The sequence below is a fragment of the Pontibacter akesuensis genome, from assembly GCF_001611675.1.
GTDB classification, from domain to species: Bacteria; Bacteroidota; Bacteroidia; order Cytophagales; family Hymenobacteraceae; genus Pontibacter; species Pontibacter akesuensis.
The window spans coordinates 1,211,100-1,268,770 of record NZ_CP014766.1; the positions used below are offsets into that span (position 1 = coordinate 1,211,100).

Annotated in this window: 44 protein-coding genes and 1 other RNA gene (2 of these 45 cut by a window edge); 25 read left to right on the plus strand and 20 right to left on the minus strand. The window is 51.9% G+C overall.

What is annotated here, in order from left to right:
- Together A0W33_RS05010 and A0W33_RS05015 are read right to left on the minus strand one after the other, a co-directional pair.
- A protein-coding gene (locus A0W33_RS05010) for a RagB/SusD family nutrient uptake outer membrane protein (RefSeq protein WP_068839941.1) crosses the window boundary here: on the minus strand, positions 1 to 1,297 show its 5' portion. It extends 512 nt beyond the left edge of the window; only the first 1,297 of its 1,809 coding nucleotides appear in the window; its start codon is at positions 1,295 to 1,297; its stop codon lies off the left edge, out of view.
- 18 nt (positions 1,298 to 1,315) lie between these two features.
- A complete protein-coding gene (locus A0W33_RS05015) occupies positions 1,316 to 4,573 on the minus strand; it encodes a SusC/RagA family TonB-linked outer membrane protein (RefSeq protein WP_229802226.1) in 3,258 nt (1,085 codons plus the stop codon).
- A 479-nt stretch (positions 4,574 to 5,052) separates the two neighbouring features.
- On the opposite strand from A0W33_RS05015, the gene kduI reads away from it, so the two are divergent.
- From kduI to A0W33_RS05065, 10 genes are all read left to right on the plus strand, one after another.
- Entirely contained in the window at positions 5,053 to 5,895 is an 843-nt protein-coding gene (gene kduI, locus A0W33_RS05020) for a 5-dehydro-4-deoxy-D-glucuronate isomerase (protein ID WP_068837148.1), read from the plus strand.
- A 6-nt stretch (positions 5,896 to 5,901) separates the two neighbouring features.
- Positions 5,902 to 6,687: a gluconate 5-dehydrogenase gene (locus tag A0W33_RS05025; protein WP_068837149.1), complete on the plus strand. Its 786-nt coding sequence runs from the start codon at positions 5,902 to 5,904 to the stop codon at positions 6,685 to 6,687.
- Positions 6,688 to 6,748: 61 nt separating this feature from the next.
- Positions 6,749 to 7,780, plus strand: coding sequence for a LacI family DNA-binding transcriptional regulator (locus A0W33_RS05030; protein ID WP_068837150.1), 1,032 nt, complete (start codon positions 6,749 to 6,751; stop codon positions 7,778 to 7,780).
- 111 nt (positions 7,781 to 7,891) lie between these two features.
- Positions 7,892 to 9,322, plus strand: a complete 1,431-nt coding sequence (locus A0W33_RS05035) for a tagaturonate reductase (RefSeq protein ID WP_068839942.1) — start codon at positions 7,892 to 7,894, stop codon at positions 9,320 to 9,322.
- Positions 9,323 to 9,489: 167 nt separating this feature from the next.
- The gene (gene uxaC / locus A0W33_RS05040; RefSeq protein WP_216637181.1) at positions 9,490 to 10,890 is read left to right on the plus strand and encodes a glucuronate isomerase; all 1,401 of its coding nucleotides are present in this window, start codon (positions 9,490 to 9,492) and stop codon (positions 10,888 to 10,890) included.
- A gap of 5 nt (positions 10,891 to 10,895) precedes the next feature.
- Positions 10,896 to 11,915, plus strand: coding sequence for a sugar kinase (locus tag A0W33_RS05045; protein WP_068837152.1), 1,020 nt, complete (start codon positions 10,896 to 10,898; stop codon positions 11,913 to 11,915).
- Entirely contained in the window at positions 11,905 to 12,564 is a 660-nt protein-coding gene (locus A0W33_RS05050; protein ID WP_068837153.1) for a bifunctional 4-hydroxy-2-oxoglutarate aldolase/2-dehydro-3-deoxy-phosphogluconate aldolase, read from the plus strand. The genes A0W33_RS05045 and A0W33_RS05050 overlap by 11 nt, the downstream gene beginning before the upstream one ends.
- 202 nt (positions 12,565 to 12,766) lie before the next feature.
- On the plus strand, positions 12,767 to 13,750 hold the full coding sequence (locus A0W33_RS05055) for a TRAP transporter substrate-binding protein (RefSeq protein WP_068839943.1): 984 nt from the start codon (positions 12,767 to 12,769) through the stop codon (positions 13,748 to 13,750).
- Positions 13,751 to 13,771: 21 nt separating this feature from the next.
- Entirely contained in the window at positions 13,772 to 14,266 is a 495-nt protein-coding gene (locus A0W33_RS05060) for a TRAP transporter small permease (protein ID WP_068837154.1), read from the plus strand.
- Between the two features lie 61 nt (positions 14,267 to 14,327).
- Positions 14,328 to 15,626 (plus strand): TRAP transporter large permease, encoded by a 1,299-nt coding sequence (locus tag A0W33_RS05065; protein ID WP_068837155.1) that lies wholly within the window; start codon positions 14,328 to 14,330, stop codon positions 15,624 to 15,626.
- Between the two features lie 213 nt (positions 15,627 to 15,839).
- On the opposite strand, the gene A0W33_RS05070 is transcribed toward A0W33_RS05065, so the two are convergent.
- Positions 15,840 to 16,301, minus strand: coding sequence for a response regulator (locus tag A0W33_RS05070; protein WP_068837156.1), 462 nt, complete (start codon positions 16,299 to 16,301; stop codon positions 15,840 to 15,842).
- 368 nt (positions 16,302 to 16,669) lie between these two features.
- Here A0W33_RS05070 and A0W33_RS05075 point away from each other — a divergent pair, with 368 nt between their 5' ends.
- Positions 16,670 to 16,969 carry a hypothetical protein gene (locus tag A0W33_RS05075; protein ID WP_139237208.1) on the plus strand — a complete coding sequence of 100 codons (300 nt, stop codon included), beginning with the start codon at positions 16,670 to 16,672 and terminating at the stop codon, positions 16,967 to 16,969.
- 290 nt (positions 16,970 to 17,259) lie between these two features.
- Here the strand turns inward: A0W33_RS05075 and A0W33_RS05080 are convergent, their stop codons facing one another.
- The 7 genes from A0W33_RS05080 to A0W33_RS05110 form a co-directional block, all read right to left on the minus strand.
- Positions 17,260 to 22,212 carry a DNA repair ATPase gene (locus A0W33_RS05080; RefSeq protein ID WP_068837158.1) on the minus strand — a complete coding sequence of 1,651 codons (4,953 nt, stop codon included), beginning with the start codon at positions 22,210 to 22,212 and terminating at the stop codon, positions 17,260 to 17,262.
- Positions 22,213 to 22,312: 100 nt separating this feature from the next.
- The gene (locus A0W33_RS05085) at positions 22,313 to 22,696 is read right to left on the minus strand and encodes an endonuclease domain-containing protein (protein WP_068837159.1); all 384 of its coding nucleotides are present in this window, start codon (positions 22,694 to 22,696) and stop codon (positions 22,313 to 22,315) included.
- 127 nt (positions 22,697 to 22,823) lie between these two features.
- Positions 22,824 to 24,962, minus strand: coding sequence for a flotillin family protein (locus A0W33_RS05090; RefSeq protein WP_068837160.1), 2,139 nt, complete (start codon positions 24,960 to 24,962; stop codon positions 22,824 to 22,826).
- A gap of 1 nt (position 24,963) precedes the next feature.
- Positions 24,964 to 25,608 carry an OB-fold-containig protein gene (locus A0W33_RS05095; RefSeq protein ID WP_068837161.1) on the minus strand — a complete coding sequence of 215 codons (645 nt, stop codon included), beginning with the start codon at positions 25,606 to 25,608 and terminating at the stop codon, positions 24,964 to 24,966.
- Positions 25,609 to 25,643: 35 nt separating this feature from the next.
- Complete coding sequence (locus tag A0W33_RS05100) at positions 25,644 to 25,862, minus strand: PLDc N-terminal domain-containing protein (protein WP_068837162.1); 219 nt, start codon at positions 25,860 to 25,862, stop codon at positions 25,644 to 25,646.
- Between the two features lie 41 nt (positions 25,863 to 25,903).
- Entirely contained in the window at positions 25,904 to 26,632 is a 729-nt protein-coding gene (locus A0W33_RS05105; RefSeq protein WP_068837163.1) for a PspA/IM30 family protein, read from the minus strand.
- Positions 26,619 to 27,047 (minus strand): YbjN domain-containing protein, encoded by a 429-nt coding sequence (locus A0W33_RS05110; RefSeq protein WP_068837164.1) that lies wholly within the window; start codon positions 27,045 to 27,047, stop codon positions 26,619 to 26,621. Before A0W33_RS05110 ends, A0W33_RS05105 begins: the two co-directional genes overlap by 14 nt.
- A 392-nt stretch (positions 27,048 to 27,439) precedes the next feature.
- Here A0W33_RS05110 and A0W33_RS05115 point away from each other — a divergent pair, with 392 nt between their 5' ends.
- Positions 27,440 to 28,231, plus strand: a complete 792-nt coding sequence (locus A0W33_RS05115; protein ID WP_068837165.1) for a helix-turn-helix domain-containing protein — start codon at positions 27,440 to 27,442, stop codon at positions 28,229 to 28,231.
- Between the two features lie 25 nt (positions 28,232 to 28,256).
- The gene (locus A0W33_RS05120; RefSeq protein ID WP_068837166.1) at positions 28,257 to 28,712 is read left to right on the plus strand and encodes a phospholipase D-like domain-containing protein; all 456 of its coding nucleotides are present in this window, start codon (positions 28,257 to 28,259) and stop codon (positions 28,710 to 28,712) included.
- Positions 28,713 to 28,754: 42 nt separating this feature from the next.
- Here A0W33_RS05120 and mug read toward each other — a convergent pair whose 3' ends face one another.
- Positions 28,755 to 29,300 carry a G/U mismatch-specific DNA glycosylase gene (gene mug, locus A0W33_RS05125; RefSeq protein ID WP_068837167.1) on the minus strand — a complete coding sequence of 182 codons (546 nt, stop codon included), beginning with the start codon at positions 29,298 to 29,300 and terminating at the stop codon, positions 28,755 to 28,757.
- Between the two features lie 341 nt (positions 29,301 to 29,641).
- Here mug and A0W33_RS05130 point away from each other — a divergent pair, with 341 nt between their 5' ends.
- The 3 genes from A0W33_RS05130 to A0W33_RS05140 all read left to right on the plus strand — a co-directional run bounded on the left by A0W33_RS05130 (position 29,642) and on the right by A0W33_RS05140 (position 33,299).
- Positions 29,642 to 30,802, plus strand: a complete 1,161-nt coding sequence (locus A0W33_RS05130) for a hypothetical protein (protein WP_139237209.1) — start codon at positions 29,642 to 29,644, stop codon at positions 30,800 to 30,802.
- Between the two features lie 279 nt (positions 30,803 to 31,081).
- Positions 31,082 to 32,140: an AI-2E family transporter gene (locus tag A0W33_RS05135; RefSeq protein ID WP_068837169.1), complete on the plus strand. Its 1,059-nt coding sequence runs from the start codon at positions 31,082 to 31,084 to the stop codon at positions 32,138 to 32,140.
- A 169-nt stretch (positions 32,141 to 32,309) separates the two neighbouring features.
- A complete protein-coding gene (locus tag A0W33_RS05140) occupies positions 32,310 to 33,299 on the plus strand; it encodes a glutaminase (protein WP_308428486.1) in 990 nt (329 codons plus the stop codon).
- A gap of 112 nt (positions 33,300 to 33,411) precedes the next feature.
- Here the strand turns inward: A0W33_RS05140 and A0W33_RS05145 are convergent, their stop codons facing one another.
- The 3 genes from A0W33_RS05145 to A0W33_RS05155 all read right to left on the minus strand — a co-directional run bounded on the left by A0W33_RS05145 (position 33,412) and on the right by A0W33_RS05155 (position 38,282).
- A complete protein-coding gene (locus A0W33_RS05145; protein ID WP_068837170.1) occupies positions 33,412 to 35,160 on the minus strand; it encodes an ABC transporter ATP-binding protein in 1,749 nt (582 codons plus the stop codon).
- Positions 35,161 to 35,405: 245 nt separating this feature from the next.
- Entirely contained in the window at positions 35,406 to 36,809 is a 1,404-nt protein-coding gene (locus tag A0W33_RS05150; protein WP_068837171.1) for a M16 family metallopeptidase, read from the minus strand.
- Positions 36,810 to 36,821: 12 nt separating this feature from the next.
- Positions 36,822 to 38,282 carry a M16 family metallopeptidase gene (locus tag A0W33_RS05155; protein WP_229802224.1) on the minus strand — a complete coding sequence of 487 codons (1,461 nt, stop codon included), beginning with the start codon at positions 38,280 to 38,282 and terminating at the stop codon, positions 36,822 to 36,824.
- Between the two features lie 319 nt (positions 38,283 to 38,601).
- On the opposite strand from A0W33_RS05155, the gene A0W33_RS05160 reads away from it, so the two are divergent.
- Positions 38,602 to 38,973: a spore germination protein GerW family protein gene (locus A0W33_RS05160; RefSeq protein ID WP_068837173.1), complete on the plus strand. Its 372-nt coding sequence runs from the start codon at positions 38,602 to 38,604 to the stop codon at positions 38,971 to 38,973.
- Between the two features lie 188 nt (positions 38,974 to 39,161).
- On the plus strand, positions 39,162 to 40,271 hold the full coding sequence (locus A0W33_RS05165; RefSeq protein WP_172798092.1) for an SGNH/GDSL hydrolase family protein: 1,110 nt from the start codon (positions 39,162 to 39,164) through the stop codon (positions 40,269 to 40,271).
- A 3-nt stretch (positions 40,272 to 40,274) separates the two neighbouring features.
- Here A0W33_RS05165 and A0W33_RS05170 read toward each other — a convergent pair whose 3' ends face one another.
- Positions 40,275 to 41,738, minus strand: a complete 1,464-nt coding sequence (locus tag A0W33_RS05170) for a glycosyl hydrolase family 8 (protein WP_068837175.1) — start codon at positions 41,736 to 41,738, stop codon at positions 40,275 to 40,277.
- A gap of 245 nt (positions 41,739 to 41,983) precedes the next feature.
- Here A0W33_RS05170 and uvrA point away from each other — a divergent pair, with 245 nt between their 5' ends.
- Together uvrA and A0W33_RS05180 are read left to right on the plus strand one after the other, a co-directional pair.
- Positions 41,984 to 44,533, plus strand: coding sequence for an excinuclease ABC subunit UvrA (gene uvrA, locus A0W33_RS05175; protein WP_068837176.1), 2,550 nt, complete (start codon positions 41,984 to 41,986; stop codon positions 44,531 to 44,533).
- 112 nt (positions 44,534 to 44,645) lie between these two features.
- On the plus strand, positions 44,646 to 45,056 hold the full coding sequence (locus A0W33_RS05180) for a hypothetical protein (RefSeq protein WP_068837177.1): 411 nt from the start codon (positions 44,646 to 44,648) through the stop codon (positions 45,054 to 45,056).
- Positions 45,057 to 45,215: 159 nt separating this feature from the next.
- Here A0W33_RS05180 and A0W33_RS05185 read toward each other — a convergent pair whose 3' ends face one another.
- From A0W33_RS05185 to A0W33_RS05195, 3 genes are all read right to left on the minus strand, one after another.
- Complete coding sequence (locus A0W33_RS05185; RefSeq protein WP_068837178.1) at positions 45,216 to 46,052, minus strand: hypothetical protein; 837 nt, start codon at positions 46,050 to 46,052, stop codon at positions 45,216 to 45,218.
- A gap of 262 nt (positions 46,053 to 46,314) precedes the next feature.
- On the minus strand, positions 46,315 to 46,860 hold the full coding sequence (locus tag A0W33_RS05190) for a hypothetical protein (RefSeq protein ID WP_139237210.1): 546 nt from the start codon (positions 46,858 to 46,860) through the stop codon (positions 46,315 to 46,317).
- 272 nt (positions 46,861 to 47,132) lie between these two features.
- On the minus strand, positions 47,133 to 49,331 hold the full coding sequence (locus A0W33_RS05195; RefSeq protein WP_068837180.1) for an acylase: 2,199 nt from the start codon (positions 49,329 to 49,331) through the stop codon (positions 47,133 to 47,135).
- A 242-nt stretch (positions 49,332 to 49,573) separates the two neighbouring features.
- On the opposite strand from A0W33_RS05195, the gene A0W33_RS05200 reads away from it, so the two are divergent.
- Together A0W33_RS05200 and A0W33_RS21130 are read left to right on the plus strand one after the other, a co-directional pair.
- Positions 49,574 to 49,804: a hypothetical protein gene (locus tag A0W33_RS05200; protein ID WP_068837181.1), complete on the plus strand. Its 231-nt coding sequence runs from the start codon at positions 49,574 to 49,576 to the stop codon at positions 49,802 to 49,804.
- Positions 49,805 to 49,956: 152 nt separating this feature from the next.
- On the plus strand, positions 49,957 to 50,763 hold the full coding sequence (locus tag A0W33_RS21130; protein ID WP_074937258.1) for a hypothetical protein: 807 nt from the start codon (positions 49,957 to 49,959) through the stop codon (positions 50,761 to 50,763).
- A gap of 99 nt (positions 50,764 to 50,862) precedes the next feature.
- Here A0W33_RS21130 and ssrA read toward each other — a convergent pair.
- Together ssrA and A0W33_RS05215 are read right to left on the minus strand one after the other, a co-directional pair.
- Positions 50,863 to 51,232, minus strand: a transfer-messenger RNA (tmRNA) gene (gene ssrA / locus A0W33_RS05210).
- A gap of 191 nt (positions 51,233 to 51,423) precedes the next feature.
- Entirely contained in the window at positions 51,424 to 53,781 is a 2,358-nt protein-coding gene (locus A0W33_RS05215) for an ABC transporter permease (protein WP_068837182.1), read from the minus strand.
- A 306-nt stretch (positions 53,782 to 54,087) separates the two neighbouring features.
- Between A0W33_RS05215 and A0W33_RS05220 the strand changes: the two genes are divergently transcribed.
- The 3 genes from A0W33_RS05220 to cfa form a co-directional block, all read left to right on the plus strand.
- A complete protein-coding gene (locus tag A0W33_RS05220) occupies positions 54,088 to 55,467 on the plus strand; it encodes a sigma-54-dependent transcriptional regulator (protein ID WP_068837183.1) in 1,380 nt (459 codons plus the stop codon).
- Positions 55,457 to 56,815, plus strand: a complete 1,359-nt coding sequence (locus tag A0W33_RS05225) for a sensor histidine kinase (RefSeq protein ID WP_068837184.1) — start codon at positions 55,457 to 55,459, stop codon at positions 56,813 to 56,815. The genes A0W33_RS05220 and A0W33_RS05225 overlap by 11 nt, the downstream gene beginning before the upstream one ends.
- Before the next feature lie 200 nt (positions 56,816 to 57,015).
- A protein-coding gene (gene cfa, locus A0W33_RS05230; RefSeq protein WP_068837185.1) for a cyclopropane fatty acyl phospholipid synthase crosses the window boundary here: on the plus strand, positions 57,016 to 57,671 show its 5' portion. It continues 466 nt past the right edge of the window; the window shows 656 of its 1,122 coding nt (coding positions 1-656); its start codon is at positions 57,016 to 57,018; its stop codon lies off the right edge, out of view.

The window sequence follows — 57,671 nt, forward strand, 5'->3', positions numbered from 1 at the left end:
TCTCGAAAGCCTCAATGGCCTGTGGCGTTGGTCCGTTCAGCTCATTCTCAGCCTCAGCGAACATCAGCAGCACGTCGGCATAACGCAGCACCGGCCAATTGATGCCCACGTTCTGTGCTGTTCCGGCGATGCTTGTCCAGTACTTGCGAAACTTGCCATCGCGCATGAGTGTGAGGCGTGTCAGTTCCTTTTCATCGTTCTTGTCTATCTGGAAGTAAGCAATGGTAACATCTCTCCTTACATCACCGATTGAGTCAAACTCATAGAAGTATGTTGGGATGGCCTCGAGCTGCCCGTTAGCCGCGCCATACTTGGAGCTGCGGTCAATGCGGATGCCATTGCTGTAGCCCAGCTTGCTGTCTGTCCTGGAGTTGCCTCCAAAGGCACCCACCTCAAAGATCATCTCGTTGCCGCTTCCGCCACTAACACCTGTGTGCAGGTTTCTGAAAACCTGCTCAAAGCTTGGGTTCAGGCTATACTTGCCGCTCTGCATGATGTCCAGTGTTTCCTGCCGTGCTATCTGGTAGTAGGTCTGGTAATCTGAGCGGCGCTCTACCTGGCGGGAGTCTCTTCTGAGGGCATAACCGCCACGGGCTAGCGCGAGTCTTGCCCGCAGGCCCTTCACAGCTGCTTTCGTGATGCGCGTGTTAGGGTCTCCCGATTCATCCTGCCACGGCACCAACTCGGCAGCCTGTGCCAGATCCTCCAGCAGACGGTCGTAAATCTGGTCCTGGTCTGTTTTTGGCAAGTATAAATCAGTCTGGTCTGCGGATGGCTCGAAAGGAGCCGGTACATCGCCCCAGTTGCGAATCAACTCATGGTAGAAGATGGCACGAAGCGTCAGGGCCTCGCCATGCAGTTTCCGCAGCGCCGCCTGCTCGGCCGGGGTGCCGCTGGTATACAGGGCGGAGGCCGGAATATACTTGATGGCAATGTTGGCGCGCTCTATGCCTTCGTACAACTGCAGAAAGGGATTGTTGAGCTCCGAGTTGTCCGGACTAACGCCGAAGCCGCTGATACCTCTGCGGTCAAGCGGGTTGTACGTGCCACCGATCCTGAAATCGTCGGCCGCGTTCGGGTAGAGCGTTGAAATACGGCTGCCGTACCCATTGTCGCCCATCAGGCTGTTGTAAATACCAGTTACGGCGGAGTTGGCATAGCCTACACTTGTAAAAACGGTTGCCTGCGATACGGTGGACGGGTTCTCCACGTCCAGGTAGTTCTCGCAGGAGGAGAATGTCAGGATGCCCCCCAGTGCCAGTGGTAAAAGCAGCGACTTTATATAGTTCTTATTCATCTTCATCACCTTAAAAAATTAGAAAGTAACATTCACACCACCCAGTATAAAGCGGCTGCGCGGATAGGCAGCGTAGTCAACCCCTGGCGTCAGCGGGTTGCCGCGGCGGGTGTTTGCTTCCGGATCGTAACCTGAGTAACCTGTTAAGGTCAGCAGGTTGTTTACGGTGGCGTATACTCTGAACTTGGAGAAAACCCTTGTTCTGTCAACAATGCTTTGCGGCAAAGTATAACCGAGTGTCACGTTGCTGATGCGCAGGTAAGAACCATCTTCGATGGCGAAAGAGTGCAGGAAGTACTGGCCCAGCGGCGGTGTCCAGAACTGAGCGTTCTGGTTCAGGGCAGCCAGTTGCTCAGGGTCCGTTACCAGTTGCCCGTTGTCGTCGAAGCGTCTCCAGCGGTCGTTCACCATCGTCAGCATGTTGTTATCACGGTACAGGTACTGTGTAGTGAACTCAATCTTGTTGGCGTTGTACACTTTGTTGCCATAGGAGAAGTTCATGAACACGCTCAGGTCAAAGCCTTTGTAGGTGAACTGCTGACCAAAGCCACCGATGAATTTCGGCTGTGAAGAACCTAATACTTTTCTATCATCCGGAGTAATCATGGAGTTGCCATCGTCTGTCAGGTCAGCTAACCTAAGGTCGCCTGGCTGCGGGTCTCTGTTACCAAGAGCAATGTCTTTGCTGTTCGGAATGCCCTCTTTCAGCGTATACGTCCAGGTACCGGAGGCTTCGTTGAAGGCGGCGTTGAAATCATCCACTGTGTAGAAGCCGTCTGTAACGTAGCCATAGTACTGGCCGATTGGCTGACCCACCTGTACCCAGAAATCCTGCAGGTTATTCACCCAACCTGACATCTCGGCATAAGACTGCAGCTGGTTGCCCTCAGAGTCAATTCCCAGGCTCACGATCTTGTTGCGGTTGAAAGCCATGTTAAAGTTGGTGTTCCAGGTGAAGGCGCTGTTGTCCACCACCACGCCGCTTAACTGCAGTTCCAGTCCTTTGTTCTCTGTTTCACCGATGTTCTGCAACTGGGTGGAGTAACCGCTGGTTTGTGGGATCCGGGCCATCAAAAGAAGATCTCTGGTGCTGTTCTGGTACACATCCACCGAGCCGCTTAGCCTGTTGTTAAACAGGGAGAAGTCGAGGCCAAGGTTCCTGGAGATGGTTGTTTCCCACTTCAGGTTTGCGTTAGCCAGGTCGGGCGCCACAAAACCAGGAGTCACCGCCTCAGAGAAGGCATAGCCATAGTTGCCTGAGTTGGTGAACTGCGTTTTCCAAAGGTCCTGCCCGATACGGTTGTTACCTACTTCGCCGTAGCTGATGCGCAGCTTCAGGTCAGACAACCAATTGTCGGTACCAGCCATAAAGTCTTCATCAGCAATATGCCAGGCCAGGGATGCAGAAGGGAAATAGCCTACGCGGTTCTCAGGAGAGAAAAGCGAAGAGGCATCACGGCGCAGGTTTACTGTGGCCAGGTACTTGCCCTTGTAGTTGTAGGTGGCACGCCCGAAGAAAGACAGGAGTCTGTTTTCCTGCTCAAACGTAGCCGGCGCATCCTGTATCAAGCCCGATGGCGGTGTTGCCTTGTCGATACCGGCCCAGGCCTGCTCTGCGGTGATATCCACTGGCAGGTACTTGGTGATTATGGTAGAGCCGTTCGACTGGCGCTGCCAGATCTCATGTCCGAGCAGGGCCGTAAACTCGTGATCTGACCCCAGATCGAATCTATAGTTCAGCGTGTTGGAGTTTGTCAGCGAGAGCGCCTCTCCCTTACGAATCTCAGATACCGGCATGTCTGCGTTCTGTCTGGCAAGGCTGGTGTAGCGGCCGTCGAAATCGTAGCGGTCGGTGTTGGTGTTGGTGATACCGACAACCGTTTTAAAAGTCAGGTTCTTGATGATGTCGTAGCTGAACCAGCCATTCACCAGGATGTCGTTTCGGTTGTTTTCGCGCAGCTCCTGGTTGGCCAGCAGCAGCGGGCTGATCAGGTTCGTCTGGTTGGCGAACTCAGGATCAAACTCATCTACTGTGCTTTCCATGCCTGGCGCCACAAATGGTCTGAAGCGCACGGCGTTTCTCAGCCTGTTGTTGCTCTGCGAGCCGGTAGCGGAAGTGCCTACGCCTTCTATCGACTGGCGGCTGTAGCGGGTGCTAAGACCCAAACGCAGCTTGTCAGTAGCGCGGTGGTCGAACTTAAAAGAGGCGAGCGTTCTGACAAAGCCAGAGTTCAGCATAATGCCTTGCTCATCGGAGTGGTTCAGCGTAAAATTAAAAGAGGTTTTCTCGCTACCGCCCCTCACGCCAAGTATGTGTGTCTGGCTTGATGCGTCGCGTCCGAAAACCTCCTCCTGCCAATCGGCAAACGGCATGTTCTGATAGATATCGATATCCTCGTACAGGCCATAGCGCTGTGTAAAGGTGTTTTTCGTTTCCTGGTCGGTGTTGTAGTTGTAGATTTCGTACTGATACTTCACGTAGTCGTACGGCTTCATCACGTCCAGCTTGTTTACGATGCTTCTTACACCGGCAAATCCGTTGTAAGTCACTTCGGTTGGCATGGCCACACCGCCTTTTGTCGTGATCACCACCACGCCGTTGGCACCGCGGGCACCGTAAATAGCGGTAGAGGCCGCATCTTTCAGCACGTCAATCGACTCAATCTCCTGTGGCGAAAGTATAGACAAGGCATCCTCCATCTGGATACCGTCCACAATATATAAAGGAGAGTTATCCTGAGTGATTGAGCCTCCGCCGCGTACCCGAATCTGAATTTCGGCGCCTGGCTGGCCCTCCGAGGTAGTTACCTGCACACCTGCCAGCCTGCCGGCAAGCGCTTCCGCAGCCGTGCTTACAGGTATATCGGCCAATTGCTTCGAATTTACCGACGACACAGAACTCGTTAGGTCCCTTCTGTTCACGGTACCGTAACCCACCACCACTACTTCTTCCAGCGCCTGCTGGTCAGGTTGAATAGAAGTGTTTATTGTTTGCCTGCCCTCTACAGGCACTTCCTTTGTCTTATAACCGATAAAGGAGAAGATCAGGGTAGCATCGCTATCAACAGCAGGGAGCGTGAAAGTTCCATCCACCCCGGTTGCCGTTCCCTTAGAGGTTCCTTTCTGCAGCACCGTTACCCCAGGCAGGCCGTCGCCGTTTTCGTCTGTAACGGTTCCGGTTACGGTAAGGCCCTGAGCAAGCGCACCTGACATGGCGATAAAGAAAAGGGGCAGGAAGAACAAACACCTCATCTTCTCTAGTAAAGCGTTTCGCATAGGTTGTTTATTAAGTGTAAGTGTATAGGTTAGATTCATTTTCATTCTCAAATCGCACGGCGACCAGGTTAATCGGTCCTTTTACCCTGTGCCGCCTTTTGCGCAACTGGTGAGTGCATCCTTACTTTACCTGCGGCTGCACCTGCCTCTCCTCGCGGTATCAGAAGCAAAACAAGTTGTATTCTGCCCTGAATCTGTGCTTTGATGATTAATCACTTACCGGTAGTGATTTAGATTTGTTGCGCAAACGATTGCATTTTAAAAATTTTTCTCTTCATTTACAAAATAAACAGCGGCATTTTTACCTTAATTTGATCAAAACAGCCATTGTAACAAGTATAGCCCTATAATTTTTAGCGTAAGTACTTACTCACCCGATGTGGGTTTCCTCAACGCAAATCGAATTAAAACCGTACTTGGCTTATAATTATTGAAAATTAATTGTATTTTGCGCAAACGTTTACACAACTTATAGAACTATGAGCACATCCTATTCTATCAGACACGCCATTCACCCGAACGATAGCAAGACCTATGACACAGCAAAGCTTCGCGAGGCATTCCTTATAGAAGACCTATTTCAAAAAGACGCTGTTCAGGGTGTTTATACTATGTATGACCGCCTGATAGTAGGTGGCGCGCAACCCGCTAATAAGCCCCTGCCCCTGGAGTCGTTCCCGACACTGCGCTCGGAAAACTTCCTGGACAGACGCGAACTCGGCATCATTAACATCGGGGCAGAAAGTACGGTAACCGTAGATGGCGAAGTGATTACACTGGCTAACAAGGAGGCGCTTTATGTAGGCATGGGAACCAAAGAAGTAATCTTCCACCCTGCCGCCAACGGTGCCGATACCTTCTTCTATTTTAACTCGGCCCCGGCACACCGCAATTACCCTACAAAGAAGGTAGCGCTTGACCAGGCTGAGACAGTGGAAATGGGTTCGCTGGAGAACTCGAACCACCGCATTATCCGCAAACTGCTCATCAACTCGGTGGTGGAAACATGCCAGCTGCAGATGGGCCTGACCGAGCTGCAGCAGGGAAGCGTCTGGAACACCATGCCCGCCCACACCCACGACAGAAGAATGGAGGCCTATTTATACTTCAACCTGCCGGAAGACCAGGTGGTGAGCCACTTTATGGGCGAGCCCCAGGAAACGCGCCACCTCTTCGTAAAAAACCGACAGGCCGTTATCTCCCCGCCATGGTCTATCCACAGCGGCGCGGGCACTTACAACTATGCCTTTATCTGGGGTATGGCCGGCGAGAACCTGGACTACAACGACATGGACAAAGTACAACCGACGGACCTGAAATAAGCGGATATGAATCTATTTGACTTACAAGGGCAGGTTGCCCTGATTACGGGTGCCACGCACGGCCTGGGCATGGCGATGGCCAAAGCGCTTGGCAAGGCCGGTGCCACGCTGGTAATAAACGGCAACACCCCCGCCAAGATGGAGGCTGCCTTGGCCAACTACAGCGCGGAAGGTTACAGTGTGCACGGCTACCTTTTTGATGTGACGGATGAGGCCCAGGTGCAGGAGAACGTGGCCCGGATTGAGCAGGAAGTTGGCCCGATAGGAATTCTGGTAAACAATGCCGGCATGATTAAGCGGGTGCCGGCACTTGAAATGGATGTGGCGGAGTTCCGCAAAGTAGTGGATGTGGACCTGACCGCTCCCTTCATCATGTCGAAGTATGTGGCCAAAAACATGGTAGCGCGGCGCAGCGGCAAGATCATTAACATCTGCTCAATGATGAGCGAGTTGGGCCGGGACACTGTTTCGGCTTACGCCGCCGCCAAAGGAGGCCTGAAGATGCTGACCCGTAACCTTGCCACCGAATGGGCCAAGTATAACATACAGGTGAACGGCATCGGACCGGGCTATTTCGCCACCGACCAGACGGCTCCCATCCGTGTGGACGGTCACCCCTTCAATGACTTTATCATCAACAGAACACCCGCAGGAAGATGGGGCGACCCAGCGGATTTGGAAGGCACTACTATATTCCTGGCCAGCAAGGCCAGTAATTTCATAAACGGCCAGATTATATATGTGGATGGTGGTATATTAGCCACTATTGGCAAACCTAGCAACGAGAACTAGGTTAGCTTATGGATGCCGCCGAGCAGAACAGGCACAAAGCACTTACACACAACACACTGGAATGGAAACGAAAGCGAAAGTAACGATACACGATATAGCCGAGAAACTGAATGTGACGGCTTCTACCGTATCACGCGCTCTCAACAACAGCCCGAGAATCAGCGAAGTAACCAAAAAGGCGGTACTGAAGGCGGCGAAGCAAATGAATTACCAGCCCAACAACATTGCCGCCGCCCTTCGGAACGGCAAAAGCAATATTATTGGCATTATCGTACCCACGGCCGACAGAGCCTTCTTCGCCTCCGTTATCCGGGGAATTGAGGAGGTGGCGAACACCTTCAACTACAAAGTGATCATTAGCCAATCGTACGACAACTACGAGAAGGAAGTACAGACGATCGATGCACTTTTCAGTGCCCGCGTAGACGGCATTATCGCCTCCATCGGAAAGAACACCGAAGACTTTGCCCATTACAAAAACGCGCTGGAAAAAGGTTTTCCGCTGGTGTTGTTTGACCGCACCACCGATGCCCTGGATGTAAGCCAGGTCATGATAAACGACTACCTGGGCGCCTACAAGGTCGTGGAGCACCTTATTGAGCAGGGTTGCAAGCGCATTGCGCATTTCACAAGTCCAAAAAAAGTAAGCGTGTTTAAGGAGCGCCTCCGCGGGTACGTGGATGCGCTGAAAGACAACGGACTGCCTTACGACGAGGAGCTGGTGGTGCTAAGCAACCTGCAACTGGAGGATGGCCGGGCAAGTATGGAACAGCTTCTGCAACTGAAAGAGATGCCGGACGCCGTTTTCTCGGCAAGTGATTTCGGGGCCATGGGCGCCATGCAGGTGCTAAAAGAGCGTGGCATCAAAATTCCGGAGCAGGTAGCACTGGCTGGGTTCAGTAATGACCCCTTCACCTCCTTCACCGATCCGCCGCTGACCACCGTGGACCAGCTAAGCCTGACGATGGGCCGCAGAACGGCAGAACTGTTCTTTCAGCAGCTCAAGGCAGGCGATAAAAGGGCCGTACCTCAGAAAACGGTGCTGAAGCCCGAACTGATTATCCGAAAATCCTCCCTTAAAAAGGGGATATAACAAGTATAGCACAGGCCCCGCAGCTCACGCCGAAAGCCTGACTTTAGAAGGAACATAAAACGGAACAAGGCATGCAGCCAGGTACAGCTCCGTAAGCCAAACGAAATGATTATGAAGCAATTAAACAGACAGACAGCTAACATCACGCGCAACTACCCGGTTAAGGTGCTGCAGTTTGGAGAGGGCAATTTTCTCCGCGGATTTGTAGACTGGATCATCGATATCCTGAACGAAAAAACGGACTTTAACGGAAGCGTTAAGATTATACAGCCGATCGAACGGGGCATCGTGCACCTGCTGAACCAGCAGGATGGCCTGTACCATGTGCTGCTCAACGGCATACAGGGCGGCAAGGAAACACAGGAAACACGCCTGATTACCAGCGTTTCCGGCGCACTGAACCCTTACGACAATTATAGTGCATACCTGCAACTGGCCGAGAACCCGGACCTGGAGTTTATCATCTCCAACACAACGGAAGCGGGTATTTGCTTTGAAGAAGCTGACACAAGTATGGATACGATTCCATCCAGCTTCCCGGGCAAGCTGACTGCCTTGCTTTACCACCGCTTCAGTCACTTCAGCGGCGCACCAGACAAAGGACTGAACATCATCCCTTGTGAGCTAATCGAGAAGAACGGGGCAAAACTGAAGGAAACCATACTTCAGTTTGCCGCGCACTGGAACCTGCCGCAAGAATTTACGAACTGGATCAACGAGAGCAACATCTTCTGCAACACGCTGGTAGACCGCATTGTACCAGGCTTCCCGAAAGACGACATCAAGCAAATCCAGCAGGAGCTTGGCTTTGAGGACAACCTGGTGGTAAAGGCAGAGCCGTTCCACCTGTGGGTAATCGAGGCGCCGGAGTCTGTAAAGGCAGCCTTCCCAACCGAAAAAGCAGGCTTGCAGGTAAAGTTCGCAACAGACCTCACCCCTTACCGATCCCGCAAAGTACGCATCCTGAACGGAGCGCATACGGCGCTGGTACCGGTAGCATACCTGCACGGCTTGCGCACGGTACGCGAGGCGGTGGAAGATGCATATACGGGCCCTTTCATCAGAGAAGCCATTTTTGAGGAAATCATTCCTACGCTTGATCTTTCGAAAGAAGAGCTGGAGCAGTTTGCAAACGATGTGATCGAGCGCTTCCAGAACCCGTTCATCCACCACGAACTGATCTCAATTGCGCTTAACTCTGTCTCGAAGTATAAAGTGCGCGTGCTACCGTCAGTGCTAGAGTATCAGCATCGAAAAGGCCAGTTGCCAGAGCGCCTGCTCACCTCGCTGGCTGCCCTTATTTTGTTTTACAGAGGCGAATGGCAGGGCGAGAAAATCCCATTGAATGACACAGCGGAAGTGCTGGCATTCTTCGAGCAAGCCTGGAAAGGCAATGACGCCGCAGCTGCTGTGGATGCTACGCTCGCCAACACCGATTTCTGGGACAGAGACCTGACGCAGGTGGAAGGCCTGGCAAGTATGGTGAAGGAAAAAATAGGACAACTGCAGCGTACAGAGCAGGAAAAAGAAAAAATAGCTTAGCAGGAGCTATTATAAAGAAGTTGAGTGATGGTTGAATTGAATCTTCCCTTTGCCCCTTTTAGGTGGGGCTAGGGAAGATTTTCACCACAGGCCAAACACCCAAAAGAGAATCGAATTAAGAGCTTACTATTCTGCCATCATCAGGCAAAGGAAAACAAGTATACATGATGTCCTTTTTAGACGATAACTTTCTGCTGCAGACGGAAACTGCGCAGCAATTATACCATGCGCATGCCAAGCACATGCCCATCATTGATTACCATTGCCATTTATCACCCAAGGATATTGCCGAAGACAGGAGATTTAAGAACCTGACCGAAATCTGGCTGGAAGGCGACCATTACAAGTGGCGCGCCATGCGCACCAACGGCATCCCGGAGAAGTACTGCACCGGCGATGCGGATGATTACGCAAAGTTTGAGAAGTGGGCTCAGACTGTTCCTTACACCGTGCGCAACCCGCTTTACCACTGGACGCACATGGAGCTTAAAAAGCCTTTTGGCATTGAGAAAATCCTGAAGCCCGAGACAGCCCGCGAAATTTACGACGACTGCACCGCCATGCTGCAGACCAACGCGTTCAGCGTGCGCGGCATCCTCCAGAAAATGAACGTGGAGATTATCTGCACCACAGATGATCCGATCGACAGCCTGGAGTATCACCAGAAAATAAAGGCCGACAACTTTGGTGTGCAGGTGCTGCCAACGTTTCGCGCCGACAAGGCCATGGCCATAGAACTGCCGGAGGTGTTTCTGCCCTACTTGCAGAAGCTGGAGGAAGCGTCTGGTGTTTCCATCGGCACTTTCCAGCAGTTGCTGGACGCGCTGAAGCAGCGCCACGACTTCTTCCACGAGTTAGGCGGGCGCCTCTCCGACCACGGTCTAGAGACTATTTATGCCGAAGAATACACAGAAGCAGAAGTCAAAGCTATTTTTGAGAAGGCGCTGAATAAACAGCAGCTGTCGCAGGAAGAGGTGCTGAAGTTTAAATCGGCGATGCTGGTGGAGCTGGCCTTGCTGGATCACGCCAAAGGCTGGACGCAGCAGTTTCACCTCGGAGCCCTGCGCAACAACAACACCCGCATGATGCGCGAGTTGGGTCCTGACACCGGCTTCGACTCCATCGGCGACTTTGACGTGGCGCGTCCGCTCTCGAGGTTCATGGATAAGCTGGACAACTCTGATCAGTTAGCCAAGACCATACTTTATAACCTGAATCCGAGTCAGAACGAGCTGTACGCTACCATGATCGGCAACTTCAACGACGGCTCCACGCCGGGCAAGATTCAGTTCGGCTCTGCCTGGTGGTTCCTGGATCAGAAAGACGGCATGGAGAAGCAAATGAACGCGCTGTCGAACATGGGCCTGCTAAGCCGCTTCGTGGGCATGCTTACCGACTCCCGCAGCTTCCTCTCTTACCCACGCCATGAGTATTTCAGAAGAATCTTGTGTAATTTGATCGGCAATGATGTCGAGAGCGGCGAACTGCCAGCCAGCGAAATGGAATGGTATGGCCAGATGGTCGAAAACATCTGCTACAATAACGCAAAGAACTACTTCAACTTTTAAAACCTATGGGGAAAGTACTCTCGTTTGGGGAACTGCTGCTACGGATTTGTCCGGATGAAGGCGGACAGTGGCTACAGGAAAACAACCTGCCGTTTTACGTGGGCGGGGCAGAGGCAAACGTGGCCACCGCATTAGCGCTTTGGAATGTGCCGTCTGCTTACATCACTGCGCTGCCTGACAACTTCATTTCAGAGCAGCTGGTGGGTTATCTGAAGGGCCGAAAGGTGGAGACGGATGCCATCGTTTACCAAGGTGACCGCGTGGGCTTATACTACCTGCCAAAGGGCAAGGACCTCAAGAACACCGGGGTTATCTACGACAGAGCCGGCTCGGCTTACGCAGACCTGAAACCCGGTACGATAGACTGGAATAAGGCTTTTGAAGGCGTGAGCTGGTTTCACTTCAGCGCCATCTGCCCTGCCATTAACCAGAACGTGGCGGATGTATGCGAAGAGGCGCTGAAAGCTGCCAAAGAGAGGAATATCTTTATCTCGCTCGATCTCAACTACAGGGCAAAGCTCTGGAAGTATGGCAAAGACCCGGTGGAGGTAATGCCTGCACTGGCCAACTATTGCGACCTGATCATGGGCAATATCTGGGCGGCTAATAAGATGCTTGGCATCAAACTGAATGAGGAGCTGATTGCTGACGGGGAAAAGGAAAGCCTGCTGCAGCACGCGCAACTTACATCAGAGGAGATCACGAAGAAATTCCCGAACTGCAGCATCGTAGCCAACACTTTCCGCTTTGATCATAAGGAAGGCATCCGCTACTACACCACGCTTTACAAAGACAGCGAACTAACTGTTTCGCAGGAATATGTGGCGGAGAAGATACTGGACAAAGTAGGCAGCGGCGACTGCTTTATGGCAGGGCTGATCTACGGCTTCCATAACAAACTCTCGCCTTCCGACACACTGGCCTTTGCCACGGCTGCCGCCTTCAAGAAACTATTCATACCCAGCGATGCTACCTCTACCACGGTAGCCGAGGTACAAGAAACCATAAGCAACTATGCCAACTAAACAAACTGCCTTACAGGCTATCGTGAATCAGGGCCTGCTGCCGCTCTTCTTCTACGAAGACGCGGAAGTAAGCCTGGAGATCATCAAAACGCTCTATACAGCCGGCATACGCACGCTCGAGTACACCAACCGGGGCCCTGCCGCACTGGACAATTTCACCTACCTGAAGTCTGAACTGAACAAAGAACACCAGGACCTGCACCTGGGCATCGGCACGATTAAGACAGCAGAAGAGGCGAATGCCTTTATCAAAGCGGGCGCTGATTATATCGTTGCTCCAATTGTGGACCCGAAAGTAGGCAACATTGCGTACGAAGCGAGTTTGCTCTGGATTCCGGGCTGCTTTACGCCAACCGAGATTCATGTGGCGCAGCAGGCGCAGGCAGCTTTGATCAAGCTGTTCCCGGCCAACATACTGGGTCCTGTTTTTTTGTCCTCGATAAAGGAGCTGTTCCCCGGCCAGCTGTTTATACCTACCGGCGGCGTAGAGCTTGACAAAGACAACATCAGCACCTGGTTTAAGGCCGGTGTTTGCGCCGTGGGCATGGGCTCCAAGCTTATCAGCAAAGATGTGCTGGCGCAGCGGCAGTACGAAAAGCTGCACGCGCAAACACAGCAGGCCCTTGAGCTGGTGAAAACGAGCCGCTAAGGCGAAAACGGGGTGGTGAAGTATAGCAAGGCAAAAGCTGCGGCTATACTTCACCACTCCGCTGCTGCCAAGTATAAATGCACCTTGAAATCCTGACCTACGCTAACCTGACAGCTCTGATGCAGAGACCCTAATTATGCAGTATACCAAACGCCCTTTACAAGGAGGCCTCCTGAAGCTCGCGCAGCTATTCAGCACTCCTATGCTCCTGCTGGCCCTCCTGCTGGTAACCACCTCCTGCGATAAGATCAAACAAACAAAAGAAATTAAGCTTGCCCACACGCTAGACATAACGCACCCGGTGCACGAAGCGATGGAATTTATGGCTAAGCGGGTAAAGGAGAAGTCCGGCGGCAAACTGACCATTGATATTTACCCGAACTCGCAGCTCGGCACCGAACGGGAATGCCTGGAGCTGCTACAGATTGGCAGCCTGGGAATGACAAAGGTATCTGCGGCCGTGATGGAGGGGTTCTCCCCGAACTTTAAGGTGCTTAGCCTGCCCTATATCTTCAAGGACAAGGCCCATTATTTTGATGTACTGGGGGGAGACATCGGCGACGACCTGCTGCTGCAGGGAGAGAAGTACTGGCTGCATGGCCTTACATTTTACGATGCCGGCAGCCGCAGCTTCTACTCCACCAAAAAGCCAATCCGGACACCAGGTGACCTGGCAGGAATGAAAATCCGGGTGCAGGACAGCAAAACAGCCATCGACATGGTGCAGAGTTTCGGCGGTTCGGCCACGCCTGTATCCTGGGGCGAGTTGTACACCGGCCTGCAGCAGGGCGTGGTAGACGGAGCCGAGAACAACGCGCCCAGTTTCTACCTTTCCCGCCATTACGAGGTGGCCAAATACTACACGCTCAACGACCACACCATGGTGCCGGACATTCTCATGATTAGCTCCAAAGTATGGGAAGACCTGACGGAGCAGGAGAAAAAGTGGCTTACGGAGGCGGTGGAAGAGTCGGCGGTGGTGCAGCGCAAGCTATGGGCAGAGGCCGAGAAGGAAGCCCTGGAAGCCGTAAAGAAGGCTGGTGTCGAGATCATCAACCCAGACAAAGAGGCTTTCTCAAAGCTGGTGGAGCCGATGTATGAAGGATACAAAAGCGAACCGGAAGTATACGAGCTCATCCAAAGAATTAAAGCAGCAGAAAACACGTCTGCCAACAGCGTTAAATAGCGAGAATTTAACTTATAAGAAATGAAACTACGGAAAACGGTAGACAGTGTCCTTTTCACCCTGTTGGTGGTGCTGATGTCGGTGATGGTGTTGAACGTACTGTGGCAGGTGGCCTCCCGCTACGTGGTGCAGTCGCCTAGCTCTTTCACGGACGAACTGTCGCGGTACCTGCTGATCTGGGTAGGCTTGCTGGGCGCCAGCTACGTGAGCGGCAAAAAGCTGCACCTCGCCATCGATATTGTACCTTCTAAAATGCAGGGAAAGGGTGCCCGTAACCTCAACATCTTCATTCACCTGCTGGTGGCGCTATTCGCTTTTTTTGTGATGGTGTGGGGAGGCATCAACCTGGTGTACATCACCCTGACGCTGGGGCAAACCTCAGCCTCGCTCGGCCTGCCGTTGGGCTATGTATACACGGCCCTGCCGCTTAGCGGCCTGCTCATTATCTTCTACAGCCTCATGAACCTAACCGAGAAAGAGGAAGACCCAGAGGAGATCGGTAAGGAGTTGGCCTAGGCACTGCCCGCCCTAATTGAAAAACACGAAGCTGACAACGTTTTCTATCTAACCACAAGCAATGGATTTTCTGGAGATTATAGTACTGGTAGTAAGCTTTCTTTTTTTGCTGATTATAGGTGTTCCGATTGCCTTTTCCATCGGCATTGCGGCGCTCCTGACTATGCTGGTAAGCATTGCGCCGGAAGCGGCCTTCACCACACTGGCCCAGCGCATGGCCACCGGCCTCGACAGCTTTGCCCTGCTGGCCATACCGTTCTTTATACTTGCCGGGCAGCTCATGAACCGGGGCGGCATCGCCAGCAGGCTCATTGACTTCGCCAAAGGCCTGGTGGGCACTTTACCGGGCGGCCTGGCCTACGTGAACATCGTGGCTTGCATGCTCTTTGGGGCTATCTCGGGCTCTGCGGTGGCCGCGGCCTCTGCCATCGGCGGCATCATGACGCCCCGCATGGTAAAGGAAGGCTACTCCCGCCCTTTCAGTGCGGCTGTCAACATCACGTCTGCCACCACCGGCATGATTATTCCGCCCAGTAACATCCTGATCGTTTACTCGCTCGCCAGCGGTGGCGTGTCTATTGCGGCTTTATTTGTGGCGGGCTACGTGCCGGGTATACTACTGGGACTGGCCCTGATGTCGGTAGCTGGCTTTATCGCTTACAAAAACAAGTATCCGGTTAGCGACCGAACGCCACTGAAAGTAGTGTTTAAAAAGTTTCTGGATGCCGTGCCAAGCCTGCTGCTGCTGATTGTGGTGATCGGAGGTATTATTGCCGGTATTTTTACCGCCACCGAGGCATCGGCCATTGCGGTGCTGTACACGCTCATACTTTCGATGGTGATTTACCGAGAGGTTAAGGTAAGCGAGCTACCAGACATACTTATTCATACGGTTATCACCACAGCCATTGTGATGCTGCTGATTGGCACGTCAATGGGTATGTCATGGATGATGTCTTACGCAAACATTCCCCAGGGGGTGAGCGAGGCATTGCTTTCCATCAGCGATAACAAGATTGTGGTGCTGATCATCATCAACCTGATCCTGCTGTTCGTTGGGATTTTCATGGACATGACGCCTGCCGTGCTTATTTTCACGCCTATCTTCCTGCCTGTGGTAACGGCGCTGGGCGTGGACCCGGTACACTTCGGTATCATGATGGTGCTGAACCTGTGCATCGGGCTGTGCACGCCTCCGGTGGGGTCGGTGCTGTTTGTGGGCTGCGGCGTGGCCGACATAAGTATAAGCAAAGTGATAAAACCGCTGGTCCCTATGTTCCTGGCAATGGTGGTTGCATTGCTTCTGGTAACGTACATTCCGGAGCTTAGCCTGTGGCTGCCAAGGGTTTTTGGCCTGTAGTAGAGAATGGCAGTAAAGACTTGGAGTCAGCCAGTTTGGCATGGCACTGCTGACAGCAAAATCGTCAGTTATATATAATTTTCACTATACTTTATAACTTGCAGTCATTCAGAAATTAATGGCATGATTTATGCTAATTAAATTCTCGGCTAAAAGTTGAAATTGGTTATAGATTTCAGCATATGTGGAGGCTCCCCGTTGTGGGAGCCTTCGCTATTTAGTATTGTTTTCGTTCAGCCCCTCCTGTTCTTGCCTGTGGTTTTGCACAGTGTCTCCTGCCCAATATTTGGCATAAGCCTCCATCACTGTTTCTTTACATAAAGGCTTGTCAGTGAACTCCTGTACACCCGCTTCTTTAAACAACTGTATTTGTTCTTTGGAGGAATCAACAGCCAGCAATAGAAACAAAACACTTACTTCATTCAGTAAGCCTTTGTGGCCCAGCCTTTCCATTAGCTCCAAGCCGTCCATCACCGGCATGTGGTGGTCTAGTATAATCAGTTCCGGGCGGGTTTTGTCTTTCTGCCAGGTTTCCAGCAGGTAGTTGTAAGCTACTTCGCCGTTTAGCTGCACCGTCACCTGCTCAGTTATGCCCAGTGACCGCAGGAGCCTTTGGTTTAAAAAGTTGGTAGCCTCATCATCGTCAATTAAAAGGATCTCCCGTAGTTTCTTCATTTTAGTTGTGTTTGCGCAGTTAACCACTGTAACGCAACTAAGCTTGTGGTGTTAGAAACCAGCCTGTTCCTGTTGCCTGAGTAGCGCACTTTGGCCCTGTTCCCACCGGCCTACAACTACCTATACTTACAGCTTGCCTGGTGGCAGCTCAGTCTTGCAAAAGATAGCCCGAACATGTTAATCTCCTATAAATCAATCAATCCTTTTGCGAGTTTTTCCACAACAGGGCACTAGTAGCCGTAGCAGCACTATTGGAATAATTATAAGACTAATGCTTACAAGCATGTAACACCGCAGAATAAACTTCGTTTATCTATATAGATATAGGATATACTTAATATCCTCGGCACCGACTTACCCCTTACTATATGGAACTTCTAAACTTAAACAATTCTCATTTCATCATGGCTTTCCCGGACCAGGAGGCAATGACACGCATGGCCCAAAAATGCAAAAGCGCCAGCCTGCAGGTTGTATATGCAAACACCCGGAAAAAATTAGCACAGACTGACACTACTCCCTGGGCTGCGCAATTACAGGAGGCGCCTGCCACCAGCACCCAGAACAGCGCCACTTCCATTGCTTCGGCACTACGCCTTTTAAACAGGATGAACGGCAACAAAGAAGATTATTACGTGCTCGTGATCCGTAAAAATTACTGGGCCTAATAACACCATCCAGAATTCTATACTTACAAGTATAAGACAACACTAGCTTGAGGATTGCGCCATAGTATCCTTCGCTGTGCAACGTCATCAAGTATAAATGGCTCAGGTACAGCACCGGTGAAGTAAGTGATTTTTTACGCGCTGCCAGGCCTGAATAGCTCAAAAAGAAGCGGCACCTCATTTTGCATGGGGTGCCGCTTCTGTATCAAATGTATTGTAAAGGAAGGCTTATCTGTTTCTTTCTAACAGGTGGCAAACAAGCCCGATTAACTGATCTATACTTGCGCTCCTTATTTATCCTCCTCCTTTAATCCGCGCAGCACCTCTTGTATACCTGTCAGCCCACCGGTGATGCTTTCCATCTGGGCTAGCACCTGCCCTACCTGGTTGCCGTCGCCGAAGCTTTTGAGTTTGTTGTTGCGCACGAAAGTAGCCTTGATATCCTGCCAGCGCTGCGCCTCCACCTCCGACTGCAGCCCCAGCAGCTCCTTAAACTTGAGCATGTTGGCCTCTGCCCCCGTTGTCAGCGTCTGTGACTCCGACTCGTAGTGCGATAGGATAAGCGTCTGCAGCTCCTGGTCGTTCATGATCGGCATTACCTTTTCGGCCAGCTTGTTCATGTTTCGGTAGGAGCCTTGTAGTTTAAAGGCTGGCTCGGTTCTATACTCATCTGCCTGTGCCGCCGAGCGAATGTACTCCATGTTCACTTTCAGAATAACATCCTGCAACCGCAGCAGCTTTTGAAACACCTGCACGTATTCGCTTATCTCCGCTGCCGAATGGTTAGCCTCATAGCTCAGGCCTTCGCTATTGCCGGTCTGCGCCAGTTTCAGCAAGGTGTGCACATCCTGCTGGCTGCGCCCCGCCAGCTTGGCTAGCACTGCGTTGGAGGTAAGGGAGTTTTCGATGTAGCTTAGCTTGAACACATCTTCCGTATCCCCGATAATATCACCCAGGTTGTAAATGTCAGCGCGGTTGGCGAGCATGTCCGGAATGCGAAATTTCTCACCGGTTTCGGTGTAGGGATTTCCGGCCATCACCACGCATACCTTCTTGCCCCGGAAATCATAGGTTCTGCTCTTGCCTTTGTACACACCTTCTATCTTGCGCTGCGCATCGCAAAGGGAGATGAACTTCTGCAGGAACTCGGGGTTGCAGTGCTGGATATCGTCCAGGTAAATCATCACGTTGTCCCCCATTTCAAACGCCAGGTTCAGCTTGTTCAGTTCTTCGCGGGCAGCTGCGTTGGGCGCCTCTGCCGGGTCTATGGCTGTCACCTGGTGCCCGATAGCAGGGCCGTTAATCTTCATAAAAATGATGCCGAGGCGGTTGGCGATGTACTCCATCAGGGTTGTTTTACCGTAGCCCGGAGGCGACAGCAGCAATAGCATGCCCATCAGGTCGGTGCGTTTTGCCTCTCCGGCGGTACCCATCTGCTTGGCCAGGTTTGCCCCGATCAGCGGCAGGTATACCTGATCTATCAGCTTGTTCCGCACAAACGACGACAGCACGCGTGGCTTGAACTCCTGCAGGCGCAGCTGCTCCTCAAACGTTGCCGTCAGTTGCTTTTTTAAAGCGGTGAACTGGGTAAACTGTGTGGCCGTGGTAGCAGTATAGTTGCGCAGCTTGCCTAGGAAAGTATGATACTGCAACTGGTACTGCTGCTCCTGCACCACGTGATGCACCCCATGCAACTGCGCCAGCGTTTCCTGCAGCACCGTATTGATGACATGCTGCCCGTTATATCCATTGCGCAGAAGCAAAACGGCCGCTTCCGAAGTATAAGTTAGCTTGTCCTGCTGGTTGGCCTGCAGCGCGTACGCTTTTAGCCAATGCTGTATCAGCTCAAATTGCTCTACCGGATTATGCTCCAGCGCCTTCACCGACGCCTCGAAGGCAGTCAGGGCCTTCTTATCTGTAAGGTAGTGCTTAAAACCGTCATACAAAGTGGCGGCAAATTTGTCTATCACAAAATGGTCGCCGCGCGTAAGCTCATAAAACAGGTATTCTCCGGCTTCTGCTGCGAGGGCCGTTGCAAACAATGCTGTCTCCTGCTGAAAAGCGCTTATTTCCTGCTGCAACTCCTCTACTACATTGTCAAATTGGTGCGTGTCCGGGAAAACCTGCAAGATTGCGCCAATGCCCTTGAGCTGATGGTGCAGCGTTGCCTTGCGTTTTTCAGAAGCAAACACGTCCCAATACAGCTGCGCACAGGCACGCGCCTCAGAAGTATACCGCAGCAGATCCGCTGTTTTTGTTAGCCGAACCATAGCCCCAAGTATAAGCGCGGCATCGTGGTCGTGCACGCCTTTGGTATAGCCCTCGTTGAAACGCGCCGCCATAAACCGGGCTACATACTCCCGAAGCTCCGCTTCGGTCAGTTTATACAGCTCGTCCACGGTCAGGTACTTGAAGCCTTCGCCAGCCATACTTGTTAAGCTTTTATCCTGTGCCGTTTGCAGCACCTGAAAAGCTAAATATTCAGCACGGTATACGTTGTTGTTCTCGGATACCAGCGTTTGCTCCCATACTTGCCTGTAGCTTAGGAATGCGTCATCCACTATCTTTTCAAAAAAGTTGGTCCCGGTTAAGTGGAAGAACATCGCGCCATCACGGTGCACCACGCTTAGCTCAAAGGGCTGCGTGTTTACGGTAAAGTGGTGCGTGCCGAACTTCAACACGTTCTCTCCCGCCACGAACAGCTCCTGCTTGTCCTTCAGCTGACGTATGGCATCCTCCTTCACCGTTTTCAGGCGGCTCTGGATGGTGTCCGCTTTCACGGTGTCGCCTATATTTAGCAGCTCCTCCACCGTGTTCCGCACCTTCTCAATCATCAGATCGGAGGCGAAGTAGCCGTTGATCTCAGCTATACTTCCGAGCTTGCTGATACGGCTCTGCACTGCTTTCAGGATGCGGTCCGCCGCCTGCTGCAGGTTCGTGGCACGTTTGTTTTGCGCCTCCTGCAGGGCCACCTTCTTCGACTCAAACGCGCTGTAAATCTCCTCGCGCTTTACCGCCAGTTGCTCTATAAACTCATCAAAGTCCGGAAACTTCCCCTCCAGCTCCTCCAGTTGCACCATCAGCTTGGCCAGGTAATCCTCGCACTTCTGAGGCGTATCGCATACATCCAGGTAACTGATCACGCTTTGGCTGATCAGCTTTAGCTGCGAACTGAACTCCGCCTTCCCCTCCCGGCTCAGTAGCTCTTTGCGCTTGCGTTTGAGGGTAGCCTTGGTTTGGTTGAAGGTGCTGTAAATACCGGAGATGGTATCAATGATGCTGGTTGTCTGGGTGGCATCCTCTATTTTGAGGTTGCTCACAATGTCGATCAGCATTTCCAGCTCGGTTGCCACACCCGTAATTTCTTTATCGATGGCATCAGCCTCCACCACCTTTGTTACGGTGTCGATGGCAGCATTCAGGTGCTGCACCCGCTGCTCGTAGGGCTGCAACGCATCCGGCTTCAGCAGGAAGGTAACGGTGGCATTGGCCATGTTCTGGGCAAAGTCCAGTAATTGCGCCTCGTATGCCTCGATCTTCATCAGATCGGCATACCGCAGGTCGCGCAACGATACCACCTCTCCGCGCAGCGTTCGCAGCTCCGCCAGATATTTCACATAATCGTTAATGTGTTCTGCCTTCTGAAGCTTGAGTGTATTGATCAGTGCTTCTGCCTGCCCCAGTACCCCCTCCACCTGCTCTTTAGTACTTTTGCGGATGCTCAGCACTTTCTCATACTCATCAACTGCCGCAGTGGCCGTCTGCCGGATACCTCCCAGCGGTGCCGCCAAGTTAAAAGTTTCCTTGCGGCTCAGCCAATGGTAAGAATCCAGCACATTGGTGGTGAGCTTGATCAGGTCCAGGTATAAATTGGTGTAAGAATCCTCCTTCTGCAGCAGCGACAGCAACTCGGTGCACTCGGCCATGGCGCGCACAATTTCCTTATTCCCGATCTTGTACAAGTATGATTCCTGCGTAACCGGGATGCTGTAGTTCGGCCCAATGTAGGGCGTCTGCCAAATCTGCACCGCATGGTGCTTCTGCGGCTCCTCATCTGCCTTAAAGTAGTTCAGCTCGCCGTTCTCGAAAATGGCATAGCCGTGGCAGATGATCGGCGTTTCGATTTTCTGGTTGATCAGGTTGTAAGAGAGCAGCAGGTACGTACCCTGCTCCTTGTTGTAGAACACGTATAGAAAATCCTCCCCGTTCGGCGACACAATGCGCTTCTCGAACAGCATGTCCCGCAGGTTGTTGTCGAACTCCTTGTACTCCCCCGTCTGCAGGTAGTAGCCATAAGGGTAAATGATGCCCTGGTTGTCGGGCAGCAGCACGCAGCTCTGCTCCAGCGCATCAATCCGACGTGCCTCTTTCAGCTTATAGTTGAAAACGAAATAGCGGTAGTTGTTTTCGCGGTAAGGTCGGATCTTTAGAAGTATGATATTGCCGATGATGGCATAGTAGATCTCCGAATCGTCCAGCGACTGGTCTTTGTCCTCCACTTCTTCGGAGTAAATGCCGTGGCCGGAATCGGTGTTGTCTTCTACTTTGATAGTTAAATCACCGCCAAGCGTTTCCACGAAAACCTTGTCTTCGATCGACACATGCGGGTATTTCCCTTTGCGCTGCGACTCCCGCACCGTGCGCTTCCAGGTAAAGTCGTGCTGGTTGGGAAACACGTACTCGTGGTCGCTGCGGTTATCGAGGTACACCAGTTCGTTCCCCTGAACCAGCCACTTGAACGTCTTGATATCGCTGGCGCTTTTGCCCACCCGGAACACCATAAACAGGTGCGTACCAATTAGCGCGAACTTCACGAACTGGGTGTTCTTGTAATACTTGTATAGCTTCTGGAAATCCTCTTTAAAGGTCTGGTCTCCTATCAGCTCCAGCGACTGCTCTTTGAAGGTGTGGCCTGCATACGTATAAACGCCAAACACATCGCTCAGCTCCACCTCCGACTTCAGGCCAATGTGCACGTTGTAGCCAAAGAGCATGTTAAAGCCAACAGGCACCATGTCCCAGGCCACGCAGTTATTTTCGGTGGTGATGCGGTCGGTGGCCAGCAGTTTTGTCTCGATGGCACCAAATACTTTTTTGCGCTCCTGGTTCAGCTGATCCAGTTGGGTGCGCAACTCGCTGCCGCTTTTCTGCAGGCGGTTCCGGAGTATCTCATAGGTACCTCCCTCCAACTGCACGATTTCTTCGGCAACCGGCTGTGTGGGGACTGTGGTATTATCTTCCATTGTTTGGAGGAATGGATATTGTTAAAGTTTGTTTTGTCATGGAAATAGAATTGTCCCCTTGAGGGGATCACAGGGGCGTTTACATCAGTGAATCTTACATCTATAATTCATGTTCCTGTCTCTCCAGTATCCTGTACTCTATTGTGCGCAGAACATTTTGTATGTCTTTCTTCACTTCTAAATCATCAAAGCGCAGAAAGCTTAGCCCGTACTGCTCCAGTTCAAATTGGCGTTTGTCATCATAGCTTACTTTGTGCTCATGGCTGTTACCATCTACCTCGATGGCTAATCTCAATTCGTGGCAATAAAAATCAACTATAAAATTCAGCATTGGCACCTGACGGTGAAATTGTACATCATGCATCTTCCCTTCCTTGATTTCCTGCCACAGTAGGACTTCTGTAAGAGTGCTGTTCTTTCTGAGTTCTCTAGCTTTCTCTTTCAGGTCCTTTCTGTATGGGATACTGCTATTCTTTGAATTCATACCTCCCAGTGTCAAAACCAACTGATGTAAACACCCCTACGGTCCCCTCAAGGGGACAATTCTTACTGTAGGAATTTATAAGGTAGAGGCACGAAACTCTGTGCCTCTACGCCTACAAACAGCTAACTTAATTCAATGAGATATAAGGCTTATCAGCGATGCCCATGGCGGTTGCGGCGCTGGTAAGCTGCTTTAGGGTGCTGAGCGTGCTTTCGTCATCAGCACTGTTCTGCATCATCTTCAGTAGCAGGGCTGATACGCTTAGATTGCGTACATCATCTGAGGTCATGCCGAACTGGTTAATGAAGCGCTGCAGGTTTGTCTTGAAGTCCACGTGGCCGTTGCTGTCTGGCTGGAAGAAGGTGTCTTTTACCGTCTCCAGCACCCGGCTGTTGCTCACCAGCCTGTCTACCGACTTGCCCTTGGAGATAGAGCCGATGATCTGGTCGAAGAACATCGTTTCGCCACCCACAATATCGATCTTCGCAGCTTTCAGGGCTTCGGATATTACCTCGGCCTGCGATGCGGCGATGTCTTTCTGGATGTTGATTTGCGCCAGCTCGATCGACTTCTCTTTGTCGAGGCGCAGCTTGAACTCCTCGTGATCCTTGCCCACGCCATCCAGTTTGCGCATAGCATCGGCTTTCGCTTCTATGCCTTTGGCATCCACCGTAAACTTCTCGCCGATTACGCGTGCCTCGGCCAGTCCGCGCTTCTCTTCCGCTGCGGCCAGATTCTCCACCACGCTGGCATCGGCCAATCCTTTTTCCTTGGCTATTTTGGCGGCTACCATGCCTACCTGCTCGTCGGCTTCGGCTTGTGCTTTGGCTTTGGCAATGATCACCATCGCCTCTGCTTCGCCTTCTTTCTGCCTTGCCTGCGCTTTCGCCTCCATCACCTGGGCCTCGGACAAGCCGATGGCAGCAGCCTGTGTGGCTTCGGCTTCAGCCATCACCTTAATAGCCTGCGCTCTGTTGTTGGCAGATGCCTGCTCGGCCTCCGCATCAATCAGCGTTTGCTTGGCACGGAATTCCGCTGCCTGGCGGCCTGCTTCGGCACTCTTTATCTCTTTCACCAGCGACTCCTCTGCCTCGCGCTCCGCATTCTTAATGGCAACCGCTTTCTGGCGATCAGCCTCGGCAATGGCCTTGGTGTCTTTGATCTTCTCTTCTTCCTCCACCACGGCTTTCTCCACGGTTACACGCTCCCGGATAATGCCCTGGATGTTCTTGCGCTCTTCTTCGATGGCTTTCTCTTTCTCAATTTGGGCGAGTGCCACGATGCGCTCGCGCTCGTTGACCTCCAGCATACGCGCCTGCTCCACACGCTCGGTTTCGATGGCGTCGGTGCGTTGCTTGCTGCGCTCTGCCACCAGGATCTGGCGGTCGCGGTTCTGCTCGGAAATCTGTACTTCCTCATCGGTGGCAATGCGTGCCTTCTCTGACTTCAGGCGCTCTTCGTGGCGCACTTTCTCCATTTCAGAAAACTCCCTCGACTTGATGTTGGCGATCTCGCGCTTCTGCTTCTCCTCGTTTTCAGCCAGCTGCTTCTCGAGCTCAAGTATGGTTTCCTGCGCTTCTACGTTTTGCTTTTTAATTGTCTTCTCCTTCTCGCGCTCAATCAGGTTCGATTGGATTTTCTGTCTTGCCGTCAGGTCGATGATCTTCTTGATGCCTTCCGCATCCAAGATGTTGTTTTCGTTCAGGTTCGAGAGCGGCGTCTGCTCCAGGTAGTCAATGGCACAGTCGTCCAGCACATACCCGTTCAGGTCGGTGCCGATCGTTTGCAGAATCTGGCGCTTGAACTCGTCGCGGGCCTGGTACAGATCTACAAACTCGAAATGCTTGCCGACTGTCTTCAGCGCCTCCGAGAATTTGGCATCAAACAGGCCTTCCAGCGCCGCATGGTCAGAGGCGCGCTTACAGCCAATCGCCTGTGCCACCTGCACCACATCCTCCGGTGTTTTGTTCACGCGCAAAAAGAAGTTCACCTTGATATCGGCGCGCAGGTTGTCTTTGCAGATCAATCCCTCGGAGCCGGTCCGGGCAATCACGATGGTTTTCAGGGTGATGTCCATCACCTCCAGTTTGTGAATTACGGGCACCACGAAAATACCGGAGAAAGATACTTTAGTATCGCCCAGGCCAGTGCGCACCAGGGCTTCGCCCTGAATGGCTTTCTGGTACATTTTGATGACGAGGGCAATCAGGCCGATCACCACTACCGCCAGAATCACGACGATAGTCAAGGATAATTGTGCAATCATGTTAAATGGTTTCGTAAGGTTCTATAAGGTAAAATTTGTTTTCAGCATTGTAGTCGATCACCAGGGCCGTCTGCCCTTTGCTGAGGCGGCTGCCCCGGGTGCTTTTGACGTTGAGTAAGAGCGGAGCGCCGGAAGTAGGAACGCTGGCCTGCCCGAGCTCCGTGGTGGAAGTAGGAAGTATAACCGTGCACACCTGCCCGATAATCGTGACGCTGGATGGGTGCTCCTTCTCGAGCACGGCATACAGGTGCACAAAAGGGGTGGTCAGAATTTTGGAGACAAACAGGCTGAGTATAAACATCGGGAGCAGCAGCAGCCAACCCAGCAGCGCCACATTGCCCAGCAGGTAATAGTTGGCAAGTATGGAAATCACCCAGAAAGGCAGCGCCACAAAGGTCAGGAACAGCATGAGCGGAATCCGGCCCAGGTTAAAGAAAGCAAGGGCATGGTTCAGCCACGACACTGCCGATACGCCGTCGGCATCTACCCCCGAATCCAACGCTAGGTCAGCCTCGATCTCCACGTTGAAGAAGTCCAGGTCCAGCAAACCGAAAATCACCGCCACCCAGTAGAGCAGCACAAACACCAGGAAGGCCGTTGGAATGATGTTGACGGATGAAAAAGCCGCTTGTAAAAGTTCTGTCATAGGTTATCGACAAAGGTTAAAGATAAACCGAGTGGCTACACGCCATGCTTCACCTTTTGGGAGCGGCCAAAAAGCAGGTAAAGAAGAGCGCCCAGCAACGGCACAAAAATGATCGCGACCACCCAAACCAGCTTGTCAGTACCGGATTTAAAATCACTCCGCAGCACATCGATCAATGCCCAAAGCCACAGGGCAAGGGGAATAAGTAAGATTAAGAATTCTACTCCACCTAAGCCTCCTAAAAACAGCAACATGATTCCTCCTTTCGTTTAAATGTATAAAGCGTAGTACACGCTTATTCCTGAGCTGGCGCCTGTGCCTGGGTCAGACCAAGCTTTGCCTTTAGTGCGGCCACATCGTCGGATGCTTTGCGCTGGTCGCTGTTTTGCAGGGCCTTCTCGATTTCCTGGTCGATGGAGCGGCTCTCGTTGGCGATCTCACCGTAAGACTCGGCCAGTGCTTCCTCCACAGCCACCTTCTCCTTCATGCGTTCCAACAGCGTTACTGTGCTCGAAGAATCGATCTGGGCCAGTTGTTTGTTGATGGTTTTGGTTGCGTTGCTCACCGTTACCCTGCTTTTCAACGTCTTCAGCTCATTTTCCCACTTGCTGATGGTGCCGCGCAGGTTCTTCACGTTTCCATCCAGCTGGGTCACTGATTTCTCGAACTTCTCCTGGTCATCCTTCGCCTGCACCGCCAGCTTCTGATTCTCTTCTTTCTTTAGCAGCGCCTCGCCTGCCAGGCGGTCTGCCTCTGTGGCCGGTAAATCGCCTTTGTGGGCGCGCTGCAGCAGTTGCACCGCTTTGTTTTCGTAGTCTTTAGACTTCTCCTGGTACTGCTCGGCATCGTTGCGGGCACGTATGGCCATGGCTTTCACCTCGGCCAGGGCGCGCAGGCTCTTCTCCAGGTCTTCCTTCATGTCCCGGATGCCCTGCTCAGTTAGCCTGATCGGGTTTTCCAGCTGGTCTACAGCGGCATGCGCCTCGGCCTGCCCTATCTTGAAAATGCGCTTAAATATGTTCATAGCTGTATTCTGTTTTATCTTTTGAAAATTGAATTAACTGGTCAGAGTACTCACTCAGCAATAGCGCCAGCGAGTTAAAGGTGGCCTCAATCTCGCAGAGGTCCAGCATCTCGATCTGCAGCGTATCCCGGAAAATCACCTTGCGGCCCGTTTCGTCGAGCACAAAAGCGCCGTGTATAATGTCTCTGTTTTTCTGCAGCAGGCTGCGGTAGATATCGGCAGAGGCCTGTTCGGGCAGTTCCAGGATATACTGCTCCATAATCAGCAGCGGCTCAGCGCAACCAATCACGAGGTTCTTTACCCCAAGGCTTTCCTTTTCCACCACGAACACGCACTCCGTGTCATCTTCGTAAGTGATCTGGAAGTCGAGTTCGAGCAGGTAGCCCTTCACTTTGTTAAAGTAGTTGTTTTCCATGTAGTAGATATAATATAGTAGACACAAGACAACAGACAGGCACATGGCACCGCCAAATGCAGGATCTTACACACCAGTTGCATAGTTTTGTCCGGCGCCGGGGCACCGGGATAAGATAAAGTGGCGATGGAGTGTCTTTTGGGGTTGAGCCTCGCAGACAACTGATATAAGGAAGTATAAAGGGTGGTTTATACTTTAGCTGGGTAATGGAACCGTAAATTAATAAACTTATAGTAGAGGGCCTATATAGGGTAAAATATTTTTAACTTGCTCCTGTTGCTCATATTTATAGAACATCACCAACTAACAACGCGTATTATTGCTCAATTCGATGATGTAATTATACTACAAAATAGAATACGCTCAAAATATTAGCAAGGTTATTTTTTATTATGTCATATATCGGGAAAAATATAAAGAAGATCCGCACGGTTAAGAACCTGAGCCAGGCTGCCTTCGCGCAGCTGTTCAACCTTGCCCGCCCGAGCGTTGGCGCCTACGAAGAAGGGCGTTCAGAGCCTAAAATTGATACTTTGGTGCAGATAGCGAAGCATTTTGGCGTCTCTGTTGATGCCTTGCTCACCAAGGAACTCACCATCAACGAGCTCTACAAATTCGACATCTTCAAGCAGAATTATAAAAAAGGGGATGTTCTCATAAAAGTAGCAGAAGCTCCTACTCCAACCGCGCCACCCGACAGCATAGCCCTTGTAAAAGCGACAGATGCCGCCAAGTATGCCCAACAGCACAGCGAGCAGGAGTACCTGGACCAACTCCCGCTGCTGCACCTGGCACCGGCAGGTAACCGCACCACCCGCGCCTTTGCGGTGGCAGCCCACGATATGGCACCAACGCTGCCACCAGCAAGTATAGCCATCGCTGCAGCCCTTGACTTAACAGAGCTCCCGGCACTGCAACAAGGGCAGGTATATGTGCTGGTTACAAAGCAGGAAGTGCTCCTCCGGCGGCTTTTGGCTGTACAGGATGAAAAACTATTAGTGAAAGCAGACCAGGCAGGTACGGCGGCTTATACTTTGCCATTCACCCAGCTCAGCGAAGTATGGGAAGTGCAGGGTGTGTACAGTCAACTGCTTTCACAGCCCCTGCCGCTGGAGGAGCGCCTGGCCCTCTTGGAAGAAACCGTGCAGCAACTGAACCTGCGGGTGCAGCAACTGGAAAAGTAAATCACCACACCATATTCATACTACCTTGGCAACACCACCCAACAGCGCCTACTTCAGCCCCGGAGACGATTGCCTCCATGCCATACTTGAAAGTATAAACACAGCAGCCCATTCGCTGAAGATCTGCGTGTTCACCATCAGCGACGACCGCATCTCCAGCGCTATTGAGCAAGCGCACCGAAGGGGCGTGAAGGTGAAGATCATTACCGATAATGAGAAACTGTATGACACAGGCTCCGATATCAAAAGTTTAGCCGCAGCCGGACTGGACATTCGGGTGGATATATCGCACAACCACATGCACCACAAGTTTGCAATACTCGATAACGGGGCCATACTTACCGGCAGCTATAACTGGACCCGAAGCGCCGCCAACTACAACCACGAAAACATCCTGATTACCCACGACCGCGAAACCATGCTGGCTTACCGCAAGCAGTTCGATTTGCTGTGGGAGGAGATGGTGCCATTTAAGGGATAGCAGTAAGCAACAATGCAGCTCATTCGTAAGCAGTAAACCTTTTTAACCTACATAGTTCTGCAGCTCCCGGTATACTTCGGCTAGGCGCCTGGGTGGGAAATGGGCGTTGAGGCCACTGGGGTTTGGCAGTACCCATACTTGCGTATTTCCGATCATCAGGTTCTGCAGGCCCACCCCGCTCCCCTTCTGTCCGAAAGCAGCTTGGTACACCGAGATGCCCAGCAAGGCCAATACCTGCGGATTATACTTGTGCACCTTCTCCACCAGTTGCTTTCCTCCCTTTCTCAGCTCCGCTATACTTAGGTCGGCGGCGGCTACGGTGGCCCGGTCTACCACATTCGTAATGCCGAACCCCAACGGCAACAACTCCTGTTGCTCTTCGGGCTTGAACAGCCTGGGAGTGAACCCAGCGGCAAACAAGGTGGGCCAGAAGCGGTTGCCGGGCCGCGCAAAATTATACGTAACTACCGCCGTGTACACGCTTGGGTTGATGCCACAGAACAGCACCTTTAGGTTCGGGGCAATCACGTCAGGCACCGTACGACCAACGGCTGCCGCTAACTCCACTTTTGTAGGCTTGTGCACCATAATAAGTATCTTTCATCTTGCTCTTTATACGTAGCCAACAGCCGCCTTGCAAGTACAGGGTGCATACCTGAAAGCACTTGCAAACAGCAGGCTTTAGAGAACCTCACCCCCTTTCCCTGCTAACGGTAGCTGCTTGCTTTACCCAATCCCAAACTGATTACAGCAGGGATGTACCTACACGCTTAAAACAACAATTTTTTACACCCTCTTTCACGGCACATTGAACATGGATTAGCAACCGCTAACCATATAATCATATTTAATATTTGTTTACAAATAATCAACTCATAAATTTTAACATTGATTTTTAAAGCAATTCCTGAAGCTTAACACTAAACATTATGAGAACACGGTTATTTAAAACATGTACGGCAGCTGCCTGTATCGCTTTATTGTATGGTTGTACCCCGGACAATGAGGAAATGGCGGATTTCGAAAAAATTAATAGAGCACAGGCAGCCATACTTGAGCCAGGATGCGAAATGGTTACGTTTGACCATGTGGTAACCGGGACAAACGGCTTTGTAACAGCCGTTATGAGCAGCCCGGGGTCAGAACAGATCATGGTGCATGCCTATCAGAGAACAGCGAGCGGCTCCTACCGCACAAACCTGAATGTTGCGAACATATTTGATTCCAGCCAGGATTGGTCGCAGCATCTACACGATATGCAGGTTGTGGATATTTTAACGCCGCACCAGGACTTTGGCGGAGGCGGCGTTGGAGCTGGCGGAGCGAGAGGTAGCGCTTATGCTAATGATAGTGACCTGGGTGACATGATGATCATTAACCGTTTTGACGAAGCGAACAAGCCTTACGACAATAACAGCGGCGGCATGATAAGCTTTGATTTCTCATCTATGGGAACAGTGACCATGAGCTCCATTACCGTGCTCGATGTTGACAGTTATGAGGGTGCGTCCAAGATAGAGCTCTTTGGCGCAAACGGAAACCTGCTAAGTGTGGTACCCGTCCAAATAAGCGAAAGCAACGGCAAGCAAATCGTAGACCTTGGCAATACTGCAGGTGTAGCAAGAATGGTTGTTCACCTTGGTCCTGACGTAACTGGCGCTTCTACTGGTTCCGGAGCCGTGGACAACATCGTGTTCTGCCGTCCGCCTCAGGAATATGGCTGTACTTACACTCAGGGCTACTGGAAAAACCACGCTACTGGCAAAAAGGCTGATGCAGCCTGGAACGGAATGCATGATGACCAATTCTACCAGAGCGGAAGCACCTACCTGCAAGTGCTGAACACAGCCCCTAAAGGAGGAAACGCTTACTACATTTTAGCACATCAGTTTATTGCGGCTAAATTGAACATGGTAAATGCTTCGTCAACGCCTGAGGTAACAGCGGCTTTTAACAGCGCAGAGGCTTATTTCTCAACTGCTACGCCTGCTAACCCTTATGGTGCTGCAAGCAGAGCAGACCTGATCAGATGGGCGGGTATACTGGCCGATTACAACGAAGGAAGAGTTGGCCCAGGCCATTGCGACTAAGCAGATTAAGAACCTATAGTTCCTTACACCATACGCCGTTGCCAGCTAGTCCTGGCAACGGCGTATGAATTTTATGCCGCTCCCACCTTGCACTCAGGTACCACCTCCAAAGAGCAAATGTGTGGCAAAAAGACAGAAGCCATAACCACAACCTTACGGCTGGTTTACTGCAGCACTCCTATTACACTTTAGAAAAGAAGAACTAAGCCACGTCAGAATCGCTGCTGTCTCTTATGGGAGGAACAACATCACTGCTTTTGCGTTTATTCGTCTTCAAGTATGAACGTAAAACAGATCAACCATACCCGTATTAACAAAAGCCTGCTGACCATTTTCCTGGTAGCCATTCTTCTGTATCTGGGCAAGTCGTTTCTTGTACCGGTGGCCATTGCCGCTTTCTTTGCTATGCTGCTGTTTCCGGTGGTATTAAGGCTGCAGCGGCGGCGCATTAAAAGACCCATAGCTGCCCTGATTTCCATTCTGCTGCTCTTAAGCGTAATCACTGCCATAGGCACCCTGGTATATTACCAGACTAAAAGCCTGGAGGCGGACCTGCCCCGGCTGGAGGAAAGAATAGAAAAAAAGACGGCCAGGCTGCAATGGCTGCTTTACGAGACCACTGACTTGACGGCATATGAGCAGGAGGAAATTCTGGAAGAGAAAAAGCCGGATATTGCCAAGGCTGTGTTTAAAAGTGTAAGAGATTTACTGGTGCAGGGATTTACCATTCTGCTGTTCATCTTCATCGTGCTCACCTATACCTTCTTCTTCCTGCTCTACCAGCAAAAGATACAGAACTTCCTGGTTAGATTACATGTGTTTGACAGCACAAAAGAATCGAAGGTGCTGCTTGCCCGTATCTCCCGCATCATCCACGACTACCTGAAGGGCACCTTTACAGTCATTTTTATTTTGGGTGTGGCCTACGCATTGGGATTTTGGGCAATAGGCATTGAGCATGCCTTACTCTTTGCAATGATTACGGCGCTGCTACGCATCATCCCCTACTTCGGATCTTTCCTGGGGATTGCCTTTCCCATTGCATTCGCTTTCCTCACCAAAGATTCTATGTGGTATCCGGTGCTGGTGCTAGCGTTTTTCATGGTTACCCAGCTACTCGAAGCCAACCTGCTAACGCCCTACATCACCGGCTCCAGGGTAAAACTCAACCCCATGGCCACGATTCTGGTCATCTTATTTGGCAACCTGCTGTGGGGCATTCCGGGTATGATCCTGTTCGTGCCTTTGTTTGCCAGCCTCAAAGTTGTTTTTGATCAGATCCCACAGTTAAGCCCTTACGCTTACATTCTTGGAAAAGAAGATGAAGGTCTTGCCTGACCTTGCTTGTAGCCTTCCTCAGGCACAAAGGGAAGTATGCCTGTTTTTCTCCCTGAAGTATTTCTGCTGACGAAAAAAGTCATAGCCCGTTCCTGGTGAAGTGTACTCAGAAACAGTTGCCAGTTCGAAGTCCGCTGCATTGAGAACGGTTAAGCAAAACACTATTTTATTGAAAGGAGTAAAAATGCCCGGAGCTTTAAAGCAGCAAAATCACCTTTCCAAGTACAAAATGAAGGTAGGCACAACAGATTATCAAAAGATACTGAATCAGATTCAGCAAGAACTTTCTCAAGCAGAAGTTTCCGGGAAAGTAGCCGCCTATATACCTGAGCTTGCCAAGGTTTCGCCCGAGAAGTTCGGAATGCACCTCTACAACCTGGAAGGGGAAAACTACTGCTTCGGGAACAGTGAGGAACGCTTTTCTATCCAAAGTATTTCCAAGGTTTTTTCCCTGGCACTTGCCATGAAAATAATAGATTCTGATCTATGGAAGCGGGTTGGGGTGGAACCTTCAGGAGCCCGTTTCAATTCACTTTCTCTGCTGGAAGACAATGGCGGCATACCCCGAAACCCTTTTATCAATGCCGGAGCGCTTGTGGTAGCAGATGTACTGGTTTCCTGTTTCAGCAACCCCAAAGCTGCCTTCCTCTCTTTCATGCACGAATTGACGGGCAACAGTACCATATCGTACGACGAAACAGTGGCCGCCTCTGAAAGGTCGGAAGGGTACCGAAATTTTGCCATGGCTAATTATTTGAAGTCTTTCGGAAACATTAAGAATGATGTAGAGGAGGTTTTGGATTTTTATTTTCACCAGTGTTCCATCACCATGTCATGCAAAGAGCTTTCGCAGGCTTTTATCGTGTTTGCTAACAAAGGCAACCTACTGGACACAGACCGGCAATTACTCACAGGGAAACAAGTAAAACGCATCAACGCGCTCATGCTTACCTGCGGGTTTTACGATGAAGCGGGCGAGTTTAGTTTTGAAGTTGGCTTACCGGGGAAAAGTGGTGTTGGAGGTGGGATTGTAGCCGTTCACCCCAACCATTACGCCGTAGCCGTATGGAGCCCACCACTCAATCCTAAGGGAAACTCTGCTCGGGGCATGGCAGCCCTGGAAAGGCTCACGACGCTGACCGGTTATTCTATTTTTTAACGTTGCCCTGCTAGCGCGAACCTCCAGTTCACGCCATTCTTCCTCGACGCTACTTTGCCTCCTCCAGCATGAACAGCGGTACGTGCCACAAGTACGCATTAAGCTTTGAATTCTAAATCCTCGCCTGGTAAGTATACAGCTGGTAATATCTTCCCTTCTTCTCCAGCAACTCCTCATGCCTGCCTTGCTCCACAATGTTGCCTTGCTCTATCACCAGTATCTGATCGGCCTGGCGGATGGTGCTGAGGCGGTGGGCGATTACAAAGGTGGTGCGGCCTTGCATCAGGGTTTTGAGACTGGCTTGTATCAGGCTTTCGCTCTCCGTGTCCAAGTTGGAGGTGGCTTCGTCCAGAATCAGGATGCGCGGATCAGCCAGCACGGCCCGGGCAATGGCTATACGCTGCCTTTGCCCGCCCGAAAGCTTCACGCCTCGCTCCCCTATCAGCGTGTCAAGACCATCCTCAAACCGGTCGGTAAATTCCTGCACGTGGGCAGCCTGGACCGCCTGCATCAGTTGGTCTTCGGTGGCATTGGGGCGCGGGAAAAGGATATTTTCCCGTATAGTGCCCTCAAACAGAAAATCATCCTGCAGCACCACACCCAGCTGACTCCTGTAGCTTTGCAGGTTTATTTTTTGCAGGTCGTGCCCATCCACCGTAATCGTGCCACTGTCCGGGTTCAGGAAGGAAGCCGCCAGGCCGGCGATGGTGGTTTTCCCTGAGCCCGAGGTGCCAACCAGTGCCGTTACCGAGCCAGCAGGGGCCTTGAAGCTGACTGATTTCACTACTTCCTTTCCTTCCTCGTAGGCGAAGGCTACGTTATCGAAAACAACGTCGCCGTGAATGTGATCCAGCTTCAGGGTTCTGTGGCCACCTTCGTCCTCAAGGGGCATGTTCAGGATTTCCTCGGTGCGGTCGAGGCCGGCAAAGGCTTCAGTAAACTGGCTGCCGATGTTGCTCATCTGCACGATTGGTGCAATCAGGAAGCCGAGGAAAAGCGTATAGGCCACGAAGTCGCCGTAGGTCAGGTCGTTGTTCATGATTTGGTAACCGCCAATCCCCATAATGCCCGCCGATGCAATACCCAGCAGCAGGGTTGCCGCACTGGTTACCAAGCTGGTGGTGACTAAGCTTTGCTTTACGTTCAGGAAAAGCCGGTTCACGCCATGTTCAAATATCCTGATCTCCTGCGCTTCCGCATTAAACCCTTTGATTACGCGCACCCCGCCCAGCGTTTCTGTAAGCCTGCCGGTTACCTGAGCATTTATCACCCCGCGATCCCTGAAGATTGGCCGAATCTTTCCAAAGGCCTTGAGCGAAATAATCCCGAAAATGGCCACTGGAATCAGCACGAATAAGGTCATCAGCGGACTGATGTAAATCAGGAGCACCAGGCAGATAAGCGAGGTAAGCACCCCACCGATCATCTGGGCAAAGCCAGTGCCTACCAGGTTTCGTACCCCTTCCACATCCGTCATGATGCGGGAAACAAGCTCACCTGTTTTTGTGTTGTCGAAAAAGCGGATTGGCAGCTGAATAATATGCCGCTGCACCTTTGCCCGCAGTTGGGAAATGAGGTGCTGTGCTTCCACACTTAATATCTGCGTAAGCGCAAACGAGGTAACGGACTGCACCACGATGGCTGCCACCACAGCCACAATCAGCCATTTTAGCATGATGAAGTCGTTGTTCGGTATTACATCATCGATCAGGTACTTGCTGGCGCCCGGCAAAATCAATCCCGCTAAACGACTGATTATGATTAACCCAAGGCCAACAGAAAGATATTTCTTACGGGGCCATATAATTGTTTTAAAAACGTGCCCCAGCGTTACGTTCTTAAGTTTCTTAGATTTTGACATGCATGTTGTAAAGAGGGTACTGGTAATAAACTATAAGTGGGTTTGATGGATACTAAGCCAGTGCATACTGTAATTTAAGCCTAGTAAATGAAGCAGGAAATCTACCACAAATAAACCGTGCATGCACAGATAAGTTTAACACCTGCCCCTGCACAACGGCCATACTTGTGCCTGTAAGTATGGTAGCTACAAAAAAAGCTGCCCCCTTTCTAAAAGAGGCAGCCCTTAAATTTTGGAATGCTGCTTTACTGCGCGGCAGGTTTCTTCTTCAGATTAGCCTGGAACTGCTGTAGCTGTTTGTCGATCTGCTTTTTATCACCAACCACTACCAAGGTCATCTCACCAGGTCGGATGTACTTTTCTGCTGTGGCTTGCACCTCCTGCGGCGTAATGGCATGTATGGCTTCTACCTGTTTGGTAAGGTATGTGTCCGGCAGGTCGTGCAAGTCCAGGAAGCTAAGCTGCCCGATAATGCCCCCCGGAGTAGAGTTCTGCAGCACGAACAGACCCGCAGCGTAATTCTTTATTCCTTGCAGTTCCTCTTCTGTCGGAGGCTCTTTCCGCAACCTGTTTATTTCATACACAATCTCACGCAGCGAATTACCGGTATGCTCTGTTGTTACATCGGCCGTCTGCGCCCATTCCCCCACCCGGTAGCGGGAAGAAATGTAGCTTGAGGGAGAGTAGGTATAGCCTTTATCCTCCCGGATGTTGCGCGTAATCCGGGAGCCGAAGGAGCCGCCCAGCAGCGCGTTCGTAATGCGCAGGGCCATGTAATCCGGGTGCGATGGGTCCACCACCGGCAACCCAAACACGATGGTGGACTGTGGCGCCCCCGGCCTGTCTATCACCTGCATGGTTGATTTGGCAACAGGCTTTGCGACTGCAATATGCGGGGCAGGCCCCTCCTTCCAGTCGCTGAAAGCGGAGGTGATGGCTTGCTTCGTCTTACCTGCATCAAACTTACCTGCCACATACACGTTTGTGCGCTTGGCTCCGAATTGTTCTTCATAAAACCTGCGCACATCCTCCAGGGTAAAGCTATCGATTTCCTTGTCAGTGGGCATTACGCGGCCGTAGGGGTGGTTGGGATACAGCTGACTCCTGAATGCTTCCTGGGCCTGGGTGCCCGGTTGTGAACGGGCGAGGTTCATCTGCCGCTTAAAATCGTTTTTGATACGCGCCAGCTCAGACTCTGGGAAAGACGGATGCTGCAATACATCGCTCATCAGCATGACCAACTCAGGGCCGAACTCAGAAAGCACAGAACCATAAAGGGTGGTTTGATTCGGGCCGACACTCACGTTGAGTGACCCTCCCATACGGGCAACCTCATCCGCTATTTGTTTGCCGTTGCGGGTGGCGGTGCCCTCCTCCATAAGTTTGCCCACAATGTCTGCCAGACCATTCTGGTTCTGCCCTTCGTGCACGTTGCCTGCCTCCACCACCATACTTACCGTAACTTTCGGAATCTCGCCAAAAGGAACCAGCGTCGCCTCCAACCCGTTAGGCAGGTTAAATTCCTGTTTAGGCGGCAACTTAAAGTTTGCCGGTGTGCCACCTTCCGGAGGCGTCTGTTTCTGTGCTGTGGCAGTGGTGGCACCCATAACCACTAGCAGGCCTATTGTAAAAGAAAGTAGTTTTTTCATGAGACGATAGCGTTATATCTGTGCCTGTGGGTTTATGATTAAAACGGTCCTGTTGGTTGGCCGCAAGTATTCCTGTATTGTTTTCTGCATCAGGGCCGGCGTTACTTTCCTGAACTCCGCTTCCAGTTCGTTAATGCGGGAGGGGTTGTCATCAAAAAGCGCAAAGGAAGCCAGCAGGTCTGCCTTGCCAAAACCGTAAAGCCCGCTCATCTGGTCGTAAAGCGAAGAGCGCATTTTCACCATGGCCTGGTCCAGCAGTTCCTGAGAAACTCCTTCCCGCTGCAGCCGCTGAATCTCCTGGTCCAGCACCGCTACAATAGAGTCGGCTGGCACACTTTTGTCGTGAATCAGGCTGCCTGTCCAGAGCATGGGCCCGTGGTAGTTGAACATGTTGCCAAGGTCTGCGTTGATGCCACCACCCACAGAACCCGTATAGCCCTTGTCCTGCACCAGCGCCTGATACAAGCGGCTGTTGTTGCCCTGCAGCAGTATCTGGTCGAGTAAGCCCATAGCATAGTACTCCGGCGTATTGCGCTCCGGCATGTGGTAAGAAAATGCAAGTGCTGGGCGGTTTGCCAGTTTATCATCTTTCGTGAAGCGCTGCTCCTCTTCCTGGCGCGGCTCCGAAAGGTCAGGTATCGGCGGCACGTCTGCTGACTTGATATCGCCGAAGTACTGCTTTATCCACTCCTTGGCGGCCGGAATCTCAAAGTCTCCGACTACCACCACCACCGCGTTGTTGGGGGCATAGTAGGTATTGAAGAAGGAGCGCACATCCTCCAACGTGGCAGCATCCAGGTCTTCCAGGTCGCCATAGAAATTGTGTGCGTTATGCCAGTTCTTGTTGGCATACTGTGGCATGTCGAGCCATGGAAAGCCGCCGTATGGTTGGTTTAGCACGTTCACTTTTACCTCGTTCTTCACCACACCCTGCTGGTTGGTCAGGTTTTCCTGAGTAATGTTGAGCCCCCGCATCCGGTCGGCTTCTGCCCACAGCATGGTTTCCAGCTTATGGGCCGGCACAATCTGGAAGTAGTTCGTGTAATCGAAGCGGGTGCTCCCGTTAAGTATTCCCCCATTCTTCTGCACGAGCTGTATAAACTCCATTTTGCCTAGGTTGTCGGACCCCTGAAACATCATGTGCTCAAACAAATGGGCAAACCCGGTTCTATCTTTCGGCTCAATCCGGAAACCGATGTTATAGTATACCGCCACTGTTGCAATCGGAGCCGTACGATCAGGAGATAGCACTACCTTCAAACCATTATCCAGAGTGTAGTACTCAACGGGCACCTGGATGTTAGCGGTGGCTTCTGTGCCCGAAGCAGTTGTAGCAGCAGCAGCCGTCGCCGTGTCTGATGCCGTGGGAGTAGCCTCTTTTCCACAGGAGGCGGCCAGCACCATCGCTATACTTAGTAGCAGCCACGAAAGGGTGTACCTGATCGGTTGTAAGTAAATTGTTTTAGGATTCATGAAGCGCCATTGTTTAAGTTTGAAATGTAATGTGCCTAAGTTCATAGCCTTATACGTCATAGTTCCCACACTTACACATTTATACCACAATTATTATTTAAATAGTATAAATATATTTTTCCTTTTCCGCATAACCTTACCGAGTATACTTGGGAGCATCCTGTACTTCTCTTCCAACTTTAAGTTTAAAGAAGTTCAATTCTGAATTGACTCTCCGCGAAGCAACGTCTGGTGCTGCTCCTGCCGTGGAAAGAACTTCAGCAGGGGGCAATCGTACATTCACCTGCACGTATTGCTATTGTATTTTATACCTGTACCTATGGAAACCAAAAACAGCTCCGGCAGCGCTTTGCAGCCAAGTTTCGTAGAACGGCTCGCCGAAAAGCTCGGCTCGACAGTTAACAGCTCTACAATCTATGGGGAACCAGTAGAGCGGGATGGAGTCACGGTGATTCCTGTTTCCAAAGCAATGTATGGCTTTGGCGGCGGTGCCGGCTTTAAGGCAAACGAAGAAGGCTCCGGAGGCGGCGGTGGTGCGGCCATTATGCCCGTAGGCTACATTGAGATAAAGCATGGAGAAACCCGCTTCCGCACCATCCGGGACCCGCAGGCCATCGTAAAAATAGTGGCTATCGGAAGTGTAGCCACATTGCTCATTGCCAGAAGCATCACAAAAATCTTCCGTAAGTAGAGACCACAGCGCCAGCTTATGGTTGATAGTGCCTTGTTAGCACTTTAAACTTACATCCGGGTTTATTACATCATGCTAGTAGCACATATCCAAAATGCCACTATCCTTTTTCGGTCTTCATTTCGTGGCTGCTTTTAGGCGAAGACACCGGAATGTTTTATTCTTGCATAACCTCTACTTCATTTGTTATGAAACTTAGAAATACACTCCTTCTTGCAGTGCTTGGCTTCTTTTGCTTTGGCTGTAGCTCTCTGAAAAGTGATGCTGCAGAAAACAGCGTATTACCGGCAACGACGCTAAAACCCTATGGCCGAACGATGGTAAACGATGCGCAGCAACTGGAGCTGATCACCTCTGCCGCACATTTCGGCTACACGTTTGAGGGAACTGAAAGCCAGGTATTTGCCTCCGTTCCTGATGGCGGAACACATGGCTACCTGCAGTACGAACTGGACGGAAAATATCAGAAAAGGGTGAAAATCGCCCCCAACGCCACAGCACCTGTTCTGGTAAAAGCACCAACGGCTGGCAAACACACGGTCTGGATCTACAAAGCGACAGAGGCACACACCGGCCCCATCCGAATAGAGAAAGTAGTTGGGGAAAATGTTTCGGTTGTTCAGAAACCGGATGTCCCGCTTATTGAGTTTATCGGCAACAGTATCACCAGTGGCGCTGCCGCTGATCCGTCGGAGGTGCCTTGCAACACGGCCGAGTACCACGACCAGCACAATGCCTACATGGCCTACGGCCCTCGGGTAGCCAGGGCACTAGGAGCGGACTTTGTGCTGAACAGTGTGAGCGGCATTGGCGTTTACCGCAACTGGAACAGCGACGGCCCCACCATGCCCCAGGTGTACGAGAAGCTGGATTTCCAGAAGGATACGCCCCATAGATGGAACTTCGACAAAGTTACCCCACAGCTTGTCAGCATTGCACTGGGTACCAATGATTTCAGTCTGGGCGACGGCATAAAAGAACGCCTGCCATTTGACAGCACACGGTTTGTGAACAACTACATCGAATTTGTGCAGCAGGTAAAAGCCAACTACCCACAGGCTCAGATTGCCCTCCTCAGCAGCCCCATGGTGCATGGCCAAAACGGCGCCACCCTTGAAAACAGCCTGAAAAGAGTGAAAGAAACGATCGACAGGCGCTATCCTTCAGACAAACCCGTGGCTTTATACTTTTTTCAGCCGATGCAGGCAAACGGCTGCACCGGACACCCTAGCGTGGAAGACCATGCCGTTATGGCAAAGGAGCTGGAGCCTTTTTTCAGGAAGCTTCTGGCGCAGTAAGTTCTATTTTTCCAGCGGGTTGTAGAAGTTGCCAGTCAGGGTGAAGAGGTATAGTACGCGCGTGTTGATGTTGAACCAGTACGTATCCCTAAGTTTGCTTAGCTCCGCACCAAACTTGTCGGCCCTGGCCTGGCTGTGGCTTGTGGCTGCCACGGCAAAGCCACCCAGAAAGGCGCTGTTCAGGCCGTTAGTACCACGGGGCGTTCCGTTTAGTTCATAGCCATCCACAATGTTGGCAGGGCCAACTGTTTCAGCCCATCCCGACACTTTATCAGCCCAGGCATCGGCTTTTGCGTTGCCGTTCCACAGGTAATCGAGTGTGAGTCTCCAGGGAGCGCGGGCGGCATCATAGCCAAAGTAGCCTACTCTACCTCCAGGGCCGGGCGTACCAGTGGCTGTTTGCCAGTCAGGTACCAGGCCTGTTGTTGGGTTTGCGCCTGCCTCTAACAAAGTATAGGTATCATCGGCCAGCTGCGACCACACATTGTCTCCTGTTACGGCCGCAAACACACGGAAGAAAGCAGGCGTATGGTACATCAAATCCGTCATGCCACAACCACCCCAGGCACCGTTGGAGTAACCGGGAGCAAGTATGTAAATGTTTCTGCCGCCCACCGCACACTGCACAATCAGGTTAGTGCGCACGAGCTGTATGATCTCTTTGGCGGCATTCAGGTAAGAATCGCCCCAGTGCTTGCTGGCCACAATCAGGGCAAAGGCCACGTCAATATCGCCATCGGTGGCGCTACCGGGGTCAAGAATACCGTCACAGGTTACCGACCAGGCCATCATATTTTTCGCCTCAGGTGTGCGTTTGCTGTTATAGAAGCGCAGAATGCCATCAAAAGTTGCCTTGTCTTCGGCATAGGCGGCCAGCAGCAGGCCAAAGCCAACGCCCTCTACCTTGGTTTCAGTGGCTGGGGCTGCTATTACCCGCAATCCGTCGCCGCAGGTAACTACCTGAGTGCTTTTCCAGCGCTCATACTCGCTCATAGCCAACGCACGCGTCACGGTAGTAGGCAAGAAGCCATGGGCATAACTTGTATTGCCTGTGGTTGGGGTGCTGTTGCTTTGCAGTACCAGTTCTTTGCTTATCGTCTCCCCTTCCTTGTAGGCAACGCTAACTGTTCCTTTCACATTAAACTGCGTTCCTTCCAGCACGGTGAAGTATAAAGTGCCTTCCTTTCCAAGGGTCGGGAACTGCCTTAAGTCAAAGCTGGAAACACCACTGGTGTTGGTAGAGGTAATCTTCAAAGCCTTTGCAGGGTCGCGCCCCTCTGCTTTGGTGGCAGGCTCTGAGAACATGTAGACATTCACGCCGGAAGCGATCGCCCCAGTGGCGTCTTTTACGGTGATATTGATTTGTGTAGCGGCAGGTGCAGCCGTAGGCTCGTCTTCTCCGCAGCTTGTAAGGGTTCCCAGCACCAGCAGTAAACAGCAGGTATAATAGTATAGCGCTTGCTTCATATTTTGTGATTTACATTCAACCTAACCAGGTATGCTACAGCATTTGGTACAGGCCAAACAGTTCTTCTCTTAATAACAGTTCAACTCTCAATATATAGCCAGATTGAAACAAATACTAAACATATAAAAAGTTTTTAGGCCATACTTCCCTTGGCACCTGTTGGTTGTACTTGCGAAAGACGACTGAACAATGTTGCCTGCCTGTGCAGATCCAGCCAAAAGTTCAAATCTCCGTATCTTGCCACATGGCAAAAAATCACCTAAATACTTCACCTAAAAATTTCTCCGGCTTTGTAACCATGCGCGGGGCGCGGGAGCATAACCTCAAAAACATAGACCTTTCCATTCCCCGCGATGCCCTAGTAGTATTTACAGGCGTGTCCGGCTCAGGTAAATCCTCACTGGCTTTTGGTACGCTTTACGCCGAGGCACAGCGGCGTTATCTGGAGTCGGTTTCGCCGTATGCCCGACGGCTATTTCACCAGATGGCGGTGCCTGAGGTAGATGCTATTGAGGGACTGCCTCCGGCTGTGGCCCTGCAGCAGCAGCGCGGCACGCCCACCACGCGCTCCTCAGTGGGCAGTGTCACCACGCTGTCGAACCTGGTCCGCATGCTGTATTCCCGGGCCGGTGATTATCCTCCAGGTCAATCTATCATTTATGCCGAAGCCTTTTCGCCGAACACCGCCGAAGGTGCCTGCCCTACCTGCCATGGCTTGGGCCGGATTTACGAGGTAACGGAGCAGTCGATGGTGCCGGATGATTCGCTGACGATACGCGAACGGGCCATTGCCGCCTGGCCTACTGCCTGGGGAGGGCAAAATCAGCGCGACATTCTGGTTACGCTTGGCTACGATGTGGACCGGCCCTGGCGGGAGCTGCCCCAGAAGGACCGCGACTGGATTCTGTTTACCGACGAGCAACCGGTGGTGCCGGTGTACCCAGGCTATACCCCCGAACAAACGCAGCGCGCCCTTAAACGAAAAGAGGAGCCGAGCTACATGGGCACCTTCAGCAGCGCCCGCCGCCACGTGTTTCATACGTTTGCGAACACCAACAGTCCCCAGATGAAAAAGCGGGTGATGCAGTTCATGCTGAGCACCGACTGCCCTAACTGCCAGGGCAAGCGCCTGCGCCCGGAATCGCTTTCCGTGAAATTTGCGGCCTATGATATTACCGAGTTATCACGGCTGCCACTGAAGAAGATCGCGGCCATACTTACGCCTTTCGCTGAAGGCACGGCTAGTCGTCGTGAGCAGCAGGAAACCGAGCACCCGGAACAAACCATCGTGGCGCAGCGAATTGCAGAAGATCTGGTGGCACGCATTAAAGTTCTGCTCGACCTGGGACTGGGTTACCTGTCGCTGGAGCGCAGCACACCGACCCTATCGCCGGGGGAGCTGCAACGGCTGCGGCTTGCCACGCAACTGTACTCCCACTTGTTTGGCGTAGTGTATGTGCTTGATGAACCATCCGCAGGCCTGCATCCTTCTGACACAGTAGCACTTTTAACTGCCCTGGAAGGCCTGAAGAAGGCAGGCAATTCGCTTTTTGTAGTTGAGCACAACCTGGACGTGATCCGACACGCCGATTGGCTGGTGGATGTCGGTCCGGAAGCCGGCGAAAAAGGCGGCGAGGTGCTATACAGTGGTCCGCCGGAAGGGCTGCAGCAGGTGGAGGCCTCTAAAACGGCAAAGTATCTTTTTGACGGCCATGAAGCTCCTGGCCATACCCCACGCACTCCCACCGGTTGGCTTCAGCTGAGTGGTGTTACCCGAAACAACCTGCACAACTTAGAAGCTGAGTTTCCGCTGGGCGTTTTCACCACCGTTACAGGAGTGTCGGGCTCGGGCAAATCAAGTTTGGTGAGCCAGGTGCTGGTGGAGTTGGTGGCTGATTCCCTGGGCCAGCCCCTACCGACTGAGGAAGAAGAGGGCGAGGCCTTAGAACGTACCGAACCTATCCAGACCGATGGGCACATCACTGCGGGCATGGAAAGTATAAAGCGGCTGGTGCGGGTAGATCAGAAGCCGATCGGGCGTACGCCGCGCTCCAACATGGCCACCTATACTGGCCTGTTCGACCACGTGCGCAAGCTTTTTGCGGCCACGCCCCTGGCAAAGGAACGCAAGTATGACGCAGGCCGCTTTTCGTTTAACGTAGCCAAAGGACGCTGCGAAAACTGCCAGGGCGAAGGTTTTGTGATGGTTGAATTACTCTTTTTGCCAAGTGTGTACGCCCCCTGCCCTGTCTGCCACGGCGCCCGCTACAACGCCAAAACCCTGGAGGTAACTTACCGCGACAAGAACATTGCTGAAGTACTGGCCATGACGGTAGATGCTGCTTGGGAGTTCTTCGCCGAGGAGCCACCGGTGCACCGGGCGCTTATCGTGCTGCGTGAGGTAGGCTTAGGCTACCTGCGTTTGGGGCAACCGGCCACAGAGCTTTCCGGCGGCGAGGCGCAACGCATCAAACTGGCTACCGAACTGCAACGGGCTCAGCGCGGAAACACGCTCTACATCCTCGATGAGCCCACCACCGGCCTTCATCCTGCCGACGTGGAGAAGCTGCTGGTGCAACTGAATAATTTGGTAGAAGCCGGCAACACGGTCATCGTGGTGGAGCACACCATGCGCGTAGTGGCAGGCAGCGATTGGGTGATAGACATCGGACCTGGAGCGGGCGAAGAGGGTGGTAAGGTGGTAGCGGCCGGCGCGCCTGCGCAGGTGGCCCAATCCATGGAGAGCAAGACGGCTCCTTTTCTGCGGCACCTGCTGGGCAGCGAGGCAGTTTAACTTCCCATTGCTGTACCACCTTTGCCAAATTTCTGACTTAGCTAGCAGCTTTGCAAAACGCTTTCACGTACACCCATTGTTTTAGTAACTTGCAGCCTTTATTTCGCTTTTCATGATACAAGAACTGACAAACCCTTTTGGGCGGGTATACCTGACAGTTGAAGATGATAGAAGAAACAAGTGGGTGCGCGTAAACTGGATGGGCTATTTAACAGAAGAAAACGTTAAAAACGGTGCCCTTGCCTACACCAAAGTTCTTTCTGATGCAGGGTATAGTTGCGTGATCAACGACACTCGTCTGATAGTAGGCGGCTGGGACCATTCGCTGGAGTGGGTTTTAAACGATTGGGCTCCACGTGCGGCACGCGCCGGATTAAAGTATTTTGCCATGATCACGACACCAGAAACTTTTGGCGGCTCCACAGCATCTAACTTTTACGCAAAGCTAAAGGCTTTTCAAGCAAATGTATTTGACGACAAAAGCGAGGCGGAAGAATGGCTAAAACAGGTTTCTAAAGCGTAGGAACAGACACTCTCTCTTCTCTTCCAAAGAGTTCTTTTTTGATGATCAAAGAGTTTATGATATCCTAAAAAGGGAAGGCGGCTAACTGATAGTTAGCCGCCTTCCCTTTTTAGGATATAGCTCATTTCATTAGAGCTGTCTCAGGGCCTGAACTATAAATTAAAATCCGCCAAACTCAGACACACCCCGATCAGAGTTGTGCGAGGTATCGCCGGTGCTACTGCTGCGGCCGCCATAGGTGCTGCTGCCCATGGAACCGTAGCCCCCGTAGTTTCCGGCTGACGTGCCATAGGTATGGTTGCCAAACGAGCCGCCACGGTGGCCGCTCGCGTATCCGGTGCCGCCGCCGTAATTTTTCCCGCCGTAGGAGCTGCCGATACCAGAACCATAATCGTCCGCGAAGTTGCTTAGCCCGTAATTTGTATCAGGCACACCGTGGTGCGACCCTGGGAATGCATCACCTACACCGCCGCCCAAGCGGGTGCTCCTGTAGCCATCTCTTGCCCCGGAGTAGTACGCCTGCTCATCGCCGGCTCCACCCCTGTTATGCTCGCTGTCCAGGGTGTTGAAGCGATCTGAGGTACCGTCGAAACTGGAGATGCCGTAGCCCTGGCGGATGTTTCCACGCAGGTCGTTGTCGCCCCTATAATTGTCACTGTCTCTTCTGTAGTAAGTCGGGTCGTTTCTGAAATCGCTCTGGTAGCTGGTGCTACTGTACCTGTCCCTGTCCTGGCTGAAGTTGTTGGAGTACCTACCAAAACCATTTTCATCTCTCCTGTAGTTGCCGCCATAACTCCGGTCTCTGTCATCGTTGTAGCCGCGGTTCTGACTGTAGCGGTCACCGCTGCCCTCTTGCCTGTAGGTATTATTGCGCTGGTAGTCTCTTTCGAACTGATCCTGCATATCCCGGTAAGACCTGCCGTCCCGTTCGCGATCATACCTGTTATCCTGTCTGTAGCCGCTGTTGTCGTAGCGGTCTCTGTTGTATCGTTCCATAGCAGTTAATTAAATTATTAATCAAACACTATTTTTTTACGACAGCCCTGCCTCCCGGTTCAGAACTCCGGCAAACAGCCCACCATTTGTACTAGAAAGTACTTCCAGAAAGAATTGGGTGGGAAGATTGAAACAATGTTTTACTGCTTTGGGAGCATAATTTATACTTCGTGCTTGATGCAGGAACGATAGCGTGGCGGAACTTCAGGAAACAATTCTTAAAAGAGAGGCTTTGTCTGCAACTTACTTATACTTTGCCCACTCAGGAGACCCGCACCCGGGAAGCCAGTACCCTGAATAGTATAAACAGCAAGGCGAAAATGGCCATGGCAATTAAAGCCCATAACTTCTTCCGGTTCATTTCCTGCCAGTAATCCCGTTCCTTTTCGGTGCGTTTCAGCTGCTGCGCCAGCCCTTTGTTTGCGGTGCGCACCTGTCGTAGCTGCGTCCCTAGCGCCTGGAGCGTTGCTGTGTCCTGCAGGTAAACTGTTTCAATCGTGTGCGTGCCCTTACATTCCGGGCATCGTACCAGCGGGGAATATTGTCGGGCAGCCGGGCTTCGTTCCAGCAAAGGCCAGGGAGCAAGCCGCCCCGGCCGAATGGCTGCTGTCGGGGCTAAGGCTGGAGGCGTTGGCTTTACCGGAAAATGCTTCGCTGCGTAGGCGGCTCCGTGCTGCTGGGTGTAGGCTTCATTATCATCTACGTATGCCGCCAGCTCCTCCGGGTTGTCATCAAAATAGCGCTCTGCCCCACGTTGCGTAACGCAGGAGCTCAACAGCAGCAGCACCAGTAATAATGTCAACCTCATGAGTTACTTTATACTTGTCAGTTTTCCACTAACGCATGAATGGGCATACGTAAAAGGCTCGGTTCTGCGGTAGGGCTGCGGCATATTTATATGCAACCCGCAGCGTGTCTGCCCCTTCTGTTTTACCCGCACAAAGTTTTGCAGCGCTGCGCAGCGGGCTCTACCGGTGCGGGAACTGGCTAGCAAGTATAGGAGCCCATGTTTATACTTGCTAGCAGAATTCAACAACGAAATCTTTGCGATTGATACTTTCCTGTGGCTTTCCTTTCAGCTTACTTTCCCGGATGATACGTCCGCTGCGCCCGCTTCTCCACATCCTCGCGGTAATAGGCTACATCTTTAAACTCAGCATTCGCATACCGCTGTGCCTGGTCATCGAAGTGCGGCGATGCCGGATTGCCGCTTTGGCCTCCGGCCAGCAGTGTTTTGGCCTTTACCTTATCGCCAAACTCCACCACGGCCACAAAACTGTTGCCGGATGTTCCGTAGAGGCGCTTGGTATCGTATATTCTCGCTCCAAACGAAGCCAGCGCACCCCAGTTGCCCGAGGCCATTCCTACCGGAAGGCTAGGCAGTGCATCGTTGAACTTCTGCTCAATGTCGCCGTTCAGGCGCTGGTAGCGGTTAATCTCTCCCCAAGGCGTGCGCCACTGGCCAAAGTCTTTTTCCACCTGGTCGATGGTCTGGCTAAAGATTTCCAGGCGCTCTTTCTCCGGTGCAGCAGTGGCGTAATAATTTATCCGCTCAATCAGGTTTAGCCCTTCAGGCGCACTGCCATTCCGCAATAAATTAGTGGCATAAAAATGGGCGAGCGACATGGCCACGGAATTTTCAGCCACAGCATAATTCCAGTTGCGCATTACCTCTACGGCTGCTTTCAACTTCGGGTCGTTCTGCTTTTGGCTGTCGTAAGCTTTCACAAGGCCCGGAATCAGCACCTCAAAGGCCGGCAGGTACGGATCGTAAGCCAGGTTAATCAGCTTGTCGAGCGTCAGATCGTCCGCCTTTTGCAGTAGTCGGATGGCATGTATCCCCCGGAAATTCTCTGGCGATGGCGCCATGTATACCGGGTAGTTTTCCGGTTTTGGGCTGTAAGGGCCGGCGCTGGTGTAGGGCGTGGAGTTGCAGTTTTGTATCCAGCCGTTCGGCGGGTTGATCACGGTGATCGTCTCCTCCAGCGGGTGCAGGCCTTGCCAGTCTGTTTTAGGGTTGCTGCCATCCACGGGCTTGGAGTAATCGAAGGAAGTATCACGCACCGGGAAAAAGTTGCCATGGTAGTAGGCAATGTTGCCATCCGCATCGGCATACACAGTGGCGTTCGAAGAGTTTGTCCGCATCTTCATCATCTCATGAAACTCTTCTAGGTTCTTCTTCTTGGTGCGGGTATACGATTGAATGAGCGCATCCACGGGTTTCCACATCAATGCTGTCGCAACCCATTTGTCGCCGTTTTTGTGTGTGATGGGGCCATGGTGGGTACGATACGTGGTAAAGGTTTTCTGCTTTACTTCATCGCCCTCCTTGTAGGCTAAGGTCACTTCGTTGGTTTCCACCGGGCGCAGTTCCTCGCCATACTTGTAAAACAGCTTTCCGTCCTGCTTCACAATCGTTTCCTCAAACTCGTCAATCACATCGGCATAGGCGGAGGTGTGCATCCAGCCGGTTTTATCGTTGAATCCCTGGTAAATAAAGAACTGGCCCCATGTTACGGCGCCATAGGCGTTCAGTCCCTCTTCGCTCACGGCATGCACCTCGCCGCGGAAAAAGAAAGACGTATGCGGGTTAATCAGCAGCATGGCATCTCCGGAGGCAGTTTTCTCTCCGGCGATCGCAAATCCGTTGGAGCCTTTTGGCTCGGCCAGCAGCGCGGGCTGCACCAGTCCATGGCCATACTTGTTGTAGCCTAAGGATTTGTCGCTCTCATAAAATGCCTGAATTCTTTTGGTCGATATGCTTTCTATATCACCGCCAATAGAGCCTTCGCTAAAGTATAGGGGCATCCACGGCTCAAAGCGCGTGAGTAGTTTCGGCTTCACCTCCGGGTGTGTGTGCAGGTAATAGTTGATGCCATCGGCATACGCCTCACAAAGTGCTTTAAGCCATTCCGGGCTTTTCTCATACTGCTGCTTGGCTTCTTCTTCGGTCATGTACAGCTTGGCCCGCAGGTCGCTGTACAGCATTTCCTTTCCTTCCACCTCTGCCAATCGCCCGGTGGCCCACAGGTAGTTGCGCTCCACCCGGTTAAAATCATCCTCACACTGCGCGTACAGGAGGCCAAATACGGCATCGGCATCTGTCTTGCCATAGACATGCGGCACACCGAAATCATCCCGTATGATGGTCACGCGATCAGCCTGCGCCTTCCACTCCGACACTTCCGTGGAGGAGGTGGCTTTGTCCTGCTGGGAACAGGAGAAAAGGAGGGTAACCAACAGCAACAGCTGTACTGAACTTCTGAAATAGCTTCTCATATTTTCCAATGAAGGGTATTAAGTCAAGGCTAATTTAAGTAGATTTCAGAGAAGAATTTGAGAATATTTGCAGGCAGTTGAAGGAGTAACTGCCAGGATTGAAAAGCAGCACAGGGCCTTCTCCGCTACGTTTGCCATACCGTGCACGAGCCTGTCTCATCCCGAAAGCGCTTCATCTTCCAGATGGAGATTGTAAGTTATACTTCCCGAACAACACCTGGTATTCAGGCTTCATTTTGAAAATGACGGATAAGTTCTTTATTAGGAGCCAGACTATAAAAATGAGGAACAACGGAATCAAAGTAATCGCCTTTTTCACCTTGCTTTTAGCTGGTTTGATGGTAAACCTGGTAGCTTCTACAACAATGGAGGAAGGAAAACTTCAAACACTCCTTCTGATCCTCGGATTTGCAACTGCTATCGTTTCATTCATCCTGATGGTGGATGCCCTGATAAGGTTGATTAGAAATTAAGCCTATCCTTCCACCACTACTCCCCCAATAGTGCTTTTATTCTTGACGCTCCATTCATACTTGAAGTGCCGGGTAAAGGCATTTAGAATCCTGCTCGATTAACCAGAAAGCTGCGGCAACGTTTTAGAAGACAGACCTAACCCTCTGTTTTTATGAATGCTATACTTCTAAACCTACTTCTCTTTCTGCTCGCTTTTACCTGGAGAATCTCACCTATCACGCAAACGCCACATTCCCCAAAACAAACCACAGTGCAGCAGCAACAGGCAGTACAAGGGGCCTGGCAACTAGCTTCGGGAGCGACACAATTCACGGAAATTCCGGAAGGAGCTACAGCCATTGCCTCCTTTGAAGACGGCTATTTTACAGTCGCCTATTTTGATAAGGACAACAAGAAGTTTATAGGCACATTTGGCGGCACCTACACTTCGGAAAACGGAAAGCTGACTCAAAAGCTGGAATGGAACACCCTCGACTCCACCACTGTTGGCGCTACTAACTCCTTCTCTTACACACTAAAAAATGGCCAGCTGCAACTTAAAGGCAACGGCCAAGGCAATAGTATAAAACAAACCTGGACGAAAGCAGCAGGGCGCAACACTTCCTCACCGCTTACAGGGACCTGGCGCATCACAGGGCGCGCAGGCGAGGACGGCACCATCAATCCGATGCGACGTGGGCCGAGAAAAACACTCAAGATTTTGTCAGGCAACCGGTTTCAGTGGATCGCATTCAACCCGGAGACAAAGCAGTTTTCCGGCACCGGCGGCGGCACCTATACTGCAGAAAACGGGAAGTACACCGAGAACATTGAATTCTTCTCCCGCGACTCCAGCCGCGTGGGCGCTAATCTGACATTTGATTTCGAAGTAAAAGACGGCAAGTGGCACCATAGCGGACAGAGCAGCACTGGTAAAGCCATAAATGAAGTATGGGAGCGGGAATATGGGAAACTGTAACATATAAATTCCTTTCGATCCTCCCTGACAGAACAATCAGCCAAAAAGGCATAAAAACAAAAAGGCCACCCCGTTTTTAACGAGGTGGCCTTTTTGCTAATGTGGAGATGCAGGGATTCGAACCCTGGTCCAGACAAGGAAATTATCGGGCTTTCTACATGCTTAGGTTCATTCAGATTGTCGGGAGCTTGCAAGTATAAACCAAACTTATGCGCACTCCTTAGATGCTTTATTTCGCTTGTGCACCGCACCCTTACACAAGCTAGTCAAACGAGTCGAAGCCTCTGATGTGCAAGCAGTTTCACGAAACCTGCACGAGACTATGGCAATTGCTTAATACCTAGATTAAGCAGCCATGGCGTAATTAGATTCGCCAGTTATTGTTCGAACGAATTTTTAACAGGTGGTACGTTCATCACCCGGCATGCTTACACGCAATCTGCGCAAGCTGTCAATTCCGGTCATCCCCAATAAGTAAAAGAACGTTGTTCTTGTGTTTTTCATACTTCAAGAAGTATGCCACAAAGGTACGAAGTTATACTTCTAAAGCTAGTGGCAGCTTTACTAAAACAGCGTTTAGCCGCGCAGGGTTTCACCCAGAAGTATAAAAAAAAGCAGGGGCCGATAAAACTGGCCTCTGCCCTATGCTGCAAGTATACCCTATTCTGATCGAAGTGAATTTACAGGGTTGGCTACCGCCGTTTTGATGGCATGGAAGCTTAGCGTAAACATGGCAATGGCAAAGGTGGCTAGGAGCGCTATCGCAAAAATCCACCAGCTTAACTCGGTGCGCACGGCATAGTCGTTCAACCAGGCGTTCATCAGGTACCAGCTCAGGGGCAGTGCAACAATATTGGCCAGCAGCACCAGTTTCAGGAAATCCTTGCTTAGCATGAACACGATACCGGACACAGAGGCCCCCAGCACTTTTCGGACGCCGATCTCCTTTTTGCGTTGTTCAGCCGTGAACAGGGCCAGCCCGAACAGGCCAAGGCAGGAAATAAAGATGGCAATGCCGGCAAAGTAGTTCGTGAGTTCTCCTATCACGCTTTCGCTGCGGTACATTTGCTCGAACGTATCATCCATAAAGTGGTACTCGAAGGGGAAAGCGGGATTATGCTTTTGCAGCACATCTTCCATAGAAGCCAGCGCGGATGTCGTTTTACCGGGGGCTACCCGCGCGAACAACAATCTCGTATTTTCAGGTGCCAGTTTGATGATCAGCGGCATATCCCCCATCTCCATTTTCCGGGACTGAAAGTTTTTCACCACCCCGATGATCTGCCCACTCACATCCCACAGCTTTAGCGGCTGTCCCACCGGGTTTTCCAGTTGCATGAGCCTTGCAGCCTCCTCGTTGATGATGTAGTTGGCCGTATCGGTGCCAAATTCCCTTGAGAAATCCCGACCATCTTTTAGCTTAATGCCATGCGCATCCAGGTAGCCGTAATCCACGTGCAGGTAATCTATCAGAATCTCGGCTCCCGGCACCTTGCCCGGCCATTCCACGTCACTTGTGTTAGAGCCCAGCGTGAGGGGATTGTTATCAGAGGCCGTCACGGCAAGTACACCTGGAATTTGCTGTACTTCCTGCTTTATCACGTCGTAGCGCTCACGCATCTGCCCTTCTATCGGGATGTATACCATGTTCTCGCGCTGCAGGCCAATGTCGGTGGTGCGGATAAAGTGCAGCTGCAGGTACACCACCAGCGTGCTCACAATCAGCAGGGCCGAAAGGATGAACTGAAACACCACCAGTCCCTTGCGAAAAAGCGTTACCCTGTCATTCAACTTCACCGTTCCTTTCAGGACCACCGCAGGGTTGAAGGACGACAGGAAGAAGGCTGGGTAACTGCCCGAAACAATACCCGTGAACAAAGCCACACCCAGCAGCAACAGAATCAGGCTTGGGTCAGACAAATCGAACTGCACTGCTTTTCCGGTTAAGTCGTTGAAGGCGGGCAGCAGGATTCCGGTCAGGTTTGCAGCGATGAAAAGCGCCAGGAAAGCGATCAGGACCGACTCTACCATGAACTGTTTGATAAGCGACTGCTTGCTGGCACCGATGGCCTTGCGAACGCCGACCTCCTTCGCGCGCTTGGCTGAGCGTGCCGTGGCCAGATTCATGAAGTTGATGCAGGCGATAAGCAGGATGAACACCGCCACCACCGAGAAAAGCTGCACATACATCACCAACCCAGAATTCGTTTTTCCCGGCCTGAAGTCAGAGTACAGGTGCATATCCTCCACCGCCTGCACAAACAAATCGGTGTCCCGCTCTCCTTTGTCGCCCTGCTTTAAAAACAGCTTTATTTTATTGTTGAATGCGGCAACATCCACGTCGGGCTTCAGCTGCACATAGGTTAAGATGCCGTAATTGCCCCACTCTTTCAGCCACTCGTTTTGCTGCAGGTAGTCGTTAAAAGGCATAATGAAGTCGAACTGGAGCGAAGAGTTCTGCGGCACAGACTTCATGACCCCTGTTACTTTATAGCTTTCGCTGTTGTTTAGCTTCAGCATTTTACCCACCGCCTCGTTGGTTCCAAAAAACTTTTGCGCGATGCTGTCGCTAATCACAATAGACTTTGGCTGCTTGAGCACCTGCTTTGCGTCGCCGTGGATCAGCGGAAAAGTGAAGGCTTCAAAAAACGAATCGTCGGCGTAGTACCCTACCGCTTTAAACGATTTGTCGCCGTTGCTGAACAGGCTATTCATGTACCAGGTAACACGGATGGCATCCTCCACCTCCGGCAACTCCTCCTCCATCGCTGGCCCCAATCTTCCTGGCCCGGCCGGAGTGGTCAGGTCGTCGGCACCTGGGTAATGCTGGGTGCCCATTACGCGGTACAGCTTTCCCGTATTTGCATGGAAACGGTCGTAACTCAGCTCGTCCTGCACCCACAGCAGGATAAGAATGCTGCAGGTCATGCCGAGCGCCAGGCCCAGCACGTTGATGAGCGAAAAAACCTTGTGTCGCAGCAGGTTGCGGTAGGCTATTTTGAGGTAGTTCTTCAACATAGTTTTAGAAGTATGGTGATGGTATGGATTTGTTTTTCCTGTCAGCTGAAAATTTATTTCCTGTTCTTCATCGGGAGACAAGAAATTAAGATGCCAAAAGTATAAATTACTGTTTCCCAAATAGTTAATCACAATACACTAACTATAAGTGTTCGCTTCCGATACACCTGCCCCCGTGACACCTGTGCGCTTCCGTTACAAGTATAAACTGCTCTGGAACAGCGGGTGCAGAGCCCTCTTTCGGCCATATTACATTTATCAGATAGATTATTTATCTTCGGTCATGAATCAGTTTATTTCTTAGCCATGGCCTCTGTAAAAAATGCCCGCGTGTTAGTGGTGGATGACGAGACGGACGTTCTGTTCGCCCTGAAAATGCTGCTCAAATCTGAGGTGAAACAGGTAGTGACGGAAAAGAACCCCGACAACCTGCCCGGCCTGCTGGAGCGCGAGAAGTTCGACGCTATATTCCTGGACATGAACTTCAAGAGCGCCCTCAACACCGGCAACGAGGGCATCTTTTGGCTGCGCCAGATCCTGGAGAAGGACAGAGAAGCCACGGTTATACTTATCACCGCTTATGGCGATGTGGAACTGGCAGTGCGGTCTTTGAAAGAGGGAGCGGCCGATTTTATCGTGAAGCCCTGGCACAACGACAAGCTGCTGGAAACGCTGCATTACGCGCTGGAAGCCAGGAAACCGAAGAAAGCCGGCGCCGCGAACACATCACCTAAAAAGAACACCAGCACCACCATACTTGGCGAGTCGGATGCCATCAAAGAGGTGCTGTACAAGATAGAAAAGATTGCACCCACTGAGGCCAACGTGCTTATACTTGGCGAGAACGGCACCGGCAAAGAATTGGTGGCGCGCGCCCTGCACGAGAAGTCGTTCCGGGCAAACAAGCCGTTTGTGAGCGTGGACATGGGCGCTTTAACCGATTCGCTGTTCGAAAGCGAGCTGTTCGGCTCCAAGAAAGGCGCTTTTACTGATGCCCGCGAAGACCGCGCCGGCAGATTTGAAGCAGCTAACGGCGGCACGTTGTTCCTGGATGAGATCGGGAATATCACGCCGCCGATGCAGGCAAAGCTGCTCACGGTGCTGCAAAACCGGCAGGTAACGCCGCTTGGCTCCAACACACCCGTGCCGGTGGACATTCGCCTGATATCGGCCACCAATGAGCCCATCTATGAACTGGCGGCACGCAACCAGTTCCGTAAAGATTTGATCTACCGCATCAATACCGTCGAAATCACGCTGCCTCCGCTGCGCCAGCGCACTGGTGATGTGGAATTGCTGGCCCGCCATTTTGCCGCGCTTTATGCCCAGAAGAACCATAAGCCTGTACCTGAATTTGCGGAGGCTACGATGCAGAAACTGAAGCAGCACAGTTGGCCCGGCAACGTGCGGGAGCTGCAGCATGCCGTGGAACGCGCCATCATACTTGCCGAAAGCAACACGCTGCAACCCCAGGACTTCAGCTTCTCTGCCATGGAGCTGGGACCGCCAGCAGCCACGACTGCGTATGCTTCCGCTTCAGAAAAGCCAGTGCCGCTCATCGAACTGGAGCGGGAAACCATTGTCCGGACGCTGGAGAAAAATAAGGGCAACATCTCCCGCACCGCCAAAGAACTGGGCCTTACCCGCACCGCCCTCTACCGCCGACTGAATAAGCATGATATTTAAGCGCCTGGAACTCGGGCTATTTGTCCGGTTTATACTTTTGCTGGGGATGATGTACCTCACGCTGCACTACCTGGTGCAGTATACCTGGCTGCAGGTGGCCTCCGGCGTGCTGGTGATGCTGGCACAAGTATGGGAACTGGCCCTGTACGTGACGCGCAGCAACAACGAGCTGGCCAAGTTCCTGCAGGCCGTGAAGCAGCGCGATTTCTCGCAGCGCTTTAACGAACACACCACCAACAGCTCTTTGCGGCAGCTGCATGCTTCCTTCAACCTCATCAACGACACGTACCGGCAGCTGCACATCGAGAAGGAGGCGCAGTTCCTGTACATGCAAACTATCCTGCAGTTAATCGACACCGGTATTGTAGCCGTGGACGAAGAAACGGGTGAAGTGGAGTGGGTGAATGATGCCTTTAAAAAGATTCTGGGCGTGCCCCACCTGAAAAGCATCGCGAGCCTGGATATGCGCTACCCTGCGCTGTATGAGGCACTGCAAAGTATAAAAGCCGGCGACAACACACTCCTGAAGCTAAAACTACCAAGTGGGCAGTCGCAGTTGCTGCTAACCGCCACGGCCTTTTCGATGCAGCAACGGCCGCTGCTGCTGGTTGCTTTGAAAAATGTGAGCGCCACCGTGGATGCCACCGAAACAGAGGCCTGGCAGAAGCTGCTCCGCGTGATGACGCACGAAATAATGAATTCTGTGGCCCCCATTGCCTCACTGGCCGACTCGTTAGGGCGCCACCTGCAGCACGAGCGCGAAAAGAAGGAACAGGAGCCGGATGCAGCGCCAGACCCGGAGTTGTTGCAGGACACCGAAGAAGGTATTTCCATCATCAAAAAGCGGAGCGAAGGACTGCTGCGCTTTGCGCACTTTTACCGCAACCTGAACAAATCGCAGCACCTGTTGCTGACTACTGTTTATGTGCAGGAGCTTTTCAACAGCATCGACGGCCTGATGCGCCCACAGCTGGAGGCGCAGGGCGTGGAACTGATCTGCAAGGTATCGCCACAGGACCTGCAACTGAACGCTGATGTGAATTTGCTGGAACAGGTGCTCATCAACCTCCTCCTGAACGCCCGCCGTGCGGTTCAGGGGCGACCGCAGCCACAAGTGTTACTCGCAGCGCACGAGCTAAACGGCAAAACGGTAATTGAGGTGGAGGACAACGGCACCGGCATCCCTGAGGAGCTGCTGGAAAGTATTTTCATTCCGTTCTTCACCTCACACAAAGACGGCTCCGGGATCGGCCTTAGCCTGGCCAAACATATTATGCTGCTGCACAAAGGCAGCATCGATGTGGAAACCAAAGAAGGCGTAGGCACTGTATTCCGGCTGACATTTTAGCGCGTCCTATACTTGCCTGACAACGCCCACTGCTCCCGGGTAATAACACCCGCTATTTCTCTTACTGCACTGTCCTTTGCTCCTATCCGCCTTTTGAGGATTACTGGCTAACTATTAAGCTCTTAATACGTTACTCGTACTATATTAGGGAATACAAGTATAGCACCAGTCAATTCCTTCCACTCTCTAGCAATAAGGTTATGAGCACCTCGGGCTTAAGGCAAAACGTGACGGATATTTTAGCGACAGCGGATATTAAAATTAACGGCCCCGATCCCTGGGACCTGCAGGTGCACGACGAGCGGTTTTTTAAGCGCCTGCTCTCGGAGGGTACGCTGGGCCTGGGTGAGTCGTACATGGACGGCTGGTGGGATTGCGCCAGTATAGATGAGTTCGTGAACAAAGCCTTCCGCGCTGACCTTTACCGCCAGGCCCGCTTTGGCTGGCGCACGAAGCTGGAGGTGCTACTGGCCAAGGTAACGAACCTGCAAACCAGGCGCAAAGCGGTAGACAACATCCAGCGCCACTACGACATTGGTAACCAGCTCTACCAACTGATGCTGGACAAGCGCATGACCTATACCTGTGCCTACTGGGAAAACGCCACCACCCTGGACCAGGCACAGGAAAATAAGATGGACCTGATTTGCCGGAAGATCGGGCTGCAGGCGGGGCAGCGGGTGCTGGACATTGGCTGCGGCTGGGGCAGCTTCGCCAAGTTCGCGGCAGAAAAGTATGGCGCTGTGGTGGTGGGCGTTACGATCTCGCAAAAGCAGCTGGAACTGGGGAGGGAGATGTGCCAGGGGCTGCCCGTGGAGCTGCGTTTCCAGGATTACCGCGACGTGAACGAGAAGTT

Excerpts from the sequence above, each read along its gene's own strand:
- A0W33_RS05160 (WP_068837173.1), top strand. The coding sequence starts at position 38,602 with ATGGAAACCAAAAACAGCTCCGGCAGCGCTTTGCAGCCAAGTTTCGTA.
- A0W33_RS05100 (WP_068837162.1), bottom strand. The coding sequence starts at position 25,862 with ATGTTGCTGTTTTTAGGAGGCTTAGGTGGAGTAGAATTCTTAATCTTA.
- A0W33_RS05080 (WP_068837158.1), bottom strand. The coding sequence starts at position 22,212 with ATGGAAGATAATACCACAGTCCCCACACAGCCGGTTGCCGAAGAAATC.
- A0W33_RS05170 (WP_068837175.1), bottom strand. The coding sequence starts at position 41,738 with ATGAAGCAAGCGCTATACTATTATACCTGCTGTTTACTGCTGGTGCTG.
- A0W33_RS05015 (WP_229802226.1), bottom strand. The coding sequence starts at position 4,573 with ATGCGAAACGCTTTACTAGAGAAGATGAGGTGTTTGTTCTTCCTGCCC.
- A0W33_RS05035 (WP_068839942.1), top strand. The coding sequence starts at position 7,892 with ATGAAGCAATTAAACAGACAGACAGCTAACATCACGCGCAACTACCCG.
- A0W33_RS05145 (WP_068837170.1), bottom strand. The coding sequence starts at position 35,160 with ATGTCAAAATCTAAGAAACTTAAGAACGTAACGCTGGGGCACGTTTTT.
- A0W33_RS05130 (WP_139237209.1), top strand. The coding sequence starts at position 29,642 with ATGAGAACACGGTTATTTAAAACATGTACGGCAGCTGCCTGTATCGCT.
- A0W33_RS05165 (WP_172798092.1), top strand. The coding sequence starts at position 39,162 with ATGAAACTTAGAAATACACTCCTTCTTGCAGTGCTTGGCTTCTTTTGC.
- A0W33_RS05110 (WP_068837164.1), bottom strand. The coding sequence starts at position 27,047 with ATGGAAAACAACTACTTTAACAAAGTGAAGGGCTACCTGCTCGAACTC.
- A0W33_RS05025 (WP_068837149.1), top strand. The coding sequence starts at position 5,902 with ATGAATCTATTTGACTTACAAGGGCAGGTTGCCCTGATTACGGGTGCC.
- A0W33_RS05055 (WP_068839943.1), top strand. The coding sequence starts at position 12,767 with ATGCTCCTGCTGGCCCTCCTGCTGGTAACCACCTCCTGCGATAAGATC.
- A0W33_RS05195 (WP_068837180.1), bottom strand. The coding sequence starts at position 49,331 with ATGAGAAGCTATTTCAGAAGTTCAGTACAGCTGTTGCTGTTGGTTACC.
- A0W33_RS05075 (WP_139237208.1), top strand. The coding sequence starts at position 16,670 with ATGGAACTTCTAAACTTAAACAATTCTCATTTCATCATGGCTTTCCCG.
- uxaC (WP_216637181.1), top strand. The coding sequence starts at position 9,490 with ATGTCCTTTTTAGACGATAACTTTCTGCTGCAGACGGAAACTGCGCAG.
- A0W33_RS05220 (WP_068837183.1), top strand. The coding sequence starts at position 54,088 with ATGGCCTCTGTAAAAAATGCCCGCGTGTTAGTGGTGGATGACGAGACG.
- A0W33_RS05105 (WP_068837163.1), bottom strand. The coding sequence starts at position 26,632 with ATGAACATATTTAAGCGCATTTTCAAGATAGGGCAGGCCGAGGCGCAT.
- A0W33_RS05050 (WP_068837153.1), top strand. The coding sequence starts at position 11,905 with ATGCCAACTAAACAAACTGCCTTACAGGCTATCGTGAATCAGGGCCTG.
- A0W33_RS05115 (WP_068837165.1), top strand. The coding sequence starts at position 27,440 with ATGTCATATATCGGGAAAAATATAAAGAAGATCCGCACGGTTAAGAAC.
- A0W33_RS05085 (WP_068837159.1), bottom strand. The coding sequence starts at position 22,696 with ATGAATTCAAAGAATAGCAGTATCCCATACAGAAAGGACCTGAAAGAG.
- mug (WP_068837167.1), bottom strand. The coding sequence starts at position 29,300 with ATGGTGCACAAGCCTACAAAAGTGGAGTTAGCGGCAGCCGTTGGTCGT.
- A0W33_RS05225 (WP_068837184.1), top strand. The coding sequence starts at position 55,457 with ATGATATTTAAGCGCCTGGAACTCGGGCTATTTGTCCGGTTTATACTT.
- A0W33_RS05070 (WP_068837156.1), bottom strand. The coding sequence starts at position 16,301 with ATGAAGAAACTACGGGAGATCCTTTTAATTGACGATGATGAGGCTACC.
- A0W33_RS05090 (WP_068837160.1), bottom strand. The coding sequence starts at position 24,962 with ATGATTGCACAATTATCCTTGACTATCGTCGTGATTCTGGCGGTAGTG.
- A0W33_RS05200 (WP_068837181.1), top strand. The coding sequence starts at position 49,574 with ATGACGGATAAGTTCTTTATTAGGAGCCAGACTATAAAAATGAGGAAC.
- A0W33_RS05185 (WP_068837178.1), bottom strand. The coding sequence starts at position 46,052 with ATGGAACGATACAACAGAGACCGCTACGACAACAGCGGCTACAGACAG.
- A0W33_RS05190 (WP_139237210.1), bottom strand. The coding sequence starts at position 46,860 with ATGAGGTTGACATTATTACTGGTGCTGCTGCTGTTGAGCTCCTGCGTT.
- uvrA (WP_068837176.1), top strand. The coding sequence starts at position 41,984 with ATGGCAAAAAATCACCTAAATACTTCACCTAAAAATTTCTCCGGCTTT.
- A0W33_RS05155 (WP_229802224.1), bottom strand. The coding sequence starts at position 38,282 with ATGAATCCTAAAACAATTTACTTACAACCGATCAGGTACACCCTTTCG.
- A0W33_RS05135 (WP_068837169.1), top strand. The coding sequence starts at position 31,082 with ATGAACGTAAAACAGATCAACCATACCCGTATTAACAAAAGCCTGCTG.
- A0W33_RS05180 (WP_068837177.1), top strand. The coding sequence starts at position 44,646 with ATGATACAAGAACTGACAAACCCTTTTGGGCGGGTATACCTGACAGTT.
- A0W33_RS05030 (WP_068837150.1), top strand. The coding sequence starts at position 6,749 with ATGGAAACGAAAGCGAAAGTAACGATACACGATATAGCCGAGAAACTG.
- A0W33_RS05065 (WP_068837155.1), top strand. The coding sequence starts at position 14,328 with ATGGATTTTCTGGAGATTATAGTACTGGTAGTAAGCTTTCTTTTTTTG.
- A0W33_RS05215 (WP_068837182.1), bottom strand. The coding sequence starts at position 53,781 with ATGTTGAAGAACTACCTCAAAATAGCCTACCGCAACCTGCTGCGACAC.
- A0W33_RS05045 (WP_068837152.1), top strand. The coding sequence starts at position 10,896 with ATGGGGAAAGTACTCTCGTTTGGGGAACTGCTGCTACGGATTTGTCCG.
- A0W33_RS05150 (WP_068837171.1), bottom strand. The coding sequence starts at position 36,809 with ATGAAAAAACTACTTTCTTTTACAATAGGCCTGCTAGTGGTTATGGGT.
- A0W33_RS21130 (WP_074937258.1), top strand. The coding sequence starts at position 49,957 with ATGAATGCTATACTTCTAAACCTACTTCTCTTTCTGCTCGCTTTTACC.
- A0W33_RS05095 (WP_068837161.1), bottom strand. The coding sequence starts at position 25,608 with ATGACAGAACTTTTACAAGCGGCTTTTTCATCCGTCAACATCATTCCA.
- kduI (WP_068837148.1), top strand. The coding sequence starts at position 5,053 with ATGAGCACATCCTATTCTATCAGACACGCCATTCACCCGAACGATAGC.
- A0W33_RS05060 (WP_068837154.1), top strand. The coding sequence starts at position 13,772 with ATGAAACTACGGAAAACGGTAGACAGTGTCCTTTTCACCCTGTTGGTG.